A 51,192-nucleotide genomic window follows, 5' to 3' on the forward strand; every position below is an offset into this window, starting at 1 on the left:
CTGCTCCATCGCCAGACCAATGCAGTGCGCACTGGTTGCGCAGGCCGATGCCACGGAATAGTTCAGGCCTTTAATTTTGAAAGGCGTTGCAAGGCAAGCCGATACCGTACTGCTCATAGTACGAGTAACCCGGTAGGGGCCGACACGCTTGACGCCTTTTTCGCGCAGGATATCCAGCGCTTCCATCTGGTTGAACGTAGAGGCGCCCCCAGAGCCGGCAATCAGGCCGGTACGTGGGTTTGAAACCTGCTCTTCGGTCAAGCCTGAGTCTTTGACAGCCTGTTCCATTGCCAGGTAGGCATAGGCGGCTGCATCACCCACGAAGCGCTTGACCTTGCGGTCGATCAGCTCTTCCAGGTTCAGGTCGACGGACCCGGACACTTGGCTGCGAAGCCCCATTTCGGCATATTCCGGATTGAAACGAATGCCGGGACGACCTGCGCGCAGGTTGGCGGAAACGGTGTCTTTGTCATTGCCGAGGCAGGAAACAATGCCCAAGCCGGTGATCACGACGCGACGCATGCGGAAGGACCCTTAGAAACTTTCTGTTGAAGTGAATAGGCCGACACGAAGACCTTCGGCCGAGTAAATCTCGCGACCATCAACGCTAACCGTACCATCTGCAATGGCTAGAATTAGCGAACGTGTAATGGTGCGCTTGATATGTATGTTGTAGGTCACTTTCTTGGCAGTGGGCAGTACCTGGCCAAAAAACTTGACCTCTCCTGAGCCCAGCGCACGGCCGCGGCCAGGATTTCCCTGCCAGCCAAGATAGAAACCTACCAATTGCCACATGGCATCCAAGCCCAGGCAGCCTGGCATTACCGGGTCACCTTCGAAATGGCATTTAAAGAACCAGAGATCTGGATTGATATCCAGCTCGGCGACCAGTTCACCCTTACCGTACTTGCCGCCTACATCGCTGATATGAGTGATCCGATCGATCATCAGCATGTTCGGGGCGGGCAGTTGCGCATTACCCGGGCCGAATAGCTCGCCACGGCTGCAGCGCAGCAAGTCTTCGTGGGTGAAGGCGTGTTGTTTGGTCATGCAAGCTCCTGTAGCTGGCCTGGTGATCAATGTCGGCGATTATAGTGTCGCTCTCGCTATTGGACAGCCACCACATAGACAGCCAAGCCATTTTGAAAGTCACAGCGAGGCGGTAAAACCTCGCGAAAGACGAATTGTGCACGTTGGAGATCAAATACTCCAATAGTGATGCATATCCGATTACAAGGACGTTGCTCCTCGAGACCGCTCGGGCTGGCTAATCCAGCGTTGCAGCATCTGTTGAAGATCAGCTCGCTTGAAGGGTTTTGCCAGATAATCATTCATTCCGGCAGCCAAACAATTTTCCCGATCCCCCTGCAGCGCATTGGCCGTTAGTGCAATGATGGGAACCATAGGCCCAGGCTGTTGACGGATCAGGCGAGTAGCCTGATAGCCATCCAGCACCGGTAAACGACAGTCCATGAGAATTGCACTGAAAGACTGCTGCTCGGCCAGACTTACCGCCTGGGCTCCATCCCCTGCGATAGTAATATGATACCCCAGGCTGCGTAACATGGCTTCGATAACTGTCTGATTGACCGGGTTATCCTCAACCAGCAGGACGTTCAGTCCATTGACCTGAAACTCCTGAAGAGGAGACTGGTTGCGCTCTGTCTGCTGGACGTGTCGGAAGGGAAGCGGCAATTCGAGCGTAAAGGTTGATCCCTGGCTTTCCTGGCTTATGGCATGAAGCGATCCACCCATCCGCTCCGCCAGTGTGCGTGCGATGGACAGTCCAAGCCCGGTACCTCCGTAACGGCGGCTGATGGTTGGGTCAGCCTGCTGGAAGGCATCAAACATGCGTTCCAGGCGTTCTGCCGAAATACCTATGCCGCTATCGTGTACCGAGCAGGTGAGCCAGAGCAGGCGCTCATCCAGAGGTTGGCAGTAGCATTTAACCTCGATTGAGCCGCTCTCGGTAAATTTGAGTGCATTGCCAACCAGATTGACCAGGATCTGCCTCAGGCGCGTCGGGTCTCCGGTAACCTCCAGTCGCTCCAGACTTTCGGCGCCTTCAAGCGCCAGCTGCAGACCACGTTGTGTTGCACTGTGCTGGAAAACCTGCACCGAACCTGTAATCAGGTCGGCCAGATTGAATGGAATGCTTTCCAGCTCCAGCGCACCACGCTCGATGCGTGAGAAATCCAAAACATCGTTGATAACTTTCAGCAAATGCTCTGTGGATTCGGTAGCAAGGCTAGTGTATTCACTTTGCTCGCGGGATTGCTCTGTGGTTTCAAGGAGCTGCAACATGCCCAGTACGCCATTGAGTGGTGTACGAAGCTCATGACTCATCATGGCGAGAAAGTCTGATTTGGCGCGGTTGGCCTGCTCGGCCTCTTCACGTGCCGCAACCGGCTGATCAATGCTGCGCTGTTGCTCTTCACTGGCCCGCTGCAGGGCTTGGGCAAGATCATTGATCAGATGCGCCAATACGCCCATTTCGGAGTTGTCTGGTACCGGAAGACGGCTGTGGTAGTCGCCTGCGCGAATGGCATTCACGGTACGACCCATGTCGCTTAGCGGCGCGGAAAGGCGCTTGGCCAGGCGCCAGGCCAGCAAGAAGGTAAGCCCAAGTGCCAGTAAGGCCAGTGCGCCTGCCTTGGTCAAAATAGCCTGTTGGCGCTCATGGAAGGCTTCGTTGGTCACGCCAACGGCAACACGGCCAAGGGACCCATTCGAATTGGGTGTGCCCGAGCGGCTGATGCTTGCGTGAAATATCTCTACCTGTGAAGCCGATTGCGCATTGGGGGGCGGATTATGCGCATACATGATGATGCGCTCCTGACGATCGCGGATTTCGATAAAGCGAACGTAGCGGGTCGCCAGTGTGGCCTCCAGGAGGTTGCGTAGCATCGGGAGGTTATCGGTCGAGACCCCATATTCACTGGCAGATGCCAACTGAATTGCAATCAGCTGACCTGTGTGACTGAGTTCGTGATGCAGATCCTGAAGGCGGGCGTATGTGAAATAGCCCGTCAGTACCAATGTAATAATCAGGGCAGGTCCCAGGCTGATGGCTAAAGTACGGGTACGTATGCCCCAGCCGCGTCGCTTGTCCAATAGAGCGTTCTCCGTGAGCCTTGAGCTCGATGCTCTTACTACAATAGGCCATTCTGGCCGTTATGGTGTTAGCGTCCACCTTCAGGAAGAAGGATACGGTAATTACACATGGTTCAATAAAAGAGAGCGGAATGTTAAATAGGGGCTTCGTATAATGTGGATACCGTCGCACATTGCGGCATAAATGGATAACCCGATGAGTGTAAAGCAACCTATAGCAGTCTTGGGCGGAGGCAGTTTTGGAACTGCCCTGGCCAATCTGCTGGCGGAGAATGGTCATCCTGTAAAGCTCTGGATGCGCGATCCTGAGCAGGCTGAAGCTATTCGTCAAGTTCGTGAGAATCCGCGGTATCTAAAGGGCATAAAGGTTCATCAATCTGTCGAGCCGGGATGTGATCTTGATGCCTCTCTGGCAGGGTGTGACATTGCCTTTGTCGCGCTGCCCTCCAGTGCGTTACGTAATGTGCTTGCCCCGGTAGCCGATCGCCTGGCGGGTAAGGCGTTGGTCAGCCTCACCAAAGGAATTGAAGCGCATACCTTCAAGCTGATGAGCCAGATTCTTGAGGAGATCGCACCGAAAGCCAGAATTGGTGTGATTTCAGGACCTAACCTGGCGCGAGAGATTGCAGAGCACGCACTGACGGCTACCGTTATTGCCAGTGAAGATGATGCGCTCTGCCAGCAGGTGCAGGCTGTTCTCCATGGGCGTACCTTCAGGGTCTATGCCAGCCGTGACCGGCTGGGAGTAGAGCTGGCCGGAGCCTTGAAGAACGTATATGCCATCATGGCGGGGCTGGCAGCTGCGCTGAATATGGGTGAAAACACCCGCAGCATGCTGATTACCCGCGCGCTCGCCGAGATGACTCGCTTTGCCGTACAGCAGGGTGCCAATCCCATTACATTCATGGGTTTGGCCGGGGTAGGTGATCTTATCGTCACTTGTTCTTCGCCCAAGAGCCGCAACTATCAGGTAGGGCATGCATTGGGTGAGGGCCTTACGCTTGAGGCGGCAGTTGCTCGAATGGGGGAGACGGCGGAAGGGGTCAACACCTTGCGTGTTCTCAAGGAAAAAGCCGATGAACTCGGCGTCTATATGCCGCTGGTGCAAGGCCTGTATGCGGTACTGTTCGAATCCCGCACGCTGGATCAGGTTATTGCTGCGCTGATGCGTGGGGAGCCTAAAACCGATGTCGATTTCTATTTGCCGATAGGCTCCGAAGCTTAGGAGAGAATATGTCAGCAGACACTCATGAACGCGAAAGCCTCGCGTTGCGTCTTATCTGGATGGTGATTTTCCTGCTTGTATGGTTAGTGTCGCAGTACATTTTTGCAGGCGTGGTAATTGCTCAGCTGGGCTATCGCCTCGTCAAAGGCACACCAAGTGACGCCTTAAGTGAATTTGGTTCGAGTTTGTCCTGCTATCTGGCGCAGATTGTTCGTTTCGGAACCTTTGCTACAGAAGAAAAGCCATGGCCTCTTGCTGACTGGCCCGATACCGCTTCCTCTATGCAAGAGAAGCAGCCATGACGCTCTGGTTGCTAAGGCATGGTGAGGCGGAGCCGCGTTCAGAGGGCGATGAGTTCAGGCCGTTGACGGATAGAGGGCGTACTGAGGTCAGGCGCAGTGCAGAGCGGCTATTAGGGCAAAGAATCGATGTGATTTATGCCAGTCCATACGTCCGAGCCCAGCAGACAGCCGAGCTGGTCAGGGGTGTTCTAGGGCACAAAGAGTCCATTGTCACTCTGCCCTGGATAACGCCTGATGATGACGTGATCAAGGCTATTGATCTTCTGGATGATCTTTCCGGCAGTAATATCCTGTTAACTACCCATAATCCCTTTGTCAGCTACCTGGCTGGTCTTCTGGTTCATGGAAACCTACAGCAGCCACTGAGTATGGCTACAGGCTCACTGGCTACGCTTGAAGGAGAAATGCGCATTGCAGGTGCCATGGAGCTGGTTGAGCTTTTCCATCCTTGACTGATTCGACGATTCCATAATTTCTAACAAAAAAGAGGTCGTTATGTTAATTGATGCATCAGGTGTGTCTTTACGGGTCTATGCGGAGTACCTGGTATGAGTATCTGGTTCACCGAGCCGGACCTCGCTGCGCTGGATGAGAGTTTGCAAAACACTATTTGCGAGCGCGTGGATATTCATTTTGAGGCTTATGATGAAGATTCGCTCACTGCAAGCATGGCGGTAGATGAGCGTACCCACCAGCCGTTTGGGTTGCTTCATGGAGGGGCTTCTGTTGTCTTGGCAGAAACCGTCGGCTCCATTGCCAGTCTGCTCTGTATCGACAGGAGCCAGTACACCTGCGTGGGGCTTGAGGTCAATGCCAATCATTTGCGCGCTGTTAGACGTGGACGGGTGACCGCTGTGGCAAAGCCTGTCCATCTGGGTCGAAGTACTCATGTATGGGATATCCGATTGTCAGATGAAGCGGGGCGTGCAACCTGTATTTCGCGTTTAACGGTAGCTGTCATCCCCAAAGACCGCATTTCGTCCTGATGCCGCGCCTGGACCAGCCCTTTCGGTTATTAGGTGTTGGTCTTGCGCCTCTTTATATCTAGAGCATTTACTGGTTCGTCGAGCATGAGCGCCATTGCTCTGCGAAGCCCTTCTGCTTGCTTTATTGTCTGATCTGAAAATCAATTATGAGAACTAGACATGACTGCCCATGTACAGGAGTTGCGCCTTAACTTACCCCACCTTGAGCTTGCGGCTCGTTTATTCGGCCCTGAAGACGGGCGGCCAGTGCTGGCTTTGCATGGCTGGTTAGATAATGCTATGACGTTCTCGCGATTGGCCCCTTATCTGGAGGGGTTGCGCATTGTTGCAGTCGACCTGCCGGGGCATGGTTTATCCGCTCATCGCCCGGCCGGTGTTGGCTACCTGCTGCAAGACTACGTGCAGGACGTCTTGATGGCAGCAGAGCAGCTAGGGTGGGAGCGCTTCTCGTTACTGGGTCACTCACTCGGGGCCATTATTTCGGTGCTTTTCGCAGCAGCATTGCCGGAACGTGTCGAGCGTCTGGCGTTGATCGACGGGCTGCTACCGTACACGACAGAGCCGGATGAGGCGCCTGAAAAACTAGGCAATGCCTTGCGTGCTCAGCTTAATTTGCCCAATAAGCGCAAGCCGGTTTATGAGACTGTTCAGCAGGCCGCTCAAGCCAGACTCAAAGGTGTGGGATCGGTCAGTATGGAGGCTGCAGAGCTACTGGCAGAGCGAGGGTTGATGCCTATTCCAGGAGGGTATACCTGGCGCTCCGATGCTCGTTTAACCTTGCCGGCCACATTAAGGCTGACGCATGAGCAGGCCTTGGCGTTCATTAAAAAAGTGCAGTGCCCCGCGAGTCTCGTTGTGGCTGATAAGGGGCTGCTCGTCAAAATTCCCGGTATCGATGGACTTCTACAGGAGCTTGCTTGCTATGAAGTTACCCGTTTGGCTGGGGGGCATCACTTGCATCTGGATAACGAGGTTGGCGCAAGGGCGGTAGCAGATTGTTTCAATCGCTTTTTCTCTGCAGCTTGACTCGAATACGGGTATTGATAAGGCTTGTTATGCATAAAGGATCAATAGCGATCAAGTCACAGGGAGCCATGCCTCTAAAGGATGCAGCGTTTGGGCGGTTTTGAACGTGTATTCGCTCTGTCAGATTCGCCTGTCAGTCTTCAGGCAGGAAAAGGCGCGTGCCGGTATAACACGCCACTCCAGGTAAACATGTCCCCGCTATTATTTATGGGTCTTTAAATTAATTCAGGGTGATTCACTAATATATATGCGACTTTTTTTTGCGCTTGGTCTGGGGTTCATGACGTGTGCTGCTGTTGCGGCAGATATGCCAGGCAGTGTCGATCTTCCAGTGCTGGCGCGACCTGCTCATGCCGAAATTATTGATTATCGTGAGGCTGGGTCTGTCGAAAAAATGTACCCACAGGGCGCTGTAAGTCGTATAGGAGGCAAGTTGCGCCTGGAGGGAGACGTCCAAGCAGAGGGTAAGCTCGTCACGCTGACCTATGAGTTGCCCCGTGGCCATGACCCTATTGCGGCACTCAATGAGGCTAGAAGTACATTGCAGAAGCAATCTGCGATACCGTTATCGTGGTGTAAGGGACGCGATTGTGGCTCCAGTAATGTATTTGCCAATGCTATTTTTGGAAAATCGCAGTTGTATGGGCCGGACGAGCAACAGTCGTATCTCCTGTTGCGTCTCGCTCCACCACAAGACGATACATTGCTGGCGCTTTACGCGATCACTCGGGGTAATCGAAGGGGTTATCTGCATGTGGAGCAGCTCGAGGCTTCCATACCTTTGGGCAAGCTGGTAGCAAGTCCTGCAACATTGCTTCGTCAATTGCGGCAAGATGGTGAGTTACATCTTCCTGCGTTAGCCGATCCACCAGACGATATCTGGCTGGACCTGGTAGGGCAGTGCCTTAATCTGGACACAGGTACCCGAGTGATCATCGGTGGGCCGCAAGCGGGCAAGTGGGAAAAAGCGTTGCTGGCCAGGCGTATACGAGCGGCCCGGCTTGAAGCTGATCCGAATCGTGAGCCTGGGCTCTATCTGCAGCCATAATCCATCTAGCGGTAACGACAGGTATCTGCCGGGGCGTTAAGCTCTGACACTATCGCTTGCCTGTCCGGCGGATGGAGCCGCTTAAGCAGGACAGTGATTCGATTGTCATCTTAGGAATTTATATGCGGCTTCCTGCTGGTCAGTCTCCCCAATTACCTCCGCCCATGTATGAGCACGATCGCCTGCTCGTCCGCATACTTCTCCTGTCACTCCTTGGTGCCTGTCTATGGGTGTTGCTGCCATTCATGTCGGCCCTATTTTGGGCTGCGGTACTGGCTTACGCCAGTTGGCCCCTGATGCGGGGCTTGACCCGCAGGCTGAACGGCCGTAATACGGTGGCCGCTGCGATTCTTACGATCGGTTGGATATTGTTGGTGGCATTGCCGCTTGTATGGGTTGGTATCGGACTTGCTGATCATGTGCGTGGAACGATTGAGTTAGTTCGCAGCATTCAAGTGGGCGGTTTGCCGCCTGTGCCAGAGTGGGTAGTGCGGTTGCCTCTTGTTGGCGACCGGCTGGCCAGTCTATGGCAAACCCTGGATGCGCGAGGTACTGCCTATTTTGACAGCTTGAAGCCCTATCTGGGGCAGATGGGGAATTGGCTTCTGGCGCGAAGTGCGCGCGTAGGTGGCGGCTTTTTAGAGCTGGCGCTAAGTCTTGTCCTGGTGTTTTTCTTCTACCGTGACGGACCTCGGCTGGCTACCTTGGTTGAGAAGCTGCTCGTCAGGCTGATTGGTGCTCAAGCCGGCCATTATATGCAACTGGTCGGCGGCACAGTGCATCGAGTCGTTAATGGAATTCTAGGAACGGCGGCGGCTCAAGGTGTCTTGGCGATGATAGGCCTAATGATCGCTGGGGTGCCCGGCGCGTTAGGATTGGCGCTGTTGACCTTTGCATTGAGCTTGATCCCTGTAGGGCCTCCGCTGGTCTGGATACCTTCAACGATCTGGCTGGTGCTCCAGCAGGAATATGGATACGCCATATTCATGGGACTTTGGGGGCTCTTTGTCATTAGCGGTGTAGATAATATTCTCAAGCCGTATTTGATTAGTCGGGGAGGGGACCTGCCATTGGTAGTCGTATTGCTTGGTGTCTTTGGCGGCCTGCTGGCGTTTGGTTTTATGGGATTGTTTCTGGGGCCTATTCTTTTGGCCGTTGCCTACAATCTGATTCGTGACTGGATGGCAGGCGCTACAGATCAGGTCCCAAAGCCATAACCAAACGAGTGGGGCAAACAAGACGTTTTACCCCACTCAAGCACGTTATAGCGGAAGGCTCTTGGCGTTTACATGCAGGTTGCGTCCTGCAAGCAGGCCAAATAACGCGGCTGAAATGGCGATTCCAATAAACAGGATGCCCACACTGCTCCAGCCGCTGCTCATGTCATGGATCACGCCTACCAGCAGGGGACCCATGGCTGCCAATGTATAGCCTACGCCTTGGGACATTCCTGACAGGCGAGCTGCAATATGCGCATCAGGCGAACGAAGTACGATCAAGGCCAGGGCTATACTGAAGGTTCCGCCTTGGCCCAGGCCTAGAATGCAAGCCCAGAACCATAGACTGCCGAGGGAACCGTACAGGCAGCCAAGAAGGCCGGTTAGCGTCATGCTCAGCACCAGGATGATGGCCAGGCGCTGGTCCTTGCCTCGGGTAGCCAGCCAGGGCGTGATAAGCGCGGTCAATAATTGAAGTAGGACTGAAATGGACAGCATGAGTCCTGCCTCTACAGCGCTGAGACCTCGATCAATCAGGATGGAGGGTAGCCATCCAAAAACAATATAGGCGAGCGACGATTGAAGCCCCATATAAAGGGTGACCTGCCAAGCCAGCTTATCCCGCCATAAGCCTACCACCTGCCATTTCTGGCTGTTCGCATGATGATTAGCGCGGGTTTGCGGCAACCAGACGATTGCTGCCAAGATCGCTGGTGTTGCCCAGAAAGCCAAGGCCGGTTGCCAGCGGTCGTTGAACAGATGCTCCAGTGGGGCTGTTGCACCGGCGGCGAGGGCGGCACCCAGGCATAGCGCCATGGTATAGGCGCCCATGAGCATGCCTGCCTGCTCCGGAAAGTCCCGCTTGATAATGCCGGGTAATAGAACGCCGATGACTCCAATGCTGGCACCTGCAACAAGACTGCCTATAAACAGGCTGGCAGGGGGTAACAGACTACGTAAGACAATACCGCCTGCCAGTGTAAGCAGTATCACCAGCACGGTTCTTTCGCTGCCCAGCCACCGGGAGAGGCGAGGCGCCAATGGCGCAAAAAGTCCCAGGCACAGGACGGGTGCTGTGGTCAGTAGTCCGGCTGCCGAGCTGGACAACCCGGTCGAGGCCTCGATCTGACGAAGCAGAGGGGAAAGACTTGATAAGGCGGGCCTTAAATTGAGTGCGACAAGAAAGAGTCCCAGCAGGAGTAACCACGCACGTGCGGGTACAGATGAGGTGTGGGTTGATGGGGCAGACATTAAGTAATCCAAATGTATAAACATGCTCATCCTACCTCAAACAATCGGCAGGATATTTTTGTAGTTGGGATGGCGAGATATACACACCCGACTAAAACGCCATTGGGCATAATGTCAAGGGGTTGTAATGCGTAGTAAAGCTATACTCTAAAATTATAAATGACTGAAAAGGCACAGAATTTATGGATTGCCTAAAAAAACGACAGTTTAGTTAAAGGTGGCGTGGCTACTGGCGTTGCGGTGATTTCCACCATCTTTTCCACGAACTTATCCACAGCTTTTGTGGATTAAAACCGTTCATGCCAGGTACTTTTAGGCGTTTATACAATGTTTTTTCGCGACATTTTGTCTTTGTAAATAGCTGGCAAGTTCCATCTGTGGCTCCATACGAGCCTCGAATCACGCGTATAGCAGGCGTATTCTGGCTATTTAGTCTGGTTCACTTACCAAGCAAGCCTAACCTTATCCAGGCTTTGTTAGAATACTGACCTATAAGCGCGCCTCGCGCGTATGAAATTCTTAGCCTTCAGCGGAGTACTTATGTCCGAGCCGATTCGCCTTACCCAATACAGCCATGGAGCCGGCTGTGGTTGCAAGATTTCGCCTAAGGTATTGGAAATCATTCTGGCCGGCAGTGGTGCCCAGCATCTGGACCCGAACCTTTGGGTAGGAAATGCCTCGAGGGATGATGCAGCGGTATATGCCCTTGATGCTGAGCGAGGTGTGGTTTCCACAACTGACTTCTTCATGCCCATTGTGGATGATCCCTTTGATTTCGGACGTATCGCGGCGACCAACGCCATTAGCGATATCTACGCCATGGGTGGCGATCCTTTGATGGCAATTGCAATTTTGGGCTGGCCTGTCAATGTGCTTCCGCCTGAGGTTGCACGGGAAGTGGTGGCAGGTGGCCGCAAGGTTTGTGACGAGGCGGGCATCCCGTTGGCTGGTGGACACTCTATCGATGCGCCTGAACCTATTTTTGGTCTGGCAGTAACAGGTGTCGTCGAAAAGCGAAAGATGAAGCGAAACGACACGGCTTCGTTAGGCTGCAAGTTGTTCCTCACCAAGCCTCTAGGCATTGGCATCCTGACTACCGCTGAAAAAAAATCAAAATTGCGTGTGGAAGACATGGGTGTCGCACGCGATTGGATGTGTCAACTGAACAAGCCGGGTAGTCGCTTTGGCAAGTTGGCTGCCGTCACCGCAATGACAGATGTAACGGGCTTTGGGTTACTGGGACATCTAGTGGAAATGGCTGACGGCAGCGGCTTGACTGCCCGGGTCGAATATAACGCAGTTCCACGTTTGCCTATGGTTGAGCAGTATCTGGAGTGGGGGTGTGTGCCTGGTGGCACCTTACGCAACTTCGATAGCTACGGTGACCGTATTGCATCGCTATCCGAGCAGCAGAAATTGCTTTTGTGCGATCCCCAGACCAGTGGCGGGCTGTTAATCGCGGTCGAGCCGCAGGGCGAGTCAGAATTCATGTCGGTCGCTCGAGAGTTAGGCCTGTCACTTCAGCCTATTGGCGAAATGGTTGATCGACAGCGGCATGCGGTTGAGGTGTATTGATGCGCGATGACGCTCGGGACTACCGCTCCCTCTTTCTTTCTGGTGTGCCGCTAATGGATGTGCGCGCACCCGTCGAGTTTTCCAAGGGCGCTTTTCCGGGCGCAACCAACCGGCCGTTGATGAATGACATCGAGCGGCAAAAGGTGGGTACCTGTTACAAGCTGAAGGGGCAGCAGGCTGCTCTGGAGCTTGGACACTCCCTGGTTTCCGGCAAGTTGAAGGAAGCGCGGGTACAGGCGTGGGCCGAGTTTGCCGAGGCCAATCCGGAGGGCTATCTGTACTGCTTCAGGGGTGGCCTGCGGTCGCAAATTACTCAGCAATGGCTGCTTAGTGAGGCAGGTATTGCCTATCCACGTGTAGCCGGCGGCTATAAGGCCATGCGTACGTTTCTCATGGAAACACTGCTTCAGTCTGTTGAGGAATGCCGCTTCGTATTGGTGGGCGGTATGACTGGAACTGGCAAAACAGAAGTCATCGCTCAGCTCGACGATAGTGTTGATCTGGAAGGGCATGCCAATCATCGCGGCTCAAGTTTTGGTAAGCGCGCTACCGTACAGCCATCACAAATCGATTTTGAAAACAGTTTGGCCATTGACCTGTTAAGGCGTCGTGCAAAGGGGCAGGATCGTTTTGTGCTGGAAGATGAGTCTCGGTTGATTGGGCGGTGCTCCTTGCCTTTTGAGTTGCATCAGGCCATGCAGCATTTTCCCATGGTATGGCTGGAAGACACCCTGGAGGGGCGTGTTGAGCGAATACTAAAGGACTACGTGACTGATCTGGCAGCCGAGTTCAATCGTGAGCATGGCGACAGCGGATTCGATTTGTTTGCTGAACAGCTTTGTAAAAGTCTTTCCAATATTGCCAAAAGACTGGGCGGCGAGCGCTATCAGCGCCTGGCGGAGATCATGAATGAAGCACTCGCGGTGCAGAAGGTCAGTGGCGATGTAGGGCAGCATCGTGAATGGATTCGAGCGTTGCTAAGTGAATATTACGACCCTATGTATGCCTATCAACGCGAGAATAAGTCAGGGCGCATCCTCTTTGCTGGAGATCAGCAGTCGGTCGTGAGCTATCTCAAGGCAAACCGTTGAACAGGCTAGTTAAAACGAGGTCTTTAATGCGCCGGATTTACTTATCCATTGAAGGAGTCAAATCATGAATCGCTGGCTTGCAATGATGCCTGTCGCGGCGCTGGTACTTGCTGGATGTGCAGCCAAAACGGTCAACCGAGACAGTTGTGCAGCGGAAGTGAACGCTGCATGGAAAGAACTGGATATAGCCAAAACCGAAGGGTTTGCAGGTACGGTCAGCTACTCCAAGGCGCTGGGCTTGATTTCAACCGCCAAGACTCAGCAGCAGGTAGAAGCCTATAACGGCTGCGTTCAGAATGCTCAAAAGGCGCGCTTTTATATTCGCGAATCACGCGCTGGTCGTTGATTGATCCAAGGATGAACATCTCACATGTTCATCCTTCTTGCTTCCCTTTCCTCTATCTAGCCTTGAGCGTTGAACGCTTGCCCATTGACGTGTGCGCTGTCTGGTCCCATCAAATAGAGGTAGACGGGCATGATCTCCTCGGGTGTTGGGTTGCGTGCAGGGTTTTCAGCAGGGTAAGCGAGAGCACGCATGTCGGTTCGGGTTCCGCCGGGATTGATACTATTGGCCCGTACGGCCGCAGTGCCATCCATTTCATCGGCAACCACCTGCATAAGGCCTTCGTTGGCAAATTTAGAAACGGCGTATGCTCCCCAATAGGCACGTCCTTTTCGCCCCACACTGCTGGAGGTGAAAATGATCGAGGCATCGTTCGATTGTCTGAGCAGTGGCAGTAGCGCACGCGTTAGCATGAAGACTGCGTTGACGTTGACTTGCATAACCTGCATGAAGGCTTCTCCGCTGGTCTGCTCAACAGAGGTGCGAGGACCTAGAATACCTGCATTGTGCAAAAGACCATCAAGTCGACCAAACTCCGTCTCTGCCATGGCAGCCAGCTCTTCGAACTGCTCAGGCCGTGCGGCTTCAAGGTCAAAAGGAACGACTACCGCTTGTGGATGGCCAGCAGCCTCGATTTCATCGTAGACCTCGTTGAGGTTCTCTTCTGTCTTACCCAAGAGCAGGATGGTTGCGCCATGGGCAGCATAGGTTTTTGCCGCTGCCCGGCCAATGCCTCGTCCGGCACCTGTTACAAGGATGATTCGATTTTTGAGAAGGTCAGGGCGGGCCTTGTATTCAAACATCTTGACTCCCAGCCGCTCGCTTGAGCGGCCCTACTGTTTTAACAGCCGCAAATGGCGCGGTCCAAGGCGTCACGCAGCTCAAGCGGGTGATCTACTACCAGATCGGCGCCCCAGTGAGCAGGATTGTCCTCTGGATGGATATAGCCATATCGCACGGCCGCTGTTTTGGTGCCCGCTGCGCGCCCCGATTCGATATCTCGACGATCGTCACCGACAAAAATGACGGCTTGCGGCTCGATATTGATTTGTTTACACGCTAACAACACGGGCTCTGGATCAGGTTTGCTGTAGGTGACATGGTCAGGGCAGACCAGAACGGCTGAACGTTTAGCAAGGCCAAGTGCCTGCATGATGGGCTCAGCATAACGGACGGGCTTGTTGGTGACTACGCCCCAAGTCAGACGAGCCCGTTCCAGGTCCGCCAACAATTCTTCCATGCCCTCGAATAGGTGAGAGTGGATGGCGCAGTGATCCTGATAGCGGTCAAGAAAGTCCAGTCGTAGTGGGTCAAACTCATCGCTCAAGGGATCTACTTCGAACGCGCTGGCTACCATGGCTCGCGCGCCACCCGATACGACGTCCCGGACAGTTTTCTCATCGACGGCTGGCAAGCCTCGATCAGCGCGCATGGACTGGATCACGGCGATAAAGTCAGGTGCCGTGTCGAGCAATGTGCCGTCCATATCGAACAGTACTGCTTTTATTCGCATCCTATTACTCCTCGCGGATGGTGCGCAGCATGTAGTTTACGTCGACATCATTGCCCAACTTGTAGACCTTGGTAATCGGGTTGTAAGTCATACCGATGACATCGCGTACGTGTAGGCCGGCGTTTCGGCACCAGGCGCCTAATTCGGATGGACGAATAAACTTGCGGAAGTCATGAGTGCCGCGCGGCAGCAGACGCAAGACATATTCGGCGCCCACAATGGCAAATAGATAGGATTTGGGGTTGCGGTTAATCGTAGAGAAAAAGACATGGCCGCCAGGTTTGACTAGTGTCCGGCATGCTTGAATCACAGATGCCGGATCTGGGACATGCTCAAGCATTTCCATACATGTGACGACATCGTAAGCGCCGGGCGTTTCAGCTGCCAGCTCCTCAGCGGTAATGCGGCGGTAGCTGACGGGCACGCCTGATTCCAGTTGATGAAGCTGTGCAACTGAAAGCGGCGCTTCGCCCATGTCGATTCCTGTGACGTCCGCGCCCCGTACTGCCATGGCTTCGCTCAGGATGCCGCCGCCGCAGCCTACGTCGAGTACTTTTTTGCCGGCGAGGTTGGCGTGTTGGTCAATCCAATTGACGCGCAGCGGATTGATATCATGAAGCGGCTTGAATTCACTCTCTCTGTCCCACCACCGCGAGGCCAGGGCTTCGAATTTGGCAATCTCGGCATTATCGACGTTGGACATCCATTGCACTCCATTCTCTAAATTCGTTGTGCAAATGCGCTTGTGATTTGGCATTTGCTAGATGAACGCACCACTGGCGCAGCCAGTCGTTAGCGAGCGGCTATCTTTTGGCCCCAGGTGCGAGCGTTCTCGATAAGTTCTTGTTCATCCAGGCGGGTCAGCTTGCCGTTCTTTAACAAGGGGCGACCACCCACCCAGACATGCTTCACACAATCACGGTTGCTGGCATAAATCAGTTGAGACACTGGATCATAAATGGGTTGTTGAGCCAGTCCGCTCATGTCGAAAGCGACCATGTCAGCTGCCTTGCCCACCTCAAGGGAGCCCAGGCAGCGCTCAAGACCCAGGGCGCGCGCCCCATTGAGCGTGGCCATACGCAAGGCTCTGTGTGCATCCAGTGCTGTTGCGGAACCGGCTACAGCCTTGGCCAGAAGAGCGGCGGTACGGGTTTCGCCCAACAGATCCAGGTCATTGTTGCTGGCTGCCCCGTCCGTACCTATGGCGACGTTCACGCCTGCCTGCCAAAGCGTTTCTACCGGGCAGAAACCGCTGGCTAGCTTGAGATTGGATTCTGGGCAGTGGATTACATGAGTATTGGTCTCAACCAGATTTTCCAGGTCTTCCTCGTCAATCTGGGTCATGTGGACAGACTGGAAGCGGGGACCTAAAAGCCCTAGCCTGCGCAGGCGAGCAAGCGGACGTTCCCCTGTCTTTTCGATTGCCTCCTGCACCTCGCCAGCCGTTTCATGCACATGCATGTGGATGCATGCGTCAAGTTGATCGGCCAGCATCAGGACATTGGCCAGCTTGTCATCGCTGACGGTGTAGGGGGCGTGAGGCCCAAAAGCGACCTTGATGCGCTCATGTAGCTTCAGGTCATCAAAAAGCTCAAGTCCCCGGCGTATCGCCTCATCTGCAGTCCTTGCCCCTGGTACAGGAAAGTTCATGATCGGCAGGGTGACTTGCGCCCGCATACCTGACTCGTGGATGGCCTCACACGCTACCTGCGGAAAAAAGTACATATCCGAAAAGCAGGTTATGCCGCCTTTGATTTGCTCTGCGATGGCCAATCGGGTGCCGTCGCGGACAAAATCCTCGCTTACCCATTTGGCTTCAGCGGGCCAGATATGCTCCTGTAGCCAAGTCATGAGCGGAAGGTCATCCGCAAGGCCACGAAACAGTGTCATCGCAGCATGGCCGTGCATATTGATGAGGCCCGGACTCAGTAGCATGCCGGGAAGTTCGACTGACTCGGCCGCCTGATAGCGTCGCAGATCAGAGCGGGGTGCCAATACGGCGACTTGCCCATCCTTGATGCCGATAGCGTAGTCAGTCAGTACCACCCCGGCCGGTTCCACCGGAACGATCCAGGTGGGGAAAAGAAGCAGGTCAAGGGGCACGACACCGGGCATGGAAGGGCTTCCTGAAGGTAAATAAATGAAAGTATAACTGGCGTCAGCCCAATGGCGGGACTCAGTCGGGCCACATTATCGATAAAAGCGTTTATAAACCCATGTATTCGCGATGTCCTGTCACAGCGGCTTGTATCACCCCTGTATAATCGACTTTTTTGTTTCAGGCGATGAGGGTGATCATGCGCGAGCGACTTCTGGCCGCAGAGAAGGTCAAGGCTATCGAGTGGAAAGAGGGCGTACTGCATCTGCTGGATCAGCGTTTATTGCCCATGCAGGAAGTCTGGCTCACGTATGACTCGGCCAGTGGTGTGGCCGAGGCAATCAGGCAGATGGTCGTGCGAGGAGCACCGGCAATCGGTATTAGTGCAGCCTACGGCGTGGTGTTAGGCGCTCAAGCGCGCCAGCAGGCAGGAGAGGACTGGTTGCAAACGCTGGATGAGGATATGCAGATGCTCGCAGAGTCCCGTCCTACAGCAGTCAACCTGTTCTGGGCGCTTAACCGTATGCGAGAGCGCCTGAAGCGACTCAAGCCGGGCGAGGAGGCACTAGCGGCCCTTGAAGCGGAGGCCGTTGCCATCCATGAGAGCGATCGCGAAGCCAATCTGACCATGGCGCAGCTCGGGGTCGAGTTGATTCGCAAGCATGGCGATGGCGTTCAGACGCTTCTGACCCATTGCAATACCGGTGCGTTGGCGACCGGAGGGTTTGGAACCGCCCTGGGGGTTATTCGTGCGGCTCACCTGGAAGGACTTGTGGACAAGGTATTTGCCGATGAGACGCGCCCGTGGCTACAAGGTGCCCGCCTTACTGCCTGGGAGTTGGCTGGCGAAGGCATTCCTGTCACTTTGAATGCCGATGCGGCAGCGGCCCATCTGATGAAAACCGGCAATATCTCCTGGGTCATCGTAGGGGCTGACCGAATCACAGCCAACGGTGACGTTGCCAACAAGATCGGGACCTATCAGCTGGCCGTCAATGCAATGCACCATGGGGTGCGCTTTATGGTTGTGGCGCCCAGCTCGACCATCGACATGAATCTGACATCCGGTGAGGATATCCCCATCGAGCAGCGTGAGGGACGCGAACTGCTTGAAATAGGCGGTGTTCGGATTGCGGCAGAAGTCGATACTGTAAATCCTGTTTTCGATGTAACGCCTGCTGATCTGATTGATGCGATTGTCACGGAGCGAGGCGTCGTGGAGCGGCCCACTGCAGAGAAAATGGCTGCACTTATGAACCGCAAGCGCTTGCACTGATTTTTCCGCTTAACACGACTCACACATCGCCTGCGGGAAACCGCAGGCAACCCTTGGTTTGTGGTAGTATTTACTGCTTTCCCGCAGGGTGTTGAAACTAAGGAACCAGGCTTCTCATGGGCGAACTGGCCAAAGAAATCCTCCCGGTCAATATTGAAGACGAACTCAGACAGTCTTACCTCGATTATGCGATGAGCGTAATCGTCGGACGCGCATTGCCGGATGTGCGCGACGGCTTGAAACCTGTGCATCGCCGTGTGCTTTATGCCATGAGCGAGCTGGGTAACGATTGGAACAAGCCTTATCTGAAATCCGCCCGTGTCGTGGGCGACGTAATCGGTAAATACCACCCTCACGGCGACTCTGCGGTATACGACACGATTGTACGTATGGCGCAGCCGTTCTCCCTTCGCTACATGCTGGTGAATGGTCAAGGTAACTTCGGTTCGGTTGACGGTGACTCCGCAGCCGCTATGCGATACACCGAAGTGCGCATGTTCAAATTGACCCACGAAATCCTGGCGGACCTGGATAAGGAAACCGTTGACTGGGTAGACAACTACGACGGGTCCCTGAAGATCCCGGCAGTCATGCCTACAAAGGTTCCGAACCTTCTGGTCAATGGCTCCAGTGGTATCGCGGTGGGGATGGCTACTAACATTCCGCCTCACAACCTGACCGAAGTGATTGATGGCTGCCTGGCGCTGATCGAAAACAGTGAGCTGAATGTCGACCAACTGATGCAGTATATCCCGGGGCCTGATTTCCCGACTGCAGGCATTATCAATGGCCGGGCAGGTATCATCGAGGCTTATCGTACAGGGCGGGGGCGTATTTACGTACGTGCACGTGCTGACGTCGAAGATATCGACAAGTCAGGCACTCGCCAGCAGATCGTCATCACCGAGCTGCCTTATCAGCTGAACAAGGCTCGTCTGATCGAAAAGATTGCCGAGCTGGTGAAAGAACGCAAGATCGAAGGTATCACCGAGCTGCGTGATGAGTCCGACAAGGATGGCATGCGTGTCGTGATCGAGTTGCGTCGTGGTGAAGTGGCTGAGGTTGTGCTGAACAATCTGTATGCACAAACCCAGCTGCAAACAGTGTTTGGTATCAATATCGTTGCGCTGGTGGACGGCCAGCCCAAGGTCCTTAACCTAAAGGACATGCTTGAGGCATTCATCCGTCACCGTCGCGAAGTGGTTACCCGTCGGACCATTTATGAACTGCGTAAAGCGCGTGAGCGTGGTCATGTTCTCGAAGGCCAAGCGGTTGCGCTGTCCAATATCGATCCGGTTATTGAACTGATCAGGTCCTCTCCAACCCCAGCTGAAGCCAAAGAGCGGCTCATTGCGACCGGTTGGGAGTCCAGTGCTGTCGAGGCGATGGTAGAACGCGCTGGTGCGGATTCCTGCCGCCCGGAAAACCTTGATCCGCAGTATGGTCTTCGTGACGGCAAATACTGGCTATCTCCTGAACAGGCGCAGGCCATCCTTGATTTGCGACTGCATCGCCTGACCGGCCTGGAGCATGAAAAGCTGCTGGCTGAATATCAGGAGATCCTGAAACAGATTGCAGAGCTGATCCGAATACTCAACAGCCCTGAGCGTCTCATGGAAGTCATCCGTGAGGAGCTTGAAAAGATCAAGACAGAGTTCGGTGATGCACGTCGTACTGAAATCGTTGCGTCTCAAGTCGATCTGACCATTGCTGACCTGATCACAGAAGAAGATCGTGTCGTCACCATTTCCCATGGCGGCTACGCCAAGTCCCAGCCCTTGCATGCCTATCAGGCTCAGCGCCGTGGTGGTCGCGGCCGTTCTGCCTCGGGCGTGAAGGAAGACGATTACATCGAGCATCTTCTCGTCGCCAATAGCCATACCACACTGCTGTTGTTCTCCAGCCTGGGTAAGGTGTACTGGAAAAAGACCTACGAAATTCCTGAGGCTTCTCGTGCTGCACGTGGTCGTCCGCTTGTAAATCTGCTGCCATTGGCTGAAGGCGAGCGTATCACTGCGATGTTGCCAGTAGATCTGGAGGCCGTGCGTCAACAGGCACCTGAGGATGAAGACCTGGGCGATCAGGACGATGTCGTTGAAGACGTGGTGCTTGAAGATGATGCTGAGGTCGATGAGGGCGCAGAAGGGGTTGAAGATAGCGGCAAGGATGAGCCTACCGGATCCTATATCTTCATGGCTACTGCTTACGGCACGGTCAAGAAAACCCCGCTGGTGCAGTTCAGTCGTCCTCGTAGCAATGGCCTGATTGCGCTGAAGCTGGAAGAGGGCGATAGCCTGATTGCAGCGGCCATTACCGATGGCGCCCAGGAGGTCATGCTGTTCTCTGACAACGGTAAGGTCATTCGCTTCAAGGAGCGTCATGTCCGCACAATGGGACGTACAGCCCGTGGTGTCCGCGGTATGCGTCTGGGTGATGGGCAGCATCTGATTTCCATGCTGATTCCAGAAGAGCAGGCGCAGATACTGACAGCCAGTCTGAATGGTTATGGCAAGCGTACTGCTATTGCTGAGTATCCGCAGCGTGGTCGTGGTGGTCAGGGCGTGATAGCCATGGTAACTAATGAGCGTAATGGCCCGCTGATTGGCGCTATTCAAGTCCTTGAAGGTGAGGAAATCATGTTGATTTCCGATCAGGGTACGCTGGTGCGTACACGGGTTGATGAGGTTTCCCTTCAAGGCCGCAACACGCAGGGTGTAACACTGATCAAGCTTGGCAAGGGCGAGAAGCTCGTAGGCCTTGAGCGTGTGCAGGAGCCCTCAGTTGACGACGAGTTGATCGAGCATGAGGGCGAGCTTGATGACGAGTTGCTTGAAAAGGAGCTTCCTGTCATTAGCGAAGAGCCAAGCGATGAGGATGTCCTGCCGGGCGCCAACGATGTTCCCTCTGATGACATGCCCAATGAGGACGATGAGTGATGAGCAAGCGAGCGTATAACTTCTGCGCTGGCCCGGCTGCGCTGCCGGAGGCGGTACTGAAACAAGCTCAGGCCGATCTGCTCGACTGGCAGGGGCGCGGCTTGTCTGTCATGGAGATGAGTCACCGTGGCGACGACTTCACTGCAATCAGCTCGAAAGCCGAGCAGGACTTGCGGGATCTGCTTGTAATCCCCACTGATTACAAAGTGCTTTTCCTGCAGGGTGGGGCAAGTCTACAGTTCGCTCAGATTGCACTGAACCTACTACCTGAAGGTGGAAAGGCTGATTACATCGATACAGGGATCTGGTCACGCAAGGCTATCGAGCAGGCGCGAAACTATGGCGCAGTGAATGTTGCCGCCAGCGCCAAGAAATACGATTACCTAGCTATCCCTGGGCAGAATGAGTGGCAGCTTTCCAAGGATGCGGCCTACGTTCATTACACGCCGAACGAAACCATTGGCGGTCTTGAGTACAACTGGATTCCTGAGACAGGCGATGTTCCTCTAGTTGCTGATGCGTCCTCGAACCTGCTGTCACGTCCTTTGGACGTGTCACGGTTTGGGTTGATTTATGCGGGCGCACAGAAAAACATCGGACCCAGTGGGCTTGTAGTGGTGATCGTTCAGGAGGAGTTGCTGGGGCGGGCACGTTCCTCTTGCCCCAAGCTCCTTGATTATAAGGTCGAAGCAGACAATGGTTCGATGTACAACACGCCCGCCACGTTTTCCTGGTATCTGTCTGGCCTGGTGTTCCAGTGGCTGAAAGATCAGGGTGGACTACCTGCCATCGAGCGGATCAACCGTCAGAAGCAGGAGCTTCTGTATGGCTTCATCGATAGTAGTGACATGTACATGAATCCGATTGCGGTAAATGATCGTTCCTGGATGAACGTGCCTTTCCGCCTGGCAGATGAGCGTCTGGACAAGACTTTCCTGTCGGGTGCCGAAGAGCGAGGCCTTCTATATCTTCAGGGGCATCGCTCGGTAGGTGGCATGCGCGCATCCATCTACAACGCTGTCAGTCTTGAGGCTGTGCAAGCACTGGTCGCCTATATGACAGAGTTTGAAAAGGAGCACGGTTAAACCATGGCGGAACAAGAGCTCAAGGCCCTGCGCCTCCGTATCGATAGCTTGGATGAACGGATTCAGGAACTCATCAGTGAGCGCGCCCGCTGCGCTCAGGATGTGGCTCGCGTGAAAATGCAGTCGCTAGGTGAGAATGAAAGTCCGGTTTTCTATCGACCGGAGCGCGAAGCGCAGGTGCTCAAGCGGGTAATGGAGCGTAACCAGGGCCCGTTGGGTAACGAGGACATGGCTCGTTTGTTTCGAGAGATCATGTCGTCGTGCCTTGCGCTTGAAGAGCCATTAAAGGTTGCCTATTTGGGGCCGGAAGGTACGTTTTCGCAGGCGGCTACGCTTAAGCATTTTGGTATGGCGGTAAAGACACGGCCAATGGCCGCTATCGACGAAGTTTTTCGTGAGGTGGCGGCTGGGGCCGTAAATTTTGGTGTGGTTCCTGTTGAGAACTCAACTGAAGGTGCCGTCAACCATACGCTTGATAGTTTCCTGGAGCATGATCTGGTTATCTGCGGCGAGGTGGAATTGCGTATCCACCATCATCTGCTTGTGGGTGAAACGACCAAGACAGATAGCATTTCGCGTGTTTACTCACACGCGCAGTCCCTGGCTCAGTGCCGTAAATGGCTAGACGCGTATTTCCCTAACATCGAACGAATCGCAGTTTCGAGCAATGCCGAGGCTGCGAAGCGGGTTAAAAGTGAATGGAATAGCGCGGCGATAGCAGGGGATATGGCGGCTTCCCTGTATGGTTTGTCAAAGCTGCATGAGAAAATCGAAGATCGTCCAGATAACTCCACGCGGTTTTTGATTATCGGAAATCAGGAGGTCCCGCCTAGCGGCGATGATAAGACGTCTGTGATCGTGTCGACTCGCAATAAGCCGGGCGCCTTGCATGATTTGCTAATGCCGTTTCATGCCAACAACATTGACCTGACGCGCATCGAAACACGTCCGTCCCGCAGTGGTAAGTGGACCTATGTTTTCTTTATAGACTTCATCGGTCATCAGCATGATCCTCTCATCAAGGATGTGCTGGAAAAAATCAATGGCGATACGGTCGCCTTGAAAGTTTTAGGGTCGTATCCTAAAGCAGTGTTGTAACGCTCGAAAGCCACACCGTTAGGGTGTGGCTTTTTTATATTTGCTTTCTGTATCTGCAACGCATCCCGCATCATCAAAACTAATGACGCGTGAATGCTTCTTGCGCTGCGTTACATAGTAGTAACGGGCGCGATTATTGTTCTCGACGATCCTGTCTGGCTTTCCCAGGGCGCTTTCGACATCCTCTTTCGTCATGCCCGCTATAACCTTTTTGTGGATGGCCGCCGTTCTTCTTTCCGAGCCTGAAAGCACGTTTGGACAGGCTCCTTCCTTAGCTCCCACAACTGCCAGCTCATGGTAGGTAGGCAATTGATCCTTTGAGGGGGAAGGCGGGGATAACGGTTGTGTCGATATCGGTGTTTTGGGTCCGTTGCCGCCAGGCTTGGGATTATCAGCGGTTTGGTGGCTGATCGTCTCGCCTTTAAGGCAACCATTTGCGGAAAAGCTGATATGGCCGTCTTCGCTTGTACACCGAAAGACGGTTGTGGCAGTAGCCGTATTTGAAAAAAACAACGTTGCCAAACATAGAAGTGTAACGGGATTACGGTACATAGCTGTCCTCCATGACATCTGTTTATAGCGTAGTGCGAGATGCGCCGTGCCGCTGTGATTGGCTCCGCAGATCAACGGCCAGGCTCGGTCAGGCATGAGCATTAGCTGCCAAATGATTGTTTTTAACTGTTTTACATCGCCGATTCAGCGCATGCAGTGCTATGATTCCGCTTGTCAGCCCCGCCGGGGCTCGTGGACCCTTTCCATGGACATACCCCGATCTAACAAACTTCGATCGCTGTTTCGTTTATTAAAGATTTGATTCCCGCAGCGCGCTCCGTTGCCGGGGATGGAGTGCGCTTATGAGTGAAGTGGAAGCAAGAAAGCCACAGGAAAGTCTGCAGGAACGACTGGCTCAAGTCGTTGAGCTGCTCCATCAGTATCGTTTCGTTGAAGGTCCCGCTCACGACGAACAGGTTGTGCAGCCTGATGAGGCGCTGCATGAAGAGGGGCTGTCCGAACTCCGTCGCCGTCTGGATGAACTGCATCCGGCCGATATTGCTTTTATCCTTGAGGCGCTTCCACTTCATGAGCGTCTGACCGTCTGGAGCCTGGTTAAGACCGAGCGTGACGGCGACATCCTTCTTGAAGTCTCCGACTCTGTTCGTGAAACACTGATCGCCGACATGGATGATCAGGAAATCCTTGCAGTGGCAGGACAGCTGGATGCTGATGAGCTGGCCGACCTGGCGCCTGACCTGCCTCGAGATGTTGTACATGAGCTTATGGAGGCTCTGGACGCCCAGCAGCGTGAGCGGGTGCGCTCAGCGCTTTCATATGAAGAGGATCAGGTTGGCGCACTGATGGACTTCGAGATGGTGACTATCCGCGACGATGTCACGCTTGAGGTTGTTCTGCGGTATTTGCGTCGCTTGAAGGAGCTGCCAGGCCATACGGATAAGCTGTTTGTTGTCGATTATGACGGCATATTGAAGGGCGTGCTTCCTGTGAAGCGGCTTTTGGTCAATGACCCGGAAAAGCAAGTCGCTGAGGTAATGGCTAACGACCCGGTAGCGTTTCATCCTGATAATGATGCCTACGAGGCCGCTCAAGCGTTTGAACGTTACGATCTAATTTCTGCGCCTGTCGTTGACAAGAATGGCAAATTGATAGGTCGTCTCACTATCGATGAAATGGTGGACTTGATTCGCGAGGAAAGTGAATCTGAGGTCCTCAACATGGCGGGTCTTCGTGAAGACGAAGATGTTTTTGCTTCTGTTTGGAAGTCGGTAGGCAATCGTTGGACCTGGCTTGCTACCAATCTGGTAACGGCGTTTGTTGCATCTCGTGTAATCGGGCTCTTTGAAGGCAGCATTGAAAAGTTAGTAGCGCTGGCCGCCTTGATGCCTATCGTTGCAGGTATTGGCGGTAATTCGGGTAATCAGACGATCACTATGATTGTGCGTGCTATCGCGCTGGGTCAGCTCAATGCCAGCAGCACCATGAGATTGTTGAGGAAAGAGCTAGGTGTTGCGCTCTTCAATGGATTGATTTGGGGTGGGGTAATTGGCCTGATTGCCTATTACCTTTATAACAGTTGGTCGTTAGGGGTCGTCATGACGGCTGCCATGACGTTGAATCTCTTGCTGGCCGCGTTCATGGGAGTATTGATTCCCATGACGTTACAGCGGTTTGGGCGAGATCCCGCAATGGGGTCCAGCGTGCTGATTACGGCAATGACAGACAGCGGCGGCTTTTTCATCTTCCTTGGTCTTGCCACTATGTTCCTTCTGTAACTTCAAGCAAAAGGATCAGGGCGTATCCTGATCCTTTAACAAGTACTTTATTCCTGTGATGACTCGACGTCATTGGCAATCAGAGAGAGGAGGGCGTTTTGCTGGCGTCCAGAAAGTTGCCTGAAGCGCTGTAGCAGTTCCCGTTCATGAGCGCTTAGCTCTGGACTATCCATACGCATGCTCGGGTCTGTATCGATAGCGCCTTCTTGAATGAGACTCTGCTCCAGTCGAGCAATGATTTCAGAATTCATGCTGCGATGATGGTTGCGTGCAACTTCGGCGATACGTTCGCGCATTCCTTCGGGAAGACGGACGACGAATTTGTCAGCTGTGCGACTGGAGTACGATCTAATTGCCTGAGTCATGAGTACATTCATCTAAGTGGTCAAGGACGATGCCAACAAGGCTTTCATGAAGCTTGGGACAGCATTTGTTATTTGCTCTCAACGCCATTACTTGCGTGAGCTTATTGGCGTCAATTTAGTGACAATTTTCAAAAAAAGCAAAGTGGCTTCTCTCTAAATCAATGCTAATGAGAAGCTTAGCAATGATTTCTGGGAATAGCGGTCTTTAACGCTAGGTTTTACATAACGCATGACAAAGCGCGCTCTTGTCGTTAACATTCTGCTCTCGCACGACGTCATTTGGTCCCAGTAGCTCAATTGGATAGAGCATCCCCCTCCTAAGGGGAAGGTTGTGAGTTCGAACCTCGCCTGGGACACCATAAAACTTGCAATACCTCACGCACTTCTACTCTTCACATCCTTGACTAGCGCATAAACTGGACTTTATGGTCTTTTATATTATTGTGCGTTAACGGTTGTCCTTTCATTTTTATGGCAACTATTAGTATGACTTCTACCGTAAAGTGATATTAATAGTTAGTCGTCCTATAACTGATATATAAATATGTGATGGGGTTGGCAGGCTGAAGGGGAACCTTTGGTGGGCATGAGAATCTATCGCTGGCGCTAGTATTAAGGGATTAACAAGATTCCTTAACTATAGTTATGTTATTCCGGTGCTCATTGGGCTGAGCGTGTTGGCCTCGATAACGATTCGAACAAGCAGAGCCCAGCAATGAACTTGTTTTACAGGCACGGCCAATTGAGTTGGCTGTGATGGTTTGTTCGTTATGTCGCGCCCATTCTTAATGAAGCCGCAATATTAAAGTTTATCTAGACAGCTTTGCTGTAATATGGATCAACCCACTTGGGCTCTCTGAGAGGAAGCGTGAATGTCTTATTATCCCGTCCTGTTATCAATCGTTTTTGTTGTCCGTAATCAATCTAGGGAGCTTGCGGAATCGTTGACTAATGCGGCAAGCGTTATTGCCTCACTAGTAAGTGACTACGAACTGATTATTGTTGATAACGCCTCTACCGATGGCAGTGTAGCCATGCTCAAGGAGTTGACTGGTGAAAGGGGGCTGCCGAATCTTCAGGTGTATGCTCTGACCAAAGAGGTCGATACGGATACGGCATGCTGGGTGGGTTTGGAAAATGCACTTGGCGATTATGTAGCCGTCATTGATCCACTGACGGACGATGTCGGGTTCTTGCCTGCAATGCTGGAAAAAGCAGCGGAGGGAAGTGACGTTGTATTTGCGGCCAATTCCCAAAAGCCCAAGCGTACATTAGCCTACAAAGCCTGCTTCTCCAGCTTTAACTCTTTGTACAAGCGTCTAGGCGGCATCGACCTTGCAAACGATGCCCCTCAGTATCGCCTGTTGAGCAAGCGCGTAGTTAATTTTATTCTGCAACACCCTGTTCCTGCTTTGACCTATCGTCATTTGCCGGCAACAGCGGGCTTTGCTCAGACAAAGTTGACCTATAGCTCTACGCCCAAAGCGCCTCAGAACAAGCGTCTGGGAGACAGTATCGAGCGGGGAATCCGTCTTCTGATCTCTACAACGCGTGCCCCTATGCGACTGGTCAACATGCTTTGCATGTTTGGTGCTGCAGCGAACCTTATCTACTCGGCATACGTCATCGCGGTTGGACTTCTCAAGTCGGATGTTGCGCCAGGTTGGGTAACGCTATCCCTGCAGCAGTCAGGCATGTTCTTTCTTTTGTCCCTCGTGCTGCTGGTATTGGGCGAATACATCCTGCAAGTGGCTACCCGTACCAATGAAGGGCCGGCATACCATGTTGCTCAGGAGTTTACGAGCGCCATCATGACGCGACGCGAGAAACTCAACATTGAGGTCGTCAGTGACCCACAGCCGTCTACCGTGACTGCTGCTGCCTCTAATATGGCTTAAGGCATACATACATCATGCAGGATGCTATTGTCATTGGTGGCGGTTTCTACGGTTCCATGATTGCCTTGTATTTGATGAAAGTACGAGGTTTCAAGGCTGTGACGTTGATTGAGCGAGAGGCGACTCTGCTCAATCGTGCGTCTTATAACAATCAGGCCCGTGTGCATAACGGCTATCATTATCCGCGTAGTTTCACGACTGCCTTCAGAAGTCGCGTCAACTTACCCCGCTTTATAAAAGATTATCCTGACGCTGTAGTCACAAACTTCACAAAGCTCTACGCCATAGCCCGTAATAACTCGAAAGTTACTGCCAAGCAGTTCGAGCGGTTTTGCCATGAAATTGGTGCAAAGCTTGAGCCTGTACCTGCGTCAATGGAAAAGCTCTTTGAGCCACGGCTTATTGAGGCTGTTTATCTAACGGAAGAGTACGCGTTCAATTCTAGAGAATTGGCAGGGGAGGCGAGGCGCGAACTCGATGAAGTTGGAGTCGAGGTATTACTTAATACCAGGGTGAAATCTATTCATCGGCAGGGCAGTGACACGCTTTCGGTCACTTATGAGCAGGATGGAAAATCGGTAGAGCGCTCCACGCGGTTCATTTTTAACTGCACCTATAGTGGCCTGAATCAGTTTTCTGGCGACTTTCCGGGTACTCAAACCAAGTTGAAGCATGAGTTAACAGAAATGGCCTTGGTTGAGATGCCGGATGCGCTTAAAGGCCTAGGTGTTACGGTGATGGATGGGCCTTTCTTTTCCATGATGCCTTTCCCTGCGAGAGGGCTGCATACGCTATCCCATGTGCGATACACGCCGCATATGCAGTGGAACGATTCACCGGATCTCGATCCCTATCATCGCCTTGAGCATTACCATCGTGACACACGCGTTGATCGCATGATTCGAGATGTAGCACGCTACATGGCGCCTGTTGCCAATGTTCAGTACAGGGACTCGCTTTTTGAAGTCAAGACCATTCTCGTTAAGAACGAAGGGGATGACGGTCGTCCCATCCTTTTTGAGCAACACGCTCAACTGCCCAATTGTTACTCGGTTCTAGGCGGAAAAATCGATAACATTTTTGATGTTCTGGAGAAGCTAGATGCCGAACCCATCCACTGATGCAACCAATTTCGCGGATGTCACTCCAGCTCGGTCAGTCCGTTGGCTCGGAGTCGTTGCGCTATTCGCATTTGCTTTCGTCAGTTTTTTTACGCTAGGCCCCGGCAATATTGTCGATCCCTTTCACCAGGGAGAATACTTTGCCACTTTGCCCAGTATGCTGCATGGTCGGGTAGGTGAGCATGCCTTCACCATTCATGGTGCGCTCGACTTTTTGCCTGCCTGGATCGCCACTCATTTCAGCGGGCCGGATAATAACTTTCTCTATACCCAGGTTGCCTACGCGCTGTGCAACCTAGGTGCGGCTTGGCTGTTTTACTTGATAGCGTCTTTATTCATTGAGCGTGGCGCTAGATATGAGTTGCTGACACTCGTTGCAGTGGCGGTGGTAGCCAGCCAACTGGTTGGTTACCGTGACCTGTGCTTGCTGCTTTCGATCTATTTATTCCTGCTGTGTTTGCGAGCCAATCGCTCCTCCGATTTTTTTGTTAAAGCGACTCTCTTGGGTATTGCTGCAGCATTCAACATGTTTTGGTCTTATGACCGGGGCATTACCGGGTTTGGGGCGATAGGGTTGGGCGTGCTTCTGGCCAGCTTTTACGATCGCCGTTTCATCTATGCCATGGCCATCTTTGTTGGGACGTTTCTTGTACTGTCCCTGATGACTGAGGTGTTTTCCCTTAGCGATTATCTACGGAACTTCGACTTTCTACTCAGTACATCCTCGCAATGGACGTATCACAGTCCACGCTTCATCATTCAGAGCGCGCTACTGACCGTACCGACAGTGCTGGCTTATTATGCACTGTTCAAAGCGCTGCCTAAGCCGTTCCATTTCGGCTCTGCGTTTGCCATTGCTGGAATGCTGGCTGTCCTGATGTTGGTTTTGTACAAGATCGCGACCAACCGTGCAGATTTCATCCATGTTCCGATGGGTATGTGGGCGCCTTTGCTCAGTTTCCTCTTCGCTTATGACCAGCTGCGTAAGACGGGCCGAAAGCAGGAATTTGTGCTGCTGAAAAAGCCCGTAGCCGTGGCGGTGGTTGGGTCTATGCTGCTTCTAGGGCTGATTGGTAAGAACCCGATGCCCTTTTTTGCAGTTCTGCTGGGTTTGGTACTCATTAACAGCAACCGCAAGCCCTTGGGGTATGTAGCCCTGGTAGGTCTCTCGGGGTTGCTGGCTGCCTTTACACTTTACAAATCGCCAGTCCCCAATGTTCTTGTAAACGGCTACAAGTGGCTACCCAATATGGCGTCGCCCCCTGAGAACTCTCTGTTGGCCTCTGACGGTGCGCGTTGGGCGGCCAGCCAGATCAAGGGGTCAGGATCGCAGTGTGTGTTTGATCTTTCCAATAACGGAATTATCAATGGCGTGACAGGTTTGCCCGCGTGTACGAAATACATTTATCCGGTGTATGCCACGCGCGTGTATGAGCAAGACATGATTTCGGATCTGAAAAAGTCAGACCCCTCTGTCGTGGTCTACTCCACAACGTTCTGGTCGTTCAATATCAACGACATATCAATGCACGACAAATTTCCTGAACTCAAAAAGTATCTGGATGAAAGGTATCCGTACGAAAAGTGCGAGTCGGAATATTGTCTTCGTTTTAAAAATACTCAGGGGTGATAGGAATGAGTTTGCCAGACGCGCTTATAGGATATAGCGGCTTTGTCGGTTCGACATTGCTCAAGCAAAAAGACTTTGAGGGCCAGTTTCGCTCGACCAACATCTCTGAGGTAGGCGAAAAGGCTTATCACACGCTTGTATGCGCCGGTGCCCCCGCTCAGAAATGGATTGCGAATAAGAACCCCGAGGCTGACCGAGAGAAAATCGACGGTTTGATCGAACACTTGAAGCAGGTTAAATGCGAGACATTTGTTCTTATCAGTACTGTTGATGTATTCGGCTCGCCCGTTGGAGTCAATGAAGAAACGCCTGTTGTTGAAGAGGGCCTGCATGCGTATGGCTTGAATCGCAGACGCCTTGAGAAATTCGTAGAAAGTCATTTCCCCAATTACCTGATTGTTCGTTTGCCAGGTCTAGTCGGACCAGGACTTCGCAAGAACGTTATTTTTGACTTCCTGAACGATAATAATCTCTCGGTCATCGATAGCCGTGGGGTATTCCAGTTCTATCCCATGGTCAATCTCTGGTACGACATCCAGACTGCCCTGAAGGCTAATCTCAAACTGGTGCATTTTACTTCGGAGCCTGTCAGCGTCGCTGATATCGCTCGCTATGGCTTTGGCTTCGAGTTCACTAATGAATTAAGCAACACTCCAGCTTCGTATGATTTCCAATCCCTCCATGCTGAGGAGTTTGGCGGTGGTGCCGGCTATCAGTACAGCAAGCGTGAGACGCTTCAGGCAGTAAGGGCATATGCACAGTCCGAGCCGTTGAAAGCGAAGACTGCTTCGGAGGCTCATTGATGCGAGTCGCCATTTCCAACATCGCTTGGGATGTTTCCAATGACGAAGAAGTAGCGCAGCTGCTTTCCCGTTACGATGTAGATGCAGTCGATATAGCGCCCGGTAAATACTTTCCGCAGCCCAAGGATGCGACTGATGCAGAGATCCGGGCGGTCAAGCAGTGGTGGCAGTCCCGTGGTGTTTCGCTAACAGGTATGCAGTCCCTGTTATTCGGAACTACTGGATTAAATGTTTTTGGCTCCGCTGAGTCACAGCAGGCAATGCTGGATCACTTGGATGCCGTCTGCCGTATTGCGGCAGGCCTGGGCTCTACGCGTTTGGTATTTGGCTCTCCCAAGAACCGTGATCGCTCTGCAATTGCGGAGGAACAGGTAGATAGCGTAGCTATCCCTTTCTTCCGCCGCTTGGGTGATATTGCTGCTCGTCATGGTGTGCTGATATGCCTGGAGCCAAATCCCACCTGTTATGGGGCTAACTTCATGGTCAATAGTGTAGAGACTGCTCGTGTAGTTGAGGCAGTTGATCATGACTCTATCCGGATGCAACTCGATACCGGCGCCTTGGCGATCAATGACGAAAATCCTGAAGAGATCATTGCCCGCTTTGCACCTTTCATTGGGCATGTACATGCCAGTGAACCCAATCTGATTACGTTGGGTGATGGCGGTTCGAAGCATGCGCAGGTTGCCCAAGCATTGGCACAACACCTTCCCGATCATGTCGTGACTATCGAGATGCTCCCTGCCAAGGAAGAATCGAACATGGCATCTATCGAAAGAGCACTGGGCGTTGCTACACGGCTCTATCGAGATGGTGTGCAAGCAGGGGTAATGGCATGAAGTGGATGATCCTCATACTGGGCATCCTGTCCAATGCATCTGCCAGTGTCCTTGTAAAGATGGCCATGATGCCACCAAGAAAGTTTCCAAGTCTTTCCGATCCTATGGGAGCGTTAAGCAACTGGCCATTCTGGCTTGGGCTTTTTCTTTATGGATTGGCGTTTCTGCTGTATGCCGCTGCGCTTGCACGTTTGCCGCTGAATGTGGCGCATCCCGTTTTGACCGCTGGTGCCATAGCAACCGTGGCGATCATGTCGGCAGCGATATTCAAAGAACCTTTCCCATGGACGACCATTACCGGGATCATCATGGTAATCGCCGGTGTTGCGCTGATTACGGCCCGTGTAAGCTCATAATGTAGACATGACTATGACAGCAGATATTTCCGAACACATACGCACTTCCTGGCAAGTGCCTGCGTATGAAAAAACGATGTGGTTGGGCAAGCAGCACGCCACATGCATCATCATTCCCGTTATCAATGAAGGAAGCCGTATTGTCAGTTTGCTGACTCGGATGAAGGATCTGAACGTTGATCAAGCGTCGGATGTAATCATTATCGATGGCGGCAGCACAGACGGCTCATTGGAGCTGGAGCGCCTCAAGTCCAAGGGTGTTAGAGGCCTGTTGCTCAAAAAGGGACCTGGTAAGCTAAGTGCTCAGTTGCGTTGTGCCTACGCCTTTGCATTAGAGCAGGGCTACGAGGGCATCGTGACGATTGACGGGAACGACAAGGATGATCCTGAGGCTATCCCGCGGTTCATCAAGGCGTTGGAGGAGGGGGCAGACTTCGTGCAGGCGTCGCGCTTCCTGCAAGGCGGTGTTGCTGAAAACACGCCAAAGTCCCGTGATTTCGCTATTCGCTTCATTCATGCGCCTATGCTGAGCATGGCATCAGGCTTTCACTGGACCGATACGACCCAGGGGTTCCGGGCCTATAGTCGCAAAATGCTGTTGGATCCGCGTGTCGCTCCATTCCGTGATGTGTTCATGACCTATGAGCTGTTGGCTTACCTGTCCTATCGAGTGCCCAAGCTGGGTTATCGTTGTGTAGAGCTGCCTACCATCCGCCGCTACCCTAAAGGTGAAGTGCCCACCAAGATCAGTAGCGTGAGAGGAAATCTCTCTGTTCTTCAAGTTCTCTTCAAGGCGTGTACGGGACAGTACAACCCTTGAGGGACTATAAACACGGCGGCTTAGGCCGCCGTGTTTGTTTCGGCTAAAAATCCCTCCTGACTCGACCGAACTCTTGGGCTTGCTGCCCATCGAAGGGGTACATCAACGTCAAGGCAACAGGCCTTCGTATCAAACGCATAAGAATCTGTCTTCGAAGCGCATTGTGCTGCCTTCGTAAGGAGCTGTAATGGGACGTACGTTATCTGCCTTCCGAGCGCTTTATGCTGCTACGTTGCTCATGCTGATCGGCTCAGGTCTGCTTAGCACCTATATGGCACTAAGGCTTGCGTCCGAGGAAGTTCCAGGAGCCTGGATCGGTGCATTGACAGGTGCTCAATACCTGGGTCTGGTGTTGGGAGGTAAGGTAGGGCATCGGCTTATTGCGCGTGTAGGGCATATAAGGGCTTACGTTGCTTGTGCGGGAATCGTAACTGCTGCAGTTCTGGGAACCGGAATATTGCCCTTTCTGCCCGTGTGGCTGCTGCTGCGTATGCTGGTAGGGATGGGCATGATGTGCCAGTACATGGTGTTGGAAAGCTGGTTGAATGAACAAGCTGAGCCCAACCAGAGAGGCAAGGTATTCTCGGGGTATATGACGGCTTCCTACTTTGGTCTGGTGCTAGGGCAAGGTGTCCTGATTGCCTGGCCTGAGCTCGGTAGCGAAAAGCTTATGCTGGTTGCGCTCTGTTTTGCGCTCTGTCTGGTGCCTGTTGCGATCACTGCAAAGATCCACCCGGCCCCGATGAGTCCGGCTCCTCTTGATCCTGGATTTTTCTTCAAACGAATCCCTCAATCGTTAACAACAACTGTAGTGAGTGGCCTCGCTATCGGTTCGTTTTATGGTCTTGCGCCTGTTTACGCCGCGGCCCAAGGGCTGCCAACCGAGCGAGTCGGTTTATTCATGGGGGTTTGTATTTTCGCAGGGCTGCTGGCTCAATGGCCTATTGGTTGGCTTTCCGACCGCCATGATCGTAGTTGGCTGATCAATAAGGTTGCGCTTGTTCTGGTGGTGGCTGCACTACCGCTGGCGTTATTGCCCAAGGTCCCCTTATTACTGCTGCTTGCTCTTGGCTTTGCAGTCAGCATGTTGCTTTTTGTGCTTTATCCTCTAGCCGTTGCGCTTTCCAATGACCATGTGGAAGGGGAGCGACGGGTATCCCTTACCGCCATGCTCCTGGCCACCTTTGGCGTGGGAGCCTGTATCGGTCCGCTATTGGTAGGTGCCTTGATGAATTGGTTCGGCGCCAACATGTTGTACGCGTCCATCGGTGTGTGCGGATTGATTCTGGTGTGGCGTATCAGGCCGCAGGATGTAAAAGGCTTACACCGTGTCGACGAGGCCCCGCTGCAACACGTGCCTATGCCGGATAGCCTGGCCAGCTCACCTTTGGTTGCGGCACTGGACCCGCGAGTAGATGAGCAGGTAGTCCATGATCAGATGCAGAATGCAGAGGCAGTGGCAACTCCAGCGGAGGCTGCAGATGAAGATACTTCCTCATCTGCAGTGGAGACTATGGCTGAAGAGAGCAATCCTATACCTGAGGATGAGCCCAAGCGTTAGTCTATCCGCCGTGTTTCGCGTTGAAGTTGATAGACGAAGCGTTCGACCTGACGTTGAGTTAGGCCCGACATGCGATAGAAGCGCAGGCCTACCTCGGTACAATCTAGTTTTTCGTTATAAGAAACGTGGCGGACTTCTACTGTTGAGCTAAAGGCGCTGCCAGGGAGGGCTACGGAGAATTTTTCCAGTAGCTCACCAGGAGACACCATGGACGTTGCATTCTTGGCGATACGGATCTTGCAGCCGGTCGCCGAAATGTCCAAGAGCGAACCTTTCAGGAATTTTTTACTGGGAAGGTCTGAGAGCTCGGCTGTTGGCTGGCGATTAAGCTGAAGGCGGACCCGAAAAGCATTTCGACGCTGGTGATAGCTTACTTCCTTCGGGAGTGGAAACCAGTAGCAGCGGCTGTCGTCCAGCTCGCTCAAATTGCCTGGAACGTCGTATTCCCAAGTGATTTGCACGCCTTCATGGGAGCTGTCGATGCGAAAACGCTCTCCCTGAAGCAGTAGCCGTTCTCCTTCGGTAGGGATGAGTTCATCCAGCGCGATCAAGCCTTGTTCAGTATTGATGTCGATCAGAAAGCTCTGGAACTGTCTGTTACGTTCCAGGAAGGTTACGCGGAGTGGACTACGGGTTTCCACCAACGGTTTTAGGTATGCAGCTATCTCAATAGGTGTCTTGAGTAGCTTGGGTGGCTGAGGACCCTGCACATCATTAAATGCGTTGGACACGCCCTGTCTCCATTTCTTGACAAATAAATAAAGAATGGCCGGGATCGTTTAATCCCAGCCATTGTTTCAACAATTCATACCTGACTTAACGGGCGTTGGTAACTCGAGCGGGGCAGATGGCCGCGTCTGTTGTACAGACTGGGCACAGGAGGACCCTGCAAAATTTCGAGCATGCTGGCCACAGTATACTGGTTGGCCTTGATGATCTGGCCATTCCGGTTGTTGGCTTCCTTGCACTGCTCAATAACGGTCGTGAGCTGGTCTGCCGCCTCGATCAACTGATCGTCCTGCTCGAAGCGTTCGGCATAGGCTAACAGGCCTTCACGGCTCAAGGGTAACCCCAGGCGCTGCAATTGTGCAGAGCGCAAGTGATTATGCTGATCCAGTTGAACCAAGAGTGGCTGCTTTTCATCCAGCAGCAGGCCAAGCAAATCGAACTTGCGATTTACCAGGGCTTCGTGTTCTAACTCGATCAGTTCCAGCAACCTTGTAGCGATGTTCAAATCGCTAAGGGTTAGCTCAAGCAAGCTGGCGTTGTGCATACGATCTACACTCGTGCGTCATATTTCCAACGCTGCGTCGCTTAGCGCTGGGATTCAAAATCAAGCAGTTTGGAAGCTACGCGCTGGCTATCGACTTTATAGCTGCCATCAGCAATGGCCTGCTTCAGGCGATTAACACGCTCGCTATCAACCACCGGCTCTTGGCGAATCTTTTCGACAGCCTTCTGAAGCGTTTGGGCTTCATCGCTCAGCTTTACATTTTCGCCTGCTGGCTGGGTTGGGGATACGGCAGCTGCCTTGGCAACTTCACTGGTTTTGTTAGTTGCATTGGTCGCTGCAGGTCCAGTAGTCCGGCTAGTGCTGGCGGTGCTGGAAGTGCTGTTCGTTCTGTTGAAATCAATAACCATGATGGAGAACCTCGGACAGTTTCGGTCGCATGCCCAGCTTTTCGGCTTAGCCCAAAAAAACTTTAGGCTAAATTTTGTGCTCCGTTTGGCAAAAAGCTAATGGACCAGTATAAACCATCTGTTAGAGGCCATGGTGGCTGTTTGGTTTACATGGCGACCTCAACCATTCCCGGGCCAATCACACGCGCTTTAATGACGCGCTTGGAATTCAGATTCTTGACGCGAATCTGTTCTCCCTGGGCTCCATCAATCAACGCCTCTCCCTGCATTCTTACAGTAAAGCCTCCCGATCCCGCACTAATGACAACCTGATCGCCCTTGCGCACCACTTCGGCTGCCTGGAGAAAGGAGGGAGCCAGTATCTGATCTGCCACTACCTGCCGCTTGAGTTTCTGGCCCATTATTAAATCGATATCGGTGAGATAACCTTGAGGTAATTTTCCGACGTCTCGCTCCAGTAGAGCTACATTTTGCGGATCTATAATCGTATCGCGCAGCAACGGTCGGGTAGTGACTACGACATTTCGATACAGGCGAACCTCCGCGGGAATGTAGACGGTCCAAGGGGTGCTTCCTTCGCATCGAACACGTACCGAAACACGGCCTAGCGGTGCTTCAAGGCCCTGCTGTGCAACGGTTAACGGTCGATCGCAAGCCGCCAGACGTAAACGTGGGTCCAAGTCTTTCACCTGAACCTCATGTCGACCCTCGGCATGACTCTCGATCAAATATTCCTGAACGCGCTCCTCAAGAAATCCTTGAGCCGCGCCGATAAGTTCTTCAGGCAGGGTTAGCTCGGCAGCTGCATAGGTCTGGTTTGCAGAGCAGAACCCTACAAGCGTTATCAGTAATGAGATGTGGCGTCTGTTCATGCGTCGAGAAACTGTCTTCGGCGGTTCATGAACCTACCTAAGCAATCCCTGTGCCGTCTTCTGTCATCCGATAGGCCGGCCTTTTCAGGAGTTCACAAATGGCTGGCGTATTAGATGCAGTCAACCAGCGTACTCAGTTGGTCGGGCAGAATCGGCTGGAACTGCTGTTGTTCCGTTTAGACGGCCCGCAGCTTTATGGAATCAACGTTTTCAAGGTAAGGGAAGTGCTGCAGTGCCCCAAACTTACCGTGATGCCGAAATCCAGTGCTGTCGTACGTGGCGTTGCAAGTATTCGTGGTGGCACCTTTCCGATCATGGACCTAGCGCTGGCAACGGGTCGCCGTGGTCTGGATGATCTGACGAACAGCTTCGTCATCATTACAGAATACAACACCAAGGTTCAGGGCTTCCTGGTGCGCTCCGTCGAGCGAATCATCAATATGAACTGGGATATGATCCAACCGCCACCCAAGGGAACCGGTCGTGATCATTACCTGACGGCTGTTACGCGTGTCGATAATCAGCTGGTTGAAATTATCGACGTGGAAAAAATCCTTTCAGAAGTAGCGCCTTCGGTCGAAACCATTTCGGAAGGTGTTATTGACACGGTTGTTCAGGCAAAAGCCGTTACCAAGCATGTGCTGATCGTCGATGACTCGTCTGTGGCACGTAAGCAGGTGAGCCGCTGTCTGGGAACCGTTGGAGTGGAAGTAACTGCGCTCAATGACGGACGTCAGGCGCTGAATTTCCTGAAGGACATGGTCGATAATGGTGAAAAGCCGGAGCGGGAGTTGCTCATGCTGATCTCTGATATCGAGATGCCTGAAATGGACGGCTATACTTTGACGGCAGAAATCCGTAACGACCCCCGGATGAGCAACCTCCATATCCTTCTTCATACCTCGCTGTCTGGTGTATTCAACCAAGCTATGGTTAAGAAGGTTGGAGCTAATGATTTCCTCGCTAAATTCCGCCCCGATGATCTTGCATCCCGGGTTATTGAGCGTATCAAGGCAGCCGATGAAGGCTGAGATGATCAACGCTCTTCTTTTCTGATTCAGGAGCAGAACGGAAGTGTCAGCAGTTAATGCAGATTTTATGCAGTTCCGTGTCTTTCTTGAAAAGACGTGTGGAATCCTGCTTGGTGATAATAAACAGTATCTGGTTTCCAGTCGCCTCAACAAACTGATGGAGGCGGAAGGAATCAAGTCGTTGGGAGAGCTGGTGCAGCGTATCCAGACCCAGCCACGCAGTGGACTTAAGGAGAAGGTCGTCGATGCGATGACGACCAATGAAACCCTATGGTTTCGTGATACCTATCCGTTTGAGGTTCTGAAGAATCGCCTGCTGCCAGAGTTGACCAAAGCCAACCCTGGACAGCGACTGCGTATCTGGTCGGCAGCCTGCTCGTCGGGCCAGGAGCCTTACTCGCTATCGATGACCATAGACGAGTTTGAGCGTAGCAGCCCAGGCCAGCTACGCAGTGGTGTCCAGATCGTAGCAACAGACTTATCCGGTGTAATTTTGACAGCGGCTAAATCGGGTGAGTATGACTCATTGGCAATCGGGCGTGGCCTTTCCCAGGAAAGACTGCAACGTAATTTTGACGTGGTTCCGCCGAATCGGTGGTCAGTAAAGCCCGCTATTAAAAGCCGCGTTGAATTCAGAGCGCTCAATCTGTTGGACAGTTATGCCAGCCTGGGCAAGTTCGACATGGTCTTTTGCCGCAACGTGCTGATTTATTTCTCGGCTGATGTGAAGAAAGATATCCTGACGCGTATTCACGGCACGCTCAAACCGGGAGGCTACCTGTTCCTGGGGGCGTCGGAAGCCTTGAACGGGCTGCCGGAACTCTATCAGATGGTCCAGTGTAATCCTGGCATCATTTACAAAGCGAAATAAGCCAAAGGCCCGACATGTCGGGCCTTTTCTTTTCCTGTCTTGCCATCCTTCCTGTCAAAGTTTTGCCGTCATCCTTGCCGCTTGCCCCTTCAAATACGGAAAAACCTTGCCGCTTTTGGCGCCGTAGCGCGCCTTATTTTTTTAAACCATTGATATTTAAGGGTTTTAATAGTTGGCATGTGCATTGCTAAAGGGAGATAGCCCTTCTGGCAATAGGTTCATGACCATGAGTATCAGTTTCGATAAAGCATTGGGTATCCATCAGCAGGCGTTGAATTTCCGTTCTCAACGCGCCGAAGTGTTGGGCAACAACATTGCTAACGCCGACACGCCTGGATACAAGGCGCGCGATCTGGATTTCTCGGCCGTTCTGGCAGAGCAAGCCAGCAAGTCGTCGCATAGCAAATTCAACCTTGATACGACCAACACTCGTCATATCGAGGCTGAAGGTTTCGGTGATCTGTCAGCGGATGCTGCGATGCGCTATCGCATACCCACTCAGCCTTCGCTGGATCAGAACACTGTAGATGAGCAAGTAGAGCAAGCCAATTACGCAGAAAACTCTGTGCAGTTCCAGGCCAGCTTCACGTTGCTTAACAACAAATTCAAAGGGCTCATGTCTGCCCTTCGTGGAGAGTAACCATGTCCCTGAGTAATGTATTCAACATTGCTGGTACAGGTATGAGCGCACAGACCACGCGCCTGAATACCATCGCCAGTAACATTGCTAACGCCGAGACCGTTTCGTCCAGCGTGGATGAGACCTACCGTGCCCGTCACCCTGTGTTCGCAACCATGTTGAACCAGGCACAGAACGGTGGCAGCGCTTCTCTGTTCGATGAGCAGGGCGAAGCTGGAACGGGTGTGCAGGTACTGGGCATCGTTGAAGACCAAAGCAATCTTGAGGCCCGTTACGAGCCCAATCATCCGGCTGCTGATAAAGACGGTTATGTGTACTACCCGAACGTCAATGTCGTGGAAGAGATGGCGGACATGATTTCGGCAAGCCGTGCATTTCAGACCAACGCTGACATCATGAACACTGCCAAGCAGATGATGCAGAAAGTCTTGACGTTAGGTCAGTAAGCGGAGATCACGCATGTCCACTATCAATACGAATACCAATAACGCAGGCGTTGCAGCATCGGCATTGACAAGTCTTACGAGCACTTCGTCAAAGGATGCTACTGCGTCTACCGATAAGAAAGGCAGTCTGGGAAAGGATGACTTTCTGCAGCTGCTGGTCACTCAGCTCAACAACCAGAACCCGCTAAGCCCTCAGGACAATAGTGAGTTCGTTGCTCAGTTGGCGCAGTTCAGTAGTGTTGAAAGCCTGCAGAACCTGAACTCTGCGGTTAACGGCATCGCAGGTACCTATCAGTCTTCGCAAGCGCTGCAGGCGTCGTCACTAGTGGGACGCTCCGTGATCGCCCAAACGGGGTCGTCCATGGTGGACACCTCGAAAAGTTTCAATGGCTCGCTGGTCATGCCGGCGGCCGGTAAGGATGTCACTGTCGGCGTGTACGACAGTGCAGGTTCGCTGGTCAAGACCATCGACCTGGGCGTAGCCAAGGCAGGCACTACCGATTTCATCTGGGATGGTACAGATGCGAAAGGTAATAAAGTTGATGCGGGAATTTATAGCTTCAAGGCATCTGCCGATATCGATGAAACGCGGCAAGCCCTGACTACTTATCTGCCGGCCACCGTCAATAGCGTAACGCTGGGACAGGATGGCGGTGAAATGCAACTTAACCTGGCTGGGCTGGGCAGCGTGACGCTGTCGCAAGTTCAGATGATTGGTCAGTAAGCCGGCAGTCCGGCAGAGGAAAGAATTATGTCATTCAATGTTGGTCTGAGCGGTCTGAAAGCAGCAAGCACTCACTTGAACGTTACCGGTAATAACATTGCCAACGTAGGCAGCACCGGCTTCAAGGCATCCCGTGCCGAATTTGCCGATATCTATGCAACGTCGATGTTTGGTGTAGGCAATAACACCACAGGCAGCGGCGTCTTGACTGCCAATATTTCCCAGCAGTTCACGCAGGGCACAATCAGCAAGACCGGCAATAGCCTGGACATGGCCATTAACGGTAATGGCTTTTACATCATGAGCAACAACGGTACGGAGACCTATACTCGTAACGGTACGTTCAGCACGGATAAAGAAGGCTATATCGTTGACAATTCGGGCAACCGTCTCCAGGGCTATCGCGCTGATGTCGATGGTAATATTGTGCCCGGCGCGGTGACTGACCTTGTGGTCGATACGACCAACCAGCTGCCTAAAGCCACGACTGCCGTAGCACAGACGCTGACATTGAACTCAAGCTCGACGGTACCGACGTCCACTACATTCGATCCTAATCTAGCTTCTAGCTACAACTGGTCTACCTCAGTCAGTGTGTTCGATACTCAAGGTAACGAGCACAACATGATGCAGTACTTCGTCAAGAATGATACAAACCAGTGGACCATGTATGTAACGGTTGACGGTCGTAACCCTGCAGATCCGACCTCAACCACACCGTATTCAGCGAACGTTAATTTTGACGCTGCCGGTCGTATGAGCTCAATTGCGTCGAATGACTTCCAGGTCGACGCAAACAACGTGCTGACCATGAACAACTGGGTGCCTGCTGCTGTTAAAGACAGCAAGGCTGATCCGGTCGTTTGGGGTGCCAATGGCGCGGCTGCCAACGGTGCGGGTGTAACCCTGGATATCACCAAAGTCACCCAGACTAACAGCAGCTCTGCAGTTACTAAAGTAACCCAGGATGGCTATACCACGGGTCAGCTGTCAGGTCTTTCCGTAGATGCCAGCGGCACGTTGTTCGCCAACTACACCAATGGCCAGTCGAAAAACATTGGTCAGACTGTTCTGGCTACTTTCGCCAACATGCAGGGCCTGCGTCCGGTAGGTAATACTAATTGGATCCAGACTGTTGCGTCCGGCGAGCCCGTTCGTGGTACTCCGGGTTCAGGTGTGATTGGTACGATCGAGTCCGGCGCACTGGAGGATTCCAACGTGGATCTGACGGCGCAGCTGGTAGATCTGATCGTTGCTCAGCGCAACTATCAGGCTAACGCCAAGACCATCGAAACTGAGAACGCTATTTCCCAGACGATCATTCAGATTCGTTAATTAGGGGAAGGATAGGTTTGCCGCTAGCGGCAACAATATTCCGGCGCTCTGAGAAAAAGGCCTCATTCGAGGCCTTTTTCTTTTTAAATCAACTGCTTAACTAATTTAAATAATATGGCACAGGCCTTGCTATAGATCCTGCATCGAAGCAATTCGCTGCAAAAAACCGTCGCTAGAGGATTCTATGGACAAGTTGCTTTACGTCGCTATGAGCGGTGCCAGCCAGAATGAAATGGCACAGCGTGCCCACGCCAACAACTTGGCGAACGTTTCCACTTCAGGATTCCGTAAGGATCTTGAGCAAGCACGCTCGATGCAGGTATTTGGTGATACTCATCCTTCACGCGTCTATGCCATGAGCGAGCGTCCGGCAACGGACTTTACGCCTGGCTCGCTTCAGGAGACCGGACGGAACCTGGATATCGCTATCGAGGGTAACGGCATGATTGCTGTCCAGGCGCCCGATGGTAGCGAGGCGTATGTACGTACCGCCAGTCTTCAGATTGATGCATTGGGTCAGCTGCGTACTAGCGGCGGCTTTCCGGTCATTGGCAATGGCGGACCTATTGCGGTGCCTCCGCAAGCCAAGGTGGAAATCGGTCAGGACGGCACAATCAGTATTCAGGCGCTAGGTGAGAGTCCTCGCGTACTGGCCGAGGTTGACCGCATCAAGCTGGTTAACCCTGATACCAAGCAAATGGAAAAAGGTCTTGATGGCCTGATCCACACCAAGAACAACCAGCCTGCAGCGCCGGATGCCAATGTCCGTGTGGCTTCGGGATTCGTAGAAAGCAGCAACGTAAATGCTGCTGAAGAAATGACCTCTGTTCTTGCCCTGGCCCGTCAGTTCGAGTTGCACATCAAGATGATGCGTTCGGCTGAAGACAACTCGGCTGCGATGGCAAAGGTTTTGCAATCCTAATTACCAGTTTGCATGAAACGCCGTAAAGCCGGCGCTTGAGGAGAACGCAATTATGATGTCTGCATTGTGGGTCAGTAAAACAGGTCTGTCCGCTCAGGACATGAACCTGACCACTATTTCCAACAACCTGGCCAACGTCTCCACGACGGGCTTCAAGCGCGACCGTGCCGAGTTCCAGGATTTGCTGTATCAGGTACGTCGCCAGCCAGGCGCCCAGTCCACTCAGGACAGCCAGCTGCCGTCAGGTCTGCAACTGGGTACTGGTGTACGTATCGTAGGTACCCAGAAAAACTTTACCGAAGGTAGCCTGCAAACCACGGATCAGCCGTTGGACATGGCCATCAACGGTCGTGGTTTCTTCCAGGTTTCCATGCCGGACGGCACGATTGCCTATACCCGTGACGGTACCTTCCACCTGAACTCTGATGGTCAGGTCGTTACCGCCAATGGTTTCGCGCTGGAGCCAGCGATTGTTGTTCCTGCCGAGACCAGAACCTTTACTGTGGGCGAAGACGGTACGGTGTCGGTAACCACTGCTAACAATGCGGCGCCGCAGGTGATCGGCAATCTTCAGACGGCTGACTTTATCAACCCGGGCGGCCTGCAGGCTGTAGGCAACAACCTATTCATGGAAACCGCTGCCAGTGGTGCTCCGCAGAACGGTACCCCTGGCTTGAATGGTCTTGGCACCGTCATGCAGCAGACATTGGAAAACTCCAACGTAAGCACCGTGGAAGAGTTAGTGAACATGATCACTACTCAGCGCGCTTACGAGATGAACTCCAAGGTCATCTCCACCGCTGACCAGATGCTTGGCTTCGTTACTCAGAACCTGTAATCGCTTTTATTCGCGAGGTCGTTGTTTGTATGAACCGCCTTCTTGCTCTTGTTCCCGCGCTTGGCGCTGTATTGCTGGTTGGCTGCGTAGCACCTGCTGCTCAGCCAAACGATCCGTATTACGCGCCGGTGCTGCCGCGCACGCCGATGCCGGCTGCGCAGAACAATGGCTCCATTTACCAGCCTGGGTTCGACCAGAACCTGTATACCGACCGCAAGGCGTTCCGCGTGGGTGACATCATTACCATCACGCTGGAAGAAAGGACTCAGGCGAGCAAGAACGCGAGTTCGGATATTTCCAAGGACAGTTCGGCCAATCTTGGGGTCAGCTCCCTGTTTGGCACTAAGGCACAGATTGGCAACCCGCTTTCGGGTGGCAACCTGAACCTGGGCGCCCAGTTTGACGGCGCTCGAGAGAACAAGGGTGATGCCAAGGCTGCACAAGGCAACAGTCTGACGGGTTCTTTGACCGTGACGGTGGCAGATGTGATGCCCAACGGAGTATTGGCCGTCAGGGGTGAAAAATGGCTGACGCTCAACACAGGTAATGAGCTGATGCGCATTTCTGGACTGATTCGTGCAGACGATATCAGCACTAATAACACCGTGTCTTCCACTCGGGTAGCAGATGCACGGATTACCTATTCCGGTACCGGGGCATTTGCCGATGCCAGTCAGCCGGGTTGGTTGAGCCGCTTCTTTACTAGTCCGCTATTTCCGTTCTGAGGCGTGAAATCATGTTGAAACATCTATGCGTTGCTTTCGCACTGGTACTGTCGGCAACGGCAGTCCAGGCAGAACGCCTCAAGGACATCGCCACGATTCAGGGCGTGCGGACCAACCAGTTGATTGGTTATGGCCTGGTTGTAGGCCTGAATGGTACAGGTGACCAGACGACTCAGACACCGTTTACCGTCCAGACCTTCAATAACATGATGGCGCAGTTCGGTATCAAGGTCCCCAACGGCGGAAACGTCCAGCTTAAAAACGTGGCTGCTGTATCCATTCATGCGGACCTGCCAGCGTTTGCCAAGCCAGGCCAGACGATCGACGTTACCATCTCGTCGATCGGTAATGCCAAGAGCCTGCGTGGCGGTAGCCTGTTGATGGCTCCGCTAAAAGGTATCGACGGTAATGTGTATGCCGTCGCGCAAGGCAACCTGGTTGTAGGTGGTTTTGACGCAGAAGGTAAGGACGGCTCGCGTATCACTGTCAACGTTCCGTCAGCAGGGCGTATCCCTGGCGGGGCCACCGTCGAGCGTCCGGTTCCGAGCGGCTTCGATCAAGGTAACTCGCTGACGCTGAACCTTAACCGTTCGGACTTTACAACCGCCAAACATATCGTTGACAAGATCAACGACCTGCTGGGTCCCGGTGTGGCAACGGCAGTAGATGGCGGCTCGGTTCGTGTGACGGCACCGCTCGATCCCAACCAGCGCGTGGACTATATCTCTGTGCTGGAAAACCTGGAAGTCAGCCCAGGCGAAGCAGTTGCCAAGGTCATTATCAACTCGCGTACCGGCACTATCGTCGTCGGGCAGAACGTAAAAGTTGCGCCTGCAGCTGTTACGCACGGCAGCCTGACGGTCACCATCAGTGAAGATCCCATTGTCAGTCAGCCCAATCCGCTCTCGGACGGCCAGACAGCAGTGGTACCCAACTCGACGGTCAAGGCCAAGCAGGAAGCCAAGCCGATGTTCAGGTTTGGTCCTGGCACGACTCTTGATGAGATTGTACGGGCCGTCAACCAAGTTGGCGCAGCACCCAGTGATTTGATGGCGATCCTCGAGGCGCTTAAACAGGCTGGCGCCTTGCAGGCCGATCTGATTGTAATTTAACGGAGCAGTAGTCATGGACTCTCGTTTGGGCGGAACCTACAGCAGTAACGTCGATTCCGGCGCATACACCGACCTGAACCGCCTTGCCCAGATGAAGGGCAAGAACCGGGACAGTGAGGAAAACGTCAAGAAAGTGGCTCAGGAGTTCGAGTCGCTCTTCCTGAACCAGATGATGAAGTCCATGCGCTCGGCTAATGAAGTGCTGGCCGATAAGGACAGTCCGTTTCAGAGCGAAACGACCAAGCAATACCAGAGCATGTATGACCAGCAGATGGCCGTGTCGCTCTCGCGAGAGGGTGGTGGCCTTGGCTTAGCCTCTGTGCTTGAGCGTCAGCTCTCGAAGACGGGTCAGACCAGTCATCGTCCGAATCCATTTGCGCAGGTAGGGCAGGCAGCGGCGGCGCCGAAAAGTGAGGCTTCAGCGGCTGCCCAGCCTTCAACGCTTCGCTCCGATCACAAACTGGCCACTGTAGATCCTGCGCGTGATGACTCTAAGTTTCTCAATCAACGCCGCCTGGCGTTGCCTGGAAAGCTGGTTGATCGCGTCATGGCCGGTATTGTGCCGGATGTACAAAATCCGACCAGTCAAGTTGCCGGCACGGCTAACACTGCACTGTCAAAAAATGATTGGAAGCCTGCTCAAGCTCTGGCCGTTTCGGCCGATAAAGGTCTGAGTACGGGTGCCTCCCAAGAGATTAGTGGACGTCGGTATGCGCAACCGCCCCTGGCCAGTAAGTCATCCTTCAGTAGCCGTGAGGACTTCGTTAACACGATGCTGCCAATGGCGAAGGAAGCGGCTGAGCGGATCGGCGTCGACCCGCGTTTCCTGGTAGCCCAGGCTGCACTTGAAACCGGCTGGGGCAAGTCCATCATCCAGCAGCAGGACGGCTCCAGTAGCCACAACCTGTTCGGCATCAAGGCTCATGGCTGGCAGGGTGGTTCGGCGCGTGCACTGACTACCGAATATGTGAACGGGCAGCCCGTTAAAGAGGTAGCCAAGTTCCGTGCATATGGCTCGTACGCAGACAGCTTCCATGACTATGTGAGCTTTCTGCAGGACAACGATCGGTATCAGAAGGCGCTTAACAGCGGAGGCGATTCAGAGAAGTTCATGAAAGGACTCCAGCAAGCCGGCTACGCCACTGACCCGAACTATGCACGCAAGGTAACGCAAATTGCTCAAGGCATTGGTACTTACCAGAACATTGCCTCGAATAGCTCAACTACGATTCGTTCATAAGGCCTGATCATGTCGAACCTCATTTCAATCGGACTTTCGGGGCTTTCAGCCAGCCAGAGTGCTTTGAGCACGACGGGTCATAACATTACCAATGCGGATACCGCAGGGTATACCCGTCAGCAGACTGTTCAGAAAACGACGGCAGCGCGTCTTGAAGGTACCTCCTATATTGGTACCGGTACGACCATTGCCGACGTGCGCCGTATTTATAATGACTATCTGGGTACCCAGGTAAGGACGACCACTGCGCTGAATAGCGCCGCGCAGTCGTTTTACAACCAGGTCAAGCAGGTCGACTCACTGCTGTCGGACGGTACTACCGGCGTTAGCAAGGTCATGCAGTCGTTCTTTGCTGCGCTGCAGACAGCATCGGCCAGTCCTACGGATAATGCCTCTCGCCAGCTGCTTCTGACACAGGCTCAGGGCTTGAGCGAGCGCTTCAACTCTGTAACCAATCAGCTGGTAGACCAGAACAACTACGTTAACGAGCAGTTGGCCAGCATGGCCACGCAGGCCAACAAACTGGCAGGTAGCGTAGCTCAGTACAACCAGGCCATAGCCGAGGCCTCAGGCAACGGCGCTTCGCCCAACGACCTGCTGGATGCCCGTGACGAGGCGGTACGTCAGCTTTCCGAGATGATCGGCGTAACGGTGGTCAACCAGGACGGCAACTACAACCTGTATATCGGCTCAGGTCAGCCCCTGGTGGTCGGCAACTCCGTGTCTACGCTTGCAGCAGGCCCCAGCCAAATCGATCCGGCGCGTTATGCCGTTACGTTGACCAAGGCCAATACAACCCAAGATGTCTCTTCCGTAGTAACGGGCGGTGAGATGGGTGGATTGCTCAACTACCGTGACAACGTGCTTGATCCGGCCCGAAATGAGCTGGGCCGCATGGCGATGGTAATTACCGAGCAGGTGAATAGCCAGTTGGGGCAGGGCCTGGATCTTAACGGCAACTTCGGTTCGCCGATGTTTGCTGATCTTAACAGCGCCGCCAACGTTTCTCATCGCAGCCTTGCCCAGATTGGCAACAGCGATAAGACGGCAAGCCTGAACGTAGACATCAAGGACACCAGCAAGCTGACCACTAGTGACTATGAAGTCACGATGCAGGAAGGTAATAGATATTCGGTGCGCCGTCTTTCCGATGGCCAAGCCATGGGCTCTTACAGCCTGGATGCTTCGCCTGCACCGGTGATTGATGGCTTCTCGCTGAGCCTGGCGAGCGGGTCTGCGGTAAAGGGTGACAAGTTCACGATCATACCAACTCGTACCGGGGCGGCAGACATCTCCGCGCAGCTCAAGGATGCCTCTCAGCTGGCGTTCGCTGCACCGCTGTCCGCCACGCTTACAACCGGTAATAAAGGGTCTGGCAGTGTGACGCAGCCGACTTTGACGACCAAGCTGGATGTCAATGATGCTACCGCCAATGCTCAGATGCAGGCGGGTATCAAGAACGGCACGCCGGTCAAGATTGTATTTGGTGACGTCGCGAATGGCTCTCAGAGCTACTCGGTATTCAATACCAAGGGTGAATCCATCGGGACCGGTACTATCGTTCCGGGCAACAACAACAAGGTTGCTGTCAATGTTCCTGTACTGGATGACGCTGGCAATGCGGTACTGAATACAGACGGAACGGCCAAAACGTTCTCGTTTGAAATGACGGTGAGCGGCTCTCCATCCAAGGATGACAGTCTCACCGTGTCGTTCAACAAGAGCGGCGCCTCTGACAACCGCAACGCTCAGCAACTGCTGAATCTGCAAGCCAAGAATGCGGTGGGCGTCAGTGGCGGGAGTGTAGGAACCAGCATTACTGGTGCTTATAGCTCATTGATTGAGCGAGTAGGGGCCATTACAAGTCAAGCCCAGCTCGACACCAAGGCAACGAGCGCTGTGCTGACCCAAGCAAAAGACAGTCGTGATTCGGTATCAGGCGTCAACCTGGACGAAGAGGCGGCCAACCTGGTCAAGTTTCAACAGTATTACAACGCGTCTGCGCAGGTGATCTCGATTGCTCGCAGCACGTTCGATACGCTGATCAACGCAGTTCGATAGAGGCTTTATTCATGCGCATCTCTACTTCACAAATGTTTGCTTCGAATATTGCCGGATATCAGAACGGCTATTCGAGCATTGTTAAAACTCAACAGCAGATCTCCAGCGGCGTTCGTATCCAGACGCCGGCAGACGATCCTGTTGGCGCTGCTCGTCTGCTTCAGTTGGAGCAGCAACAGGCTCAGCTTGGACAGTACAAAGGCAATCTGGATACGGCGAAAAATAGTTTGCTGCAAGAGGAAAGTGTACTGACTTCCATGGGCAACATGCTGCAGCGCGCACGTGAGTTGGCGCTTGGTGCGGGCAATGGCTCCTATTCTGATATCGACAGAAAGTCCGTAGCAGCTGAAATTGACCAGATTCAACAGCAGCTCTTGACCTCGATGAATAGCCAGGATGCAAATGGCCAATACTTGTTTGGTGGGGCCAAGAGTTCGTCAGCTCCATTCACCCAAAATCCTGACGGAAGCTATAGCTATACGGGAGACCAAGGCACTCTTGAAGTTCAGGTATCGAGCTCAATGCGGCTTTCGTCCAATGACAGTGGCTGGAGTCTGTTTGAAAACGTAGGCAACAGCAGCCGTACCGGCACAACGTTGACCAATGCACCCAGCAGCGGCCAGAAGGCCTATATGGGGCAGGGCGTAATCAGCAACGAGCAGAGCTTTGACAATAGCTATCGCAGCGGTGCGCCTTATGTAGCCGAGCTGACCAGCAGTAATGAATACAAAATTTACAGCAAGGCTGATCCTAGCCAAACGTTGACGACCGGCTCGTTCGATGTTGCCAAAAGCAAGAACAACATATCGTTCCGGGGTGTTGAGTTTGCTCTTGACTTTAACGCGCTGTCTGCAGCTCCAAGCGCTGAGGATCAACTGAAAGGACACACATTCGATCTGTCGGTCGCCTCAGACAAGTTCACCGTCTCAGGCCAAAATGCGTCGAATGCTCAGATTGGCAATGCCACGATTGTAGATGCAGGCGCGTACTCATCGACTTTTCCAGCTTCCGGAGTGACGATCAAGTTCACCAGTACTACCGATTACGAAGTCTATGCTCAGCCGCTTTCTGAAGGTGACAAGCCCTTGGCTTCAGGCGCGCTCAACAGCAACACGCTGACGTATGGCGGCGTCCAGTTTGATGTTGGTGGTACCGCGCAGGCTGGCGACCGGTTGAGTGCTTCGCCTAAGTCACAGAATACCCAAGGTATCCTGGATACACTGTCTAACTTGTCGAAAGCACTAAGGGCGCCGGTATCGGGTGACAACGCGGCCAAATTCAAGCTGAGTGAGTCGCTGAACGCCGCCGTAGGTAATATTGATAGTGCGCTGGGGCAGGTGCTTTCTACTCAAGCTTCAATTGGCGCGCGCCTTAATACGATTGAGACGCTCTCGGTGGAGAACGAAAGCTTGAACATGACGAACAAGTCTACTCAGTCCGATATCCGTGACACGGACATGGCCGAGGCTTCTTCAAAGCTCATCCTGCAGCAAACAATGCTGGAGGCGGCGCAAGCTTCCTTTGCGCGTGTCAGCCAGCTTAGCTTGTTCGACAAGCTGTAAGTTCTAAGCCAGTAAAAAAGGCGAGCTTCGAGCTCGCCTTTTTTATTGCTGTAAACAGAGTGGCTGAAGTAAGAAAAAGAGGGCGACAAAAGGTAAAAACTTTCGTTAAAGCAAACGAGTTCAAGGCCGAAATAGAAAGTAACCCGCTCAGGAAGCCCTGCTTGTCGTGGCTTGGGATGTGTCGGTATCACTTAAAGCCTTGGAAACCTTAAATAAATTTCTAAAGCAAATTAAGTAAGCGCCGATAACCTGAATGTAAGCTCTCCAGGCCGTACGAGGCAGTTGCCAGGCCGGGGTATCAATCAAG

At 53.1% G+C, this 51,192-nt stretch carries 50 protein-coding genes and 1 tRNA gene (1 of these 51 cut by a window edge); 37 read left to right on the forward strand and 14 right to left on the reverse strand.

Annotated elements, in window-relative coordinates; translation table 11 throughout:
* The 3 genes from fabB to PLU01S_RS17375 form a co-directional block, all read right to left on the reverse strand.
* Positions 1 to 522 carry the 5' end (the start) of a beta-ketoacyl-ACP synthase I gene (gene fabB, locus PLU01S_RS17365; protein WP_074827340.1) on the reverse strand. The gene continues 696 nt to the left of window position 1, outside the view, so the window shows 522 of its 1,218 coding nt (coding positions 1-522); its start codon is at positions 520 to 522; the stop codon falls past the left edge of the window.
* 12 nt (positions 523 to 534) lie between these two features.
* Positions 535 to 1,050, reverse strand: a complete 516-nt coding sequence (gene fabA / locus PLU01S_RS17370) for a 3-hydroxyacyl-[acyl-carrier-protein] dehydratase FabA (RefSeq protein WP_010797837.1) — start codon at positions 1,048 to 1,050, stop codon at positions 535 to 537.
* Positions 1,051 to 1,230: 180 nt separating this feature from the next.
* Entirely contained in the window at positions 1,231 to 3,114 is a 1,884-nt protein-coding gene (locus tag PLU01S_RS17375) for an ATP-binding protein (protein ID WP_074827338.1), read from the reverse strand.
* A gap of 196 nt (positions 3,115 to 3,310) precedes the next feature.
* Between PLU01S_RS17375 and PLU01S_RS17380 the strand changes: the two genes are divergently transcribed.
* The 7 genes from PLU01S_RS17380 to PLU01S_RS17410 all read left to right on the forward strand — a co-directional run bounded on the left by PLU01S_RS17380 (position 3,311) and on the right by PLU01S_RS17410 (position 8,918).
* Complete coding sequence (locus PLU01S_RS17380; RefSeq protein WP_074827333.1) at positions 3,311 to 4,339, forward strand: NAD(P)H-dependent glycerol-3-phosphate dehydrogenase; 1,029 nt, start codon at positions 3,311 to 3,313, stop codon at positions 4,337 to 4,339.
* An 8-nt stretch (positions 4,340 to 4,347) separates the two neighbouring features.
* Positions 4,348 to 4,641 (forward strand): DUF4389 domain-containing protein, encoded by a 294-nt coding sequence (locus tag PLU01S_RS17385; protein ID WP_010797840.1) that lies wholly within the window; start codon positions 4,348 to 4,350, stop codon positions 4,639 to 4,641.
* Complete coding sequence (gene sixA / locus PLU01S_RS17390) at positions 4,638 to 5,093, forward strand: phosphohistidine phosphatase SixA (RefSeq protein ID WP_074827331.1); 456 nt, start codon at positions 4,638 to 4,640, stop codon at positions 5,091 to 5,093. Before PLU01S_RS17385 ends, sixA begins: the two co-directional genes overlap by 4 nt.
* A 96-nt stretch (positions 5,094 to 5,189) precedes the next feature.
* A complete protein-coding gene (locus tag PLU01S_RS17395; RefSeq protein ID WP_010797842.1) occupies positions 5,190 to 5,627 on the forward strand; it encodes a hotdog fold thioesterase in 438 nt (145 codons plus the stop codon).
* Positions 5,628 to 5,786: 159 nt separating this feature from the next.
* Positions 5,787 to 6,653 (forward strand): alpha/beta hydrolase, encoded by an 867-nt coding sequence (locus PLU01S_RS17400; RefSeq protein ID WP_074827329.1) that lies wholly within the window; start codon positions 5,787 to 5,789, stop codon positions 6,651 to 6,653.
* Between the two features lie 247 nt (positions 6,654 to 6,900).
* Entirely contained in the window at positions 6,901 to 7,701 is an 801-nt protein-coding gene (locus tag PLU01S_RS17405) for a DUF4892 domain-containing protein (protein WP_074827327.1), read from the forward strand.
* A 164-nt stretch (positions 7,702 to 7,865) separates the two neighbouring features.
* On the forward strand, positions 7,866 to 8,918 hold the full coding sequence (locus PLU01S_RS17410) for an AI-2E family transporter (RefSeq protein WP_037030858.1): 1,053 nt from the start codon (positions 7,866 to 7,868) through the stop codon (positions 8,916 to 8,918).
* Between the two features lie 45 nt (positions 8,919 to 8,963).
* Here PLU01S_RS17410 and PLU01S_RS17415 read toward each other — a convergent pair whose 3' ends face one another.
* Positions 8,964 to 10,169: a CynX/NimT family MFS transporter gene (locus PLU01S_RS17415; protein ID WP_139208840.1), complete on the reverse strand. Its 1,206-nt coding sequence runs from the start codon at positions 10,167 to 10,169 to the stop codon at positions 8,964 to 8,966.
* Positions 10,170 to 10,709: 540 nt separating this feature from the next.
* On the opposite strand from PLU01S_RS17415, the gene selD reads away from it, so the two are divergent.
* The 3 genes from selD to PLU01S_RS17430 all read left to right on the forward strand — a co-directional run bounded on the left by selD (position 10,710) and on the right by PLU01S_RS17430 (position 13,181).
* On the forward strand, positions 10,710 to 11,744 hold the full coding sequence (gene selD, locus PLU01S_RS17420) for a selenide, water dikinase SelD (RefSeq protein WP_074827323.1): 1,035 nt from the start codon (positions 10,710 to 10,712) through the stop codon (positions 11,742 to 11,744).
* Positions 11,744 to 12,835, forward strand: coding sequence for a tRNA 2-selenouridine(34) synthase MnmH (gene mnmH / locus PLU01S_RS17425; RefSeq protein WP_074827321.1), 1,092 nt, complete (start codon positions 11,744 to 11,746; stop codon positions 12,833 to 12,835). Before selD ends, mnmH begins: the two co-directional genes overlap by 1 nt.
* Positions 12,836 to 12,899: 64 nt before the next feature.
* Entirely contained in the window at positions 12,900 to 13,181 is a 282-nt protein-coding gene (locus tag PLU01S_RS17430) for a hypothetical protein (protein WP_010797849.1), read from the forward strand.
* A 56-nt stretch (positions 13,182 to 13,237) separates the two neighbouring features.
* Here PLU01S_RS17430 and PLU01S_RS17435 read toward each other — a convergent pair whose 3' ends face one another.
* The 4 genes from PLU01S_RS17435 to PLU01S_RS17450 form a co-directional block, all read right to left on the reverse strand.
* Positions 13,238 to 13,981 (reverse strand): YciK family oxidoreductase, encoded by a 744-nt coding sequence (locus PLU01S_RS17435; protein ID WP_074827319.1) that lies wholly within the window; start codon positions 13,979 to 13,981, stop codon positions 13,238 to 13,240.
* Positions 13,982 to 14,019: 38 nt separating this feature from the next.
* Positions 14,020 to 14,691, reverse strand: coding sequence for an N-acetylmuramic acid 6-phosphate phosphatase MupP (gene mupP, locus PLU01S_RS17440; protein ID WP_010797851.1), 672 nt, complete (start codon positions 14,689 to 14,691; stop codon positions 14,020 to 14,022).
* 4 nt (positions 14,692 to 14,695) lie between these two features.
* Entirely contained in the window at positions 14,696 to 15,394 is a 699-nt protein-coding gene (gene ubiG, locus PLU01S_RS17445; protein WP_010797852.1) for a bifunctional 2-polyprenyl-6-hydroxyphenol methylase/3-demethylubiquinol 3-O-methyltransferase UbiG, read from the reverse strand.
* 89 nt (positions 15,395 to 15,483) lie between these two features.
* Entirely contained in the window at positions 15,484 to 16,806 is a 1,323-nt protein-coding gene (locus tag PLU01S_RS17450) for a TRZ/ATZ family hydrolase (RefSeq protein WP_074827317.1), read from the reverse strand.
* Between the two features lie 182 nt (positions 16,807 to 16,988).
* Here PLU01S_RS17450 and mtnA point away from each other — a divergent pair, with 182 nt between their 5' ends.
* The 4 genes from mtnA (at position 16,989) to pheA (ending at position 23,184) form a co-directional block, all read left to right on the forward strand.
* On the forward strand, positions 16,989 to 18,065 hold the full coding sequence (gene mtnA / locus PLU01S_RS17455) for an S-methyl-5-thioribose-1-phosphate isomerase (RefSeq protein WP_074827315.1): 1,077 nt from the start codon (positions 16,989 to 16,991) through the stop codon (positions 18,063 to 18,065).
* Between the two features lie 116 nt (positions 18,066 to 18,181).
* Positions 18,182 to 21,001, forward strand: coding sequence for a DNA gyrase subunit A (gyrA, locus tag PLU01S_RS17460; RefSeq protein ID WP_074827313.1), 2,820 nt, complete (start codon positions 18,182 to 18,184; stop codon positions 20,999 to 21,001).
* A complete protein-coding gene (gene serC / locus PLU01S_RS17465) occupies positions 21,001 to 22,086 on the forward strand; it encodes a 3-phosphoserine/phosphohydroxythreonine transaminase (RefSeq protein ID WP_074827310.1) in 1,086 nt (361 codons plus the stop codon). Before gyrA ends, serC begins: the two co-directional genes overlap by 1 nt.
* A 3-nt stretch (positions 22,087 to 22,089) precedes the next feature.
* Positions 22,090 to 23,184 carry a prephenate dehydratase gene (gene pheA / locus PLU01S_RS17470; RefSeq protein ID WP_074827308.1) on the forward strand — a complete coding sequence of 365 codons (1,095 nt, stop codon included), beginning with the start codon at positions 22,090 to 22,092 and terminating at the stop codon, positions 23,182 to 23,184.
* A gap of 18 nt (positions 23,185 to 23,202) precedes the next feature.
* Here pheA and bamE read toward each other — a convergent pair whose 3' ends face one another.
* On the reverse strand, positions 23,203 to 23,736 hold the full coding sequence (gene bamE, locus PLU01S_RS17475) for an outer membrane protein assembly factor BamE domain-containing protein (protein WP_074827306.1): 534 nt from the start codon (positions 23,734 to 23,736) through the stop codon (positions 23,203 to 23,205).
* A gap of 302 nt (positions 23,737 to 24,038) precedes the next feature.
* Between bamE and mgtE the strand changes: the two genes are divergently transcribed.
* Positions 24,039 to 25,472: a magnesium transporter gene (gene mgtE, locus PLU01S_RS17480; protein WP_010797859.1), complete on the forward strand. Its 1,434-nt coding sequence runs from the start codon at positions 24,039 to 24,041 to the stop codon at positions 25,470 to 25,472.
* Positions 25,473 to 25,519: 47 nt separating this feature from the next.
* Here the strand turns inward: mgtE and PLU01S_RS17485 are convergent, their stop codons facing one another.
* The gene (locus PLU01S_RS17485) at positions 25,520 to 25,837 is read right to left on the reverse strand and encodes an Arc family DNA-binding protein (RefSeq protein WP_010797860.1); all 318 of its coding nucleotides are present in this window, start codon (positions 25,835 to 25,837) and stop codon (positions 25,520 to 25,522) included.
* Between the two features lie 282 nt (positions 25,838 to 26,119).
* Here PLU01S_RS17485 and PLU01S_RS17490 point away from each other — a divergent pair.
* From PLU01S_RS17490 to PLU01S_RS17530, 9 genes are all read left to right on the forward strand, one after another.
* Positions 26,120 to 26,196 (forward strand) — tRNA-Arg (locus tag PLU01S_RS17490).
* Between the two features lie 513 nt (positions 26,197 to 26,709).
* Positions 26,710 to 27,735: a glycosyltransferase gene (locus PLU01S_RS17495; protein ID WP_074827304.1), complete on the forward strand. Its 1,026-nt coding sequence runs from the start codon at positions 26,710 to 26,712 to the stop codon at positions 27,733 to 27,735.
* Between the two features lie 14 nt (positions 27,736 to 27,749).
* Positions 27,750 to 28,856 carry an FAD-dependent oxidoreductase gene (locus tag PLU01S_RS17500; protein WP_010797862.1) on the forward strand — a complete coding sequence of 369 codons (1,107 nt, stop codon included), beginning with the start codon at positions 27,750 to 27,752 and terminating at the stop codon, positions 28,854 to 28,856.
* Entirely contained in the window at positions 28,837 to 30,486 is a 1,650-nt protein-coding gene (locus PLU01S_RS17505) for a hypothetical protein (RefSeq protein ID WP_174588322.1), read from the forward strand. Before PLU01S_RS17500 ends, PLU01S_RS17505 begins: the two co-directional genes overlap by 20 nt.
* A gap of 5 nt (positions 30,487 to 30,491) precedes the next feature.
* Positions 30,492 to 31,289: an NAD-dependent epimerase/dehydratase family protein gene (locus PLU01S_RS17510; protein WP_074827302.1), complete on the forward strand. Its 798-nt coding sequence runs from the start codon at positions 30,492 to 30,494 to the stop codon at positions 31,287 to 31,289.
* Positions 31,289 to 32,128, forward strand: a complete 840-nt coding sequence (locus tag PLU01S_RS17515) for a sugar phosphate isomerase/epimerase family protein (protein WP_074827299.1) — start codon at positions 31,289 to 31,291, stop codon at positions 32,126 to 32,128. Before PLU01S_RS17510 ends, PLU01S_RS17515 begins: the two co-directional genes overlap by 1 nt.
* On the forward strand, positions 32,125 to 32,484 hold the full coding sequence (locus tag PLU01S_RS17520) for an EamA family transporter (protein WP_010797866.1): 360 nt from the start codon (positions 32,125 to 32,127) through the stop codon (positions 32,482 to 32,484). The genes PLU01S_RS17515 and PLU01S_RS17520 overlap by 4 nt, the downstream gene beginning before the upstream one ends.
* Positions 32,485 to 32,491: 7 nt before the next feature.
* On the forward strand, positions 32,492 to 33,304 hold the full coding sequence (locus tag PLU01S_RS17525) for a glycosyltransferase family 2 protein (RefSeq protein ID WP_230382325.1): 813 nt from the start codon (positions 32,492 to 32,494) through the stop codon (positions 33,302 to 33,304).
* A 187-nt stretch (positions 33,305 to 33,491) separates the two neighbouring features.
* Positions 33,492 to 34,865, forward strand: a complete 1,374-nt coding sequence (locus PLU01S_RS17530; RefSeq protein ID WP_074827297.1) for an MFS transporter — start codon at positions 33,492 to 33,494, stop codon at positions 34,863 to 34,865.
* Here the strand turns inward: PLU01S_RS17530 and PLU01S_RS17535 are convergent.
* The 4 genes from PLU01S_RS17535 to flgA form a co-directional block, all read right to left on the reverse strand.
* Positions 34,862 to 35,596 (reverse strand): flagellar brake protein, encoded by a 735-nt coding sequence (locus tag PLU01S_RS17535; protein ID WP_074827291.1) that lies wholly within the window; start codon positions 35,594 to 35,596, stop codon positions 34,862 to 34,864. The genes PLU01S_RS17530 and PLU01S_RS17535 overlap by 4 nt on opposite strands.
* 74 nt (positions 35,597 to 35,670) lie before the next feature.
* Complete coding sequence (locus PLU01S_RS17540) at positions 35,671 to 36,138, reverse strand: flagella synthesis protein FlgN (protein ID WP_010797870.1); 468 nt, start codon at positions 36,136 to 36,138, stop codon at positions 35,671 to 35,673.
* A 41-nt stretch (positions 36,139 to 36,179) separates the two neighbouring features.
* Positions 36,180 to 36,506 (reverse strand): flagellar biosynthesis anti-sigma factor FlgM, encoded by a 327-nt coding sequence (flgM, locus tag PLU01S_RS17545; RefSeq protein WP_010797871.1) that lies wholly within the window; start codon positions 36,504 to 36,506, stop codon positions 36,180 to 36,182.
* 146 nt (positions 36,507 to 36,652) lie between these two features.
* A complete protein-coding gene (flgA, locus tag PLU01S_RS17550; protein ID WP_074827289.1) occupies positions 36,653 to 37,378 on the reverse strand; it encodes a flagellar basal body P-ring formation chaperone FlgA in 726 nt (241 codons plus the stop codon).
* A 98-nt stretch (positions 37,379 to 37,476) separates the two neighbouring features.
* Between flgA and PLU01S_RS17555 the strand changes: the two genes are divergently transcribed.
* From PLU01S_RS17555 to PLU01S_RS17615, 13 genes are all read left to right on the forward strand, one after another.
* Positions 37,477 to 38,409: a chemotaxis protein CheV gene (locus PLU01S_RS17555; RefSeq protein ID WP_010797873.1), complete on the forward strand. Its 933-nt coding sequence runs from the start codon at positions 37,477 to 37,479 to the stop codon at positions 38,407 to 38,409.
* A 43-nt stretch (positions 38,410 to 38,452) separates the two neighbouring features.
* Entirely contained in the window at positions 38,453 to 39,280 is an 828-nt protein-coding gene (cheR, locus tag PLU01S_RS17560; RefSeq protein WP_010797874.1) for a protein-glutamate O-methyltransferase CheR, read from the forward strand.
* Between the two features lie 226 nt (positions 39,281 to 39,506).
* On the forward strand, positions 39,507 to 39,920 hold the full coding sequence (gene flgB / locus PLU01S_RS17565; protein WP_010797875.1) for a flagellar basal body rod protein FlgB: 414 nt from the start codon (positions 39,507 to 39,509) through the stop codon (positions 39,918 to 39,920).
* Positions 39,921 to 39,922: 2 nt separating this feature from the next.
* A complete protein-coding gene (flgC, locus tag PLU01S_RS17570; RefSeq protein ID WP_010797876.1) occupies positions 39,923 to 40,366 on the forward strand; it encodes a flagellar basal body rod protein FlgC in 444 nt (147 codons plus the stop codon).
* 13 nt (positions 40,367 to 40,379) lie between these two features.
* Entirely contained in the window at positions 40,380 to 41,090 is a 711-nt protein-coding gene (locus tag PLU01S_RS17575) for a flagellar hook assembly protein FlgD (protein WP_010797877.1), read from the forward strand.
* 27 nt (positions 41,091 to 41,117) lie between these two features.
* Positions 41,118 to 42,425 carry a flagellar hook protein FlgE gene (flgE, locus tag PLU01S_RS17580; RefSeq protein ID WP_010797878.1) on the forward strand — a complete coding sequence of 436 codons (1,308 nt, stop codon included), beginning with the start codon at positions 41,118 to 41,120 and terminating at the stop codon, positions 42,423 to 42,425.
* A 184-nt stretch (positions 42,426 to 42,609) separates the two neighbouring features.
* Positions 42,610 to 43,347: a flagellar basal-body rod protein FlgF gene (gene flgF, locus PLU01S_RS17585; RefSeq protein ID WP_010797879.1), complete on the forward strand. Its 738-nt coding sequence runs from the start codon at positions 42,610 to 42,612 to the stop codon at positions 43,345 to 43,347.
* Positions 43,348 to 43,399: 52 nt separating this feature from the next.
* Positions 43,400 to 44,185, forward strand: a complete 786-nt coding sequence (gene flgG, locus PLU01S_RS17590; protein WP_010797880.1) for a flagellar basal-body rod protein FlgG — start codon at positions 43,400 to 43,402, stop codon at positions 44,183 to 44,185.
* A gap of 29 nt (positions 44,186 to 44,214) precedes the next feature.
* Positions 44,215 to 44,910 (forward strand): flagellar basal body L-ring protein FlgH, encoded by a 696-nt coding sequence (flgH, locus tag PLU01S_RS17595; protein WP_010797881.1) that lies wholly within the window; start codon positions 44,215 to 44,217, stop codon positions 44,908 to 44,910.
* Positions 44,911 to 44,921: 11 nt separating this feature from the next.
* Positions 44,922 to 46,022, forward strand: coding sequence for a flagellar basal body P-ring protein FlgI (locus tag PLU01S_RS17600; RefSeq protein ID WP_010797882.1), 1,101 nt, complete (start codon positions 44,922 to 44,924; stop codon positions 46,020 to 46,022).
* A 13-nt stretch (positions 46,023 to 46,035) separates the two neighbouring features.
* Complete coding sequence (gene flgJ, locus PLU01S_RS17605) at positions 46,036 to 47,262, forward strand: flagellar assembly peptidoglycan hydrolase FlgJ (protein WP_074827287.1); 1,227 nt, start codon at positions 46,036 to 46,038, stop codon at positions 47,260 to 47,262.
* 9 nt (positions 47,263 to 47,271) lie between these two features.
* Positions 47,272 to 49,323, forward strand: a complete 2,052-nt coding sequence (flgK, locus tag PLU01S_RS17610; protein ID WP_074827282.1) for a flagellar hook-associated protein FlgK — start codon at positions 47,272 to 47,274, stop codon at positions 49,321 to 49,323.
* Between the two features lie 11 nt (positions 49,324 to 49,334).
* On the forward strand, positions 49,335 to 50,885 hold the full coding sequence (locus tag PLU01S_RS17615; protein ID WP_074827280.1) for a flagellar hook-associated protein 3: 1,551 nt from the start codon (positions 49,335 to 49,337) through the stop codon (positions 50,883 to 50,885).
* Positions 50,886 to 51,192 lie beyond the last annotated feature (307 nt).

Source organism: Pseudomonas luteola NBRC 103146 (genome assembly GCF_002091675.1).
Lineage (GTDB): Bacteria > Pseudomonadota > Gammaproteobacteria > Pseudomonadales > Pseudomonadaceae > Chryseomonas > Chryseomonas luteola.

Coding starts and splice junctions, on each gene's coding strand:
- flgK (WP_074827282.1), top strand. CDS start 47,272: ATGTCGAACCTCATTTCAATCGGACTTTCGGGGCTTTCAGCCAGCCAG.
- PLU01S_RS17450 (WP_074827317.1), bottom strand. CDS start 16,806: ATGCCCGGTGTCGTGCCCCTTGACCTGCTTCTTTTCCCCACCTGGATC.
- PLU01S_RS17500 (WP_010797862.1), top strand. CDS start 27,750: ATGCAGGATGCTATTGTCATTGGTGGCGGTTTCTACGGTTCCATGATT.
- flgH (WP_010797881.1), top strand. CDS start 44,215: ATGAACCGCCTTCTTGCTCTTGTTCCCGCGCTTGGCGCTGTATTGCTG.
- flgC (WP_010797876.1), top strand. CDS start 39,923: ATGTCCCTGAGTAATGTATTCAACATTGCTGGTACAGGTATGAGCGCA.
- PLU01S_RS17510 (WP_074827302.1), top strand. CDS start 30,492: ATGAGTTTGCCAGACGCGCTTATAGGATATAGCGGCTTTGTCGGTTCG.
- flgA (WP_074827289.1), bottom strand. CDS start 37,378: ATGAACAGACGCCACATCTCATTACTGATAACGCTTGTAGGGTTCTGC.
- PLU01S_RS17395 (WP_010797842.1), top strand. CDS start 5,190: ATGAGTATCTGGTTCACCGAGCCGGACCTCGCTGCGCTGGATGAGAGT.
- flgE (WP_010797878.1), top strand. CDS start 41,118: ATGTCATTCAATGTTGGTCTGAGCGGTCTGAAAGCAGCAAGCACTCAC.
- pheA (WP_074827308.1), top strand. CDS start 22,090: ATGGCGGAACAAGAGCTCAAGGCCCTGCGCCTCCGTATCGATAGCTTG.
- PLU01S_RS17380 (WP_074827333.1), top strand. CDS start 3,311: ATGAGTGTAAAGCAACCTATAGCAGTCTTGGGCGGAGGCAGTTTTGGA.
- PLU01S_RS17505 (WP_174588322.1), top strand. CDS start 28,837: ATGCCGAACCCATCCACTGATGCAACCAATTTCGCGGATGTCACTCCA.
- PLU01S_RS17405 (WP_074827327.1), top strand. CDS start 6,901: ATGCGACTTTTTTTTGCGCTTGGTCTGGGGTTCATGACGTGTGCTGCT.
- PLU01S_RS17485 (WP_010797860.1), bottom strand. CDS start 25,837: ATGACTCAGGCAATTAGATCGTACTCCAGTCGCACAGCTGACAAATTC.
- PLU01S_RS17495 (WP_074827304.1), top strand. CDS start 26,710: ATGTCTTATTATCCCGTCCTGTTATCAATCGTTTTTGTTGTCCGTAAT.
- PLU01S_RS17410 (WP_037030858.1), top strand. CDS start 7,866: ATGTATGAGCACGATCGCCTGCTCGTCCGCATACTTCTCCTGTCACTC.
- PLU01S_RS17615 (WP_074827280.1), top strand. CDS start 49,335: ATGCGCATCTCTACTTCACAAATGTTTGCTTCGAATATTGCCGGATAT.
- gyrA (WP_074827313.1), top strand. CDS start 18,182: ATGGGCGAACTGGCCAAAGAAATCCTCCCGGTCAATATTGAAGACGAA.
- PLU01S_RS17435 (WP_074827319.1), bottom strand. CDS start 13,981: ATGTTTGAATACAAGGCCCGCCCTGACCTTCTCAAAAATCGAATCATC.
- PLU01S_RS17540 (WP_010797870.1), bottom strand. CDS start 36,138: ATGCACAACGCCAGCTTGCTTGAGCTAACCCTTAGCGATTTGAACATC.
- mtnA (WP_074827315.1), top strand. CDS start 16,989: ATGCGCGAGCGACTTCTGGCCGCAGAGAAGGTCAAGGCTATCGAGTGG.
- PLU01S_RS17530 (WP_074827297.1), top strand. CDS start 33,492: ATGGGACGTACGTTATCTGCCTTCCGAGCGCTTTATGCTGCTACGTTG.
- PLU01S_RS17515 (WP_074827299.1), top strand. CDS start 31,289: ATGCGAGTCGCCATTTCCAACATCGCTTGGGATGTTTCCAATGACGAA.
- PLU01S_RS17430 (WP_010797849.1), top strand. CDS start 12,900: ATGAATCGCTGGCTTGCAATGATGCCTGTCGCGGCGCTGGTACTTGCT.
- PLU01S_RS17555 (WP_010797873.1), top strand. CDS start 37,477: ATGGCTGGCGTATTAGATGCAGTCAACCAGCGTACTCAGTTGGTCGGG.
- flgB (WP_010797875.1), top strand. CDS start 39,507: ATGAGTATCAGTTTCGATAAAGCATTGGGTATCCATCAGCAGGCGTTG.
- selD (WP_074827323.1), top strand. CDS start 10,710: ATGTCCGAGCCGATTCGCCTTACCCAATACAGCCATGGAGCCGGCTGT.
- PLU01S_RS17600 (WP_010797882.1), top strand. CDS start 44,922: ATGTTGAAACATCTATGCGTTGCTTTCGCACTGGTACTGTCGGCAACG.
- flgF (WP_010797879.1), top strand. CDS start 42,610: ATGGACAAGTTGCTTTACGTCGCTATGAGCGGTGCCAGCCAGAATGAA.
- mnmH (WP_074827321.1), top strand. CDS start 11,744: ATGCGCGATGACGCTCGGGACTACCGCTCCCTCTTTCTTTCTGGTGTG.
- PLU01S_RS17575 (WP_010797877.1), top strand. CDS start 40,380: ATGTCCACTATCAATACGAATACCAATAACGCAGGCGTTGCAGCATCG.
- flgM (WP_010797871.1), bottom strand. CDS start 36,506: ATGGTTATTGATTTCAACAGAACGAACAGCACTTCCAGCACCGCCAGC.
- sixA (WP_074827331.1), top strand. CDS start 4,638: ATGACGCTCTGGTTGCTAAGGCATGGTGAGGCGGAGCCGCGTTCAGAG.
- PLU01S_RS17415 (WP_139208840.1), bottom strand. CDS start 10,169: ATGTCTGCCCCATCAACCCACACCTCATCTGTACCCGCACGTGCGTGG.
- PLU01S_RS17385 (WP_010797840.1), top strand. CDS start 4,348: ATGTCAGCAGACACTCATGAACGCGAAAGCCTCGCGTTGCGTCTTATC.
- fabA (WP_010797837.1), bottom strand. CDS start 1,050: ATGACCAAACAACACGCCTTCACCCACGAAGACTTGCTGCGCTGCAGC.
- flgJ (WP_074827287.1), top strand. CDS start 46,036: ATGGACTCTCGTTTGGGCGGAACCTACAGCAGTAACGTCGATTCCGGC.
- PLU01S_RS17400 (WP_074827329.1), top strand. CDS start 5,787: ATGACTGCCCATGTACAGGAGTTGCGCCTTAACTTACCCCACCTTGAG.
- ubiG (WP_010797852.1), bottom strand. CDS start 15,394: ATGTCCAACGTCGATAATGCCGAGATTGCCAAATTCGAAGCCCTGGCC.
- PLU01S_RS17520 (WP_010797866.1), top strand. CDS start 32,125: ATGAAGTGGATGATCCTCATACTGGGCATCCTGTCCAATGCATCTGCC.
- mupP (WP_010797851.1), bottom strand. CDS start 14,691: ATGCGAATAAAAGCAGTACTGTTCGATATGGACGGCACATTGCTCGAC.
- serC (WP_074827310.1), top strand. CDS start 21,001: ATGAGCAAGCGAGCGTATAACTTCTGCGCTGGCCCGGCTGCGCTGCCG.
- bamE (WP_074827306.1), bottom strand. CDS start 23,736: ATGTACCGTAATCCCGTTACACTTCTATGTTTGGCAACGTTGTTTTTT.
- mgtE (WP_010797859.1), top strand. CDS start 24,039: ATGAGTGAAGTGGAAGCAAGAAAGCCACAGGAAAGTCTGCAGGAACGA.
- flgG (WP_010797880.1), top strand. CDS start 43,400: ATGATGTCTGCATTGTGGGTCAGTAAAACAGGTCTGTCCGCTCAGGAC.
- PLU01S_RS17525 (WP_230382325.1), top strand. CDS start 32,492: ATGACTATGACAGCAGATATTTCCGAACACATACGCACTTCCTGGCAA.